The sequence below is a fragment of the Variovorax sp. RTB1 genome (assembly GCF_035018765.1).
Lineage (GTDB): Bacteria > Pseudomonadota > Gammaproteobacteria > Burkholderiales > Burkholderiaceae_C > Variovorax.
In genome coordinates this window covers 1-57671 of sequence record NZ_JASJXG010000032.1, presented here as the reverse complement: position 1 = coordinate 57671, position 57671 = coordinate 1, and the positions used below count along the sequence as shown (strand labels likewise).

Genomic DNA, 57671 nt, shown 5'->3' with positions numbered 1-57671 from the left:
GATACGGCCGATGGCTGGCGCCTGGGTGTGATCGTGCGGCTCGGCGATGCGTTGCCCGACCCGGGAACGTTGGAAGATGATTGCCGCATCGCGCTGGTGCCCTCGGTGCGCGCGGCCGGCGCATTTGCCGAAGTGGCCTATCGACAGGGGCGGCGATCGCGCTTGCGCATCGTCTTGCTCGACCGCGATCGCGCGTGGGCGGTGGGCGACGAGGCCTCCATCGACCTGCGTGATTGCCGGCAGGCGGCGGTGCCGCCTTCGACGCCGCTGTCTAAAGCACCCACTAAAGCACCAGCGACAGCGCCAGCGTCAGGATCAATCCCATCACCGAGATCACCGTCTCCATCAACGACCACGTCTTGATGGTCTCCATCACGGTCAGGCCGAAGTACTCCTTGACCAGCCAGAAGCCCGCGTCGTTCACATGCGAGAAGAACAGCGAGCCGGCGCCCACGGCCAGCACCACGAGCGACAGATGGTTGGGCGACAGGCCGACGGCCAGCGGCGCGACGATGCCGGCGGCGGTGACCGTGGCCACGGTGGCGGAGCCGGTCGCGAGGCGGATCAGCACCGCGACGATCCAGCCGAGCAGCAGGGTCGACAGGCCGGCGGCCAGGGCGATCTTGGCGATGGCCAATCCGGTCCCGCCGTCGACCAGCGCCTGCTTGAAGCCGCCGCCGGCGCCGACGATGAGCATGACGCCGACGACAGGCAGCAGGCTGGCGCCGATTTTCTTGGCCAGCACCGTGGGCGTGAAGCCGACCGAGGTACCGAAGGTCACCATCGCCAGCAGCACCGCGATCAGCAAGGCGAACACCGGGTCGCCGATGAAGTCGAGCGCGGGCCGCAGCGGCGCCGTCTTGTCCATCCAGATGTCGGCGCCGGCCTTGATGAGCATCAGCGCCAGCGGAGCCAACAACGTGATCAAGGTCCAGGTGAAGGTCGGGCTGTGCGTCGGCTTCGGGTCCTCATCCTTGCCACCCGCGGTGCTGCCCGATGCGCTCGATGCACTTGCAGAGGACACCGCCAGGCCGGCACCCGCAGCGCCGATCGGCACCATGCGCGCCGCGAGCAGGCCGAACAGCGGCCCTGCGACGGCGACGGTCGGGATGGCGATGAGCAGCCCCAGCGCCAGGGTCACGCCGACATTGGCATGAAGAATCGCAATGGCCGCCAACGGGCCGGGGTGCGGCGGGATGAATCCGTGCAGCACCGACAGGCCGGCCAGCGCCGGGATGCCGAGTCGCATGGCCGGGCCCTTGGAGTGGTGCACCGCGAGCATGACCACCGGGATCAGCAGCACCAGCCCGATCTCGAAGAACATCGGGATGCCGATGATGCTGGCGACCAGCGCCATCTTCCAGGGCAGCGTTGCCGGGCGACCTTGCAGCAGCGTGTCGACCACTTTCTCGGCACCGCCGGAATCTGCCAGCAGCTTGCCGAGCATGGCCCCGAGTGCGATCAGCACGCCGACATAGCCAAGCACGCCGCCGACGCCGGCTTCGTACGAGGCCGTCACCTTGTCGAGCGGCAGTCCCGAGCCGACACCGACGAACAGAGCGCCGATGGTCAGCGCCAGAAACGCGTGCATCTTCAGCCACACAATCAGCAAAATCAGAATGCCGATGCCGACGGCAGCGACGATCAGCACTTGCGTGTCGTGCGCGTTCAGCGGTTGGTGCATGAGGTCTGCGGGGTTCATGGGGCTGCTCCTTTGGTGATGTCGAGGCCGAGCATCTTGATGACGGTATCGGCGATCTCCGATGGCGCGGGGCCGACGTCGACGCGAATCGCGGGCTCTTCGGCACCGGGCTCCTGCAAGTCGGCGAACTGGCTGTCGAGCAGCTTGGTCGGCATGAAATGACCATGTCGTGCGGCCAGGCGCGCAGCGATGGTTTCGTACGACCCGTGCAGGTAGATGAACACGACGCCAGAACCGCGTCGGTCGATGGTGTCGCGATAAGAACGCTTCAGCGCAGAGCAGGTGATCAAACCGCTACCGCCGGCGTCGAGGCGCTCCCCGACCCAGTCGGCGACCTTCTCCAGCCAGGGCGCGCGGTCGTTGTCGTCGAGCGGATGCCCGGCCTTCATCTTCTCGATGTTGGCCGGCGGGTGCAGTGCATCGCCCTCTTCGAAAGGCCAGCCCAGGCGGCCGGCAAGAAGGGCCGCGACGGTGGTTTTGCCGCAGCCTGAAACGCCCATTACCACCAGCACCACCGGTTGGGGGATGGGCGGCTTTATCGGCAAAGTCAGCGGCAGTGGCAGCGGTGAGGTATCTCTGGTGCTGGTTTGAGTTGTCATTGTTCTTCCACTTGCTTGGGTCACTCGGGTCGGTATTGAACATAGCACCAGGGGCGCGATGCTGCCGTCGGCCTCCCATATTTCTCCCGAATCGGCGGCCACCATCGCCCGATGAACCCAACCGAAACACGCGGCGCCTGGCTGCTTTTCAGAGCAAGCCTGGCGCTGGCATTCGTCGCGAGCCTGATGGCGTGCGCGGCGCCCAAGGACGGTGACGGCATGCGTTATCACACGAGTTCCGGCAAGGCACCGTTGCTGGATGTGCCGCCCGATGTCGCTCAACTCTCCCGATCGGGGTCAGACGCACGGCCCAAGTCGGTGGCTGCAAGCGCATACGCTTCCGAGAGGGCTCAGCCATTCGTGCAGCCGACGGCAGTGCGCGCTGTCGGCGATATCAAGCTCGAAGGCGACGGCACCGACCAATGGCTGTCGATCGGCCGTTCGCCCGACGCGCTGTGGGAGCCGCTCAAATCGTTCTGGCAAGAGAGCGGATTTTTGTTGAGCATCGAAGACCCCGCGCGCGGCGTCATGGAAACCGATTGGGCCGAGAGCCACGCCAACGTGCCCGGCGACCTGGTGCGCGACGCGATGGGCAAGCTGGTCGATTCCCGCCATTCGACCGGTGAGCTCGACATCTTTCGCACGCGGCTGGAACGCACGGCCAGCGGCACGGAAATTTTCGTGACGCACCGCGGCATGCATGAAAACGTTCGGGATACGCCCGGCACACCGGCTGGCTGGCAGGCACAGCCGGCCGACATCGCGCTCGAAAGCGAATACCTTCGCAAAATGATGCTTGCGCTCGGCAGCGCGCCCACGGCTGGCACCGCGAAGGTCGCGGTGCCGCAACGGATCGTGAAGGGTGACATGAAGAGTGATGCGACCACGGGCCGGAGCACGCTCGAGCTTGTCGAAGGCTTCGATCTCGCCTGGCGGCATGTCGGCCTGGCCCTCGATCACGCGGGCTTCACTGTCGAAGACCGTGACCGCCGGACGGGCACCTACTTCATCCGTTTTGTGCCGCCACGGCCGCCCGGCGCGGAGCCGGGGCTCCTTACCAAAATGGTCGAGTACGTCAAACCTTCGCCTGTCGAAAAGCCCTTGAAGCTCGGCATCCAGGTTCGCAGCGAAGGCGAGGCCAGCACGGTTTCGGTGCTGACGGAGGCGGGGGCGCCGGAGCAATCGGCAGTGGCGCAGCGCATCGTGCAGGTGTTGGCCAGCGACCTGCGCTGAGCACCAGTTAGGCGCCCGTCCACGCGCCGACAAGGCGCGCCGACAAAGTGCGCGAAACTAGGGGGATGCTGGTCCGCCTCCGCCGCCGCTTTGTCAAAGGTCTCACGATCAATGGACGCTTGTTCCTGCTCGTCCTTGCGGTGGCGATTCCGTTCTCGATCTTCCTTGCAACGACGGCATTGCTGCAGGCGAGGCAGGAACGCGAACAGGTCCGACAGGAGATGTTGAGCCTGGCGCGCCTCACCTCGGCCCGACTGGACGACCACGTCGGCGACATCGGTCAGTTCCTCGGCGTGCTCGCGGAAGTCGTCACTCCCGAGTCTGGAGGCAATGCCGCCAACGATGCATTGTTGAGGGGCCTTGCGTCGCGCAGGCCCGCACAGATCAACAACGTTGCCGTTTGGAGCGCGAACGGTGAGTTGACAGGCTCGGCCGAACAGCAATTGCGCCTGACCGGACTGAACGTTGCTCAGCGATCGTTTTTCAAGCAAGCGGTGGCGGGTGCCGACCTGCCTGTGGAAGCGCCGATCCTCGCCGCATCCAACGGCGAACAGGTCGCCGTCTTTGCAACCGCGGTTCGGCGGCAGGGCCGGGTGGTGGGCGTGGTGACCGCGACCGCACGTTTGCGGCTGTTGCAGGCGCTGGTATTGCCGGCCGGTGGCTTGCCGCCCGGTGCGGTCATCACCGTGCTCGACCATGATGGCGTCATTCTGGCGAGGTCGCTCGACCCGGCGCGCTGGATTGGCAAAAGCCTGGGTGCCGGGTTCGTGGCAAGCACCGTGGCCGCCAACCTGGTGGACAGCGTGCGAGACGGCCCCAGTGCCGACGGGGTATCGCGCATCGGTGGCCTTACCGCATCGCGGCGCGTGCCTTGGTTCGTCTACGTCGGCATTCCGAACGAGATCGCGCTGGCGCCGATGAAGCGACATCTGGCGCAGACTTTCCTGGCGGGTCTGGCGATGTTGCTGCTGGGCCTGACCGCTGCAGCAGTGGCCGGCCGTCGCATTTCGGCGCCGTTGCGCCAGTTGAGCGATGACGCAGCGCGGCTCGAGCAGGGCCGTTTCGATCATCGGAGCAGCGTGTCTCAGGGCGGCGAAATCGGCCAGCTCGCGAGCGCGCTGAATCGCATGTCGGACTCGTTGCAGGAGCGCACGGCCTTGCTGGAGGCGAGCCGGTTCCAGCTTCAACAGATCACCGACAACCTGCCCGCGATGATTTCGTACCTCGACGCGCAGCAGCGCTTTCTATTTGCCAACAACGTTTTCAAGGAATTGCTGGGTGTCGATACCCATGCCCTGATAGGCAAGAGTCTCGTAGAGGTTTATGGTGAGGCGGAATACGCCATCTTCCGCAAGGACATCGAAGCCTGTCTAGGCGGCCGCCGGATAGCCTACGAGCGCGAGATCCAGACCCTGGCGGGACCGCGTCGCGCGGAAGTAACTTTGATCCCGCATCGGGACGCCGACCATACGGTGGTCGGCCTGTTCGCGCTCACGCTCGACGTTACGGCCAGCCGCGAGGCCACCGCCTTGCGCGCCCGCATCGAGGAGCGGCTCAGCCTGGCGCTCGAAGGATCGGGGTCGGCACTTTTCGACCTCGACGTAAAGCGCAGCCGCATCTATCAAAGCGCGCAGGCCGCGACGATGCGCGGCGAGCCGGCGCTGGAAGAGACGACGAGCCTTGCCGTGTACATGAATCGCGTGCATCCCGACGATCGCGACTGGCTCACTCACTGCTTCGAAGCCGCGCTCAAGGGTCGCACGGCGACATTCGATGCCGAGTTCCGAATGGCGACCCGCGCGCTCACCTGGATCTGGATTCGCGGCCTGGGGCGCGTGGTCGAACGCGACGCGCAAGGCATGGCGATACGCCTCGCCGGCACAGGCGCGGACATCACGCCACGCAAGGCCGCCGAAGAGCGGCTTCGCTATCTTGCCGAGAACGATGCGCTGACAGGCCTGCCCAATCGCGCCCTGTTCGACGAGCGCCTGAAAGGACTGTTGCTGAGCCGGGGCGGGCCACATCGGACGTCGGCACTCATGTTCCTGGACATCGACTACTTCAAGAGCGTGAACGACACCTTCGGCCACGAGGCTGGGGACAAGTTGCTGGTGGCTTTTGCTGCGATTCTCAAGGAGTGCGTACGGCCGAGCGACACGGTCGCGCGTCTTGCGGGCGACGAGTTCACCATCATTCTGAATGACATCTCCGGCGTGTCCGAAGCGACCGCGGTGGCGCAACGCATCGTCGAAAGGGTGCGAAAACTGCGCGGCTTCAGCGATGCGCAGGGCGGAGGCTCGGGCGTGTCGACAAGCATCGGTATCGCGTTTCGCGGGCCGAACGACAACGACGCAGCAGTGTTGCTCAGACGCGCCGACGCGGCCTTGTATCAGGCCAAGCGCAATGGTCGCGACAGCTTCGTGTGCGACACCACGCACGCTGACGATGCCATCGAAGCGACCAGTGAAGAAGTCACGGTGGATGCCGTGGATGCCGCGGACGGGTCTGGAGCGTCGGAGCAGGCACGACGCGACAGATAAAGCGCGACCGAGATGCAGGCCAAGGTCAGCCTATGGTCATGCTTAGCCCGCAGAATCTGGCGCTCTGCGCCGCGATTTCCATGGACACACCGCATGCAATCCTTTCCTGACGGATTCAGAGCGGTGGTCATCGGCGCATCGGGAGCGATAGGCGCGGCGATGGTGCGGCAACTCGAAGCCGATCCGCGCTGCGGCAGCGTGATCGGACTCGGGCGGAAGACTTTGCCATCCATCGATTTCAACGACGAAGCGAGCGTGGCCGCGGCCGCCGCCGCTATGGCATCTCGCGGTCCATTCCATTTGGTCGTGAACGCAGCCGGCGTACTGCACACGACCCGCTTCGCACCCGAAAAGCGTTTGTCTCAACTGGACTTCGCCCAAATGGCCGAGACCTTTCAAGTGAATGCCTTCGGGCCCGCGATGGTGCTGGCAAAGTTCGCACCGTTGCTCGACCGCCAACGCGCCGTATTGGCCGTGGTCTCGGCCAAGGTCGGCAGCATCGAAGACAACCGTTTGGGCGGCTGGTATAGCTATCGCGCGTCGAAGGCGGCACTCAATATGTTGCTCAAGACGGCAGCGATCGAAGTGCAGCGCGCGCAACCGAATGCCGTACTGGTGGCGCTGCATCCGGGCACCGTGGATTCGGCGTTGTCGGCGCCGTTTCGGGGTGCCGAAATCGGTCGTCCGGCAGCGGCCGCGGCGGCAGATCTGTTGCGCGTTATCGATGGTTTGAAACCGGAGCACACCGCCAGCTTCTTTTCGTACACCGGCGAGCGATTGCCTTGGTGAGTGAGGGTGGCCGGGCCAAGGCGTGCCTATGTCAGACGGCCTGTTCGTCGGATGGCATACGACGCATGTCAGAAGATGACCACGTCGGCACCGCCACTTTGGCTGATTGAAAAAGAACTATAAAGTAGTACATCTTGGGCCTAACGAAAAAGGCCCGATGGACGATCAAGACTCCTTTCTGCAACATCTTCGCGACGACCTTGCCGGTCGGCGTCGCGCGACCGCTGCCATCCGCGCAAAGATCATCGAGGCGCTGGGCGACAAGCTCTGTGGCAGCGGCACCGGCCCCAAGGGCGACGACCTCGCTGCGTTCGCTACCGCACAACAGCAAGAGAGGATGTCTGCGGCGCGGCTGCGTGCCTATTTCGCCAACCTGGCGGACCGCGTGATCCGAAGGGTGCGAGACCGGTCGTCCTGACCACTGTTTCACAACCACCGTCATACTCGCCCGTCCCAAAATTTTCGGTGACGGAGGTATTCCATGTCAGGTGACGGTTTTCATGCTCACGGCCCGCACGACCACGTGCTCGAACATCCCGCAGGCGACCATGGCCACAAAGCCGCGGACGACGACGCCGCGCCGCACTCGGGTCGTCGCACCATGACCGATCAGATCGCGGTGTGCACCGCAATCATCGCCACTGTTGGCGCTATCTTTTCGTACATGGGCGGCCTGACGCAGGCGAACGCCGGGCTCTACAAGAACAATGCCGGCATCAAGAAGACCGAGGCCTCCAATCAGTGGAATTACTACCAGTCCAAGAGCACGAAACAGTCGCTTGCGGAGTTCGCGCGCGATATGTCGCCTGAGGATCGCAGGGCCACATGGCAAGACAAGGCGGTGCGCTACGAGCGCGAGAAAGCCGAGATCCAGCTCGTGGCCCAAAAGCTAGAAACAGATGCCACCGACTGGGATCATCAATCCGAAACGCAAATGCACCAGCACCACCGTTGGGCCCAGGCGACCACTGCGCTGCAAGTCGCCATTGCGTTGGCGGCGATGGCTTTGCTGACCCGCAAGAAGTGGTTGGAGTGGGGCATGTTCGGCGTGGCCGGTATCGGCCTGGTGGTCGGCGCGCTGGCAATGCTGCACATCTGACTGCATCCCATGGATGACGCTATCAGCGTCTAGGATCGGGCGATGAACGATTCGCCACGCCTGCCGGGCCACCGGTTCCTGCATTCGCCCGGTCCGACCCGGGTGCCCGACGAAGTGCTGCACGCCATGAGCCGGCAGCCGATGGACCTGTCCGACCCGCGGCTCGACAACTGCATCGCCGCCTGCGAAGCCGGACTCAAGCGGCTGCTGCAAACCTTAGCGTCCGACGTCTACTTTTACGCCGCCAACGGCCACGGGGCATGGGAGGCGGTCATCGCCAATCTTGTGGCGCCGGGCCAGGCCGTGCTGGTACCGGGCACAGGGCACTTCTCCGAATCGTGGGCCGTGCAGACCGAGGCGATGGGCGGCCGCGTGATTCGCACGCCCTGGGTCGAAGGCTTGCCGATCGATCCGGCCGAGATCGAAGCGGTGCTGCGCGCCGATGAGGCGCATGAGATCACCGCCGTCTTCGTGGTGCACACCGACACGGCCAGTGGCATCACCAACGACCTGGCGGCGCTGCGTGCGGCCATCGACCGGACTGGGCACCCGGCGCTCTTTGTCGTCGACGTGGTGGCTTCGCTCGCGGCGGCGCCGTTTGCCATGGACGCATTGCGGGCAGACGTGGCGCTCGGTGCCAGCCAGAAGGGCTTGATGGTGCCGCCGGGGCTGGCGTTCGTCGCAGCCAATGCGCGCGCCATGGACGCCTCGCGCCTCAACACCACGCCACGGTTCTATTGGGACTGGCAACGGCGGCAGAGCCCGCTCGCCTACCGCAAGTTTTGCGGCACGCCGCCGCAGAGTCTGGTCTTTGCGCTGGAGGCATCGCTCGGGTTGATCGCGCTCGAGGGCATCGAAGCAGTGTTCGCGCGCCATCGGCGCATTGCCGACGCGGTACATGCCGCGGTCGCGTGCTGGAGCGAAGCGGGCGCGCTGAGTTTCTTTGCTACGGTGCCATCGTCGAGGTCGGTGTCAGTCACCACGATCGCGGTGGGCGAGGGCGTCGATCCTGAGGCGCTGCGAAGCATTGCACGCGAGCGCTTTCAGGTCGCAGTGGCCGGCGGTCTCGGGTCGCTTACGGGGCGCGCGTTTCGCATCGGCCATCTGGGCGATATGAACGAGGCCATGATCCTCGGCTGCCTCGCCGGCATCGAAGCAGCGATGACGGTACAGGGCATTCCGTTCGGCCGCGGCGGTGTCGATCGCGCTATATCCCGGCTTTCCCAGCTGTCCTGACTTTCCCCTTTGGCGGCAGGCAATCGATTCATGCCGTGAATCAAAGGTCGGTCTGACGGGTCGATCTGAAAATGACGGTGCATGAGCAAAGTTGCACCGGTATCTCTCCGTCATCCCCTTCCAATCGACTCGTTGCAGCCTGATCAAGCGCGCCAGCCACGCGCGTCGCGAACCACATGCCCCGCACAGTCCGCCACGGTGTTGATCGTCGACGACAACGATATCAACCGGCGCCTGCTGCAAGCACTGCTCAAGCCCGAGGGCTACACCATTCAGTGCGCTGGCAGCGGACCCCAGGCGCTCTCTTTCATTGCCGAGTGCGCACCCGATCTCATCCTGCTCGACGTCGCAATGCCCGGCATGGACGGCTATGCCGTTGCAAAGAAACTGAAGGCCGATGTCACCACCTGCGACATTCCCATCATCATGGTCACCGGAAGGGTCGACGCGAACTCGCGCCTGGCTGGCCTGGAAGCAGGCGCCGAAGAGTTCCTGACGAAGCCGATCGATCGTGCCGAGTTGTGGCTGCGCGTACGCAACCTGCTTCGCCTGAAAGCGTCGAGCGATTTGCTGCGCCGGCATACCGAGTCGCTCGCGAGCCAAGTGCAGGCGCGCAACGCGGATCTGCAGCGATTTCGTACGGCGATGAACGCCACCGCCGACGCGATTTTTCTGGTCGACCGCCAGACCATGCGTTTTGTCGAGGTCAACACGACCGCCTGCGAACTGCTCGGCTATTCGCGTGCAGAGATGTTCGAGCGCGGGCCGGCGAACCTGGGCAACGTCACGGTCCAACAGATTGAAGGCGTATTCGATGCGGTGATTGACGGACTCGGTCCGACCCAGCAATCGGAAGTCGATCTGCGCCGCAAGGACGGGAGCATCGTGACGGTGGAAGTCGAGCGACTGGCCCAGCGGTTCGGCAACAGCTGGCTCATCGTGGCGCTGGTGCGGGACGTTGGTGAACGGAAAGCCACTGAGCGCCAGTTGCATCGGCTTGCGAACTACGACGCGCTGACCAATTTGCCGAACCGGTCGCTGTTTTACGAAACGCTGCGCAACAACGTGAGCCCGAGTGCTGGTGGCACAGCGCCGCTGGCGGTGCTGATCGTCGACCTGGACCAGTTCAGGAACGTCAACGACACGCTGGGTCACGCCATCGGTGACGAACTGTTGCTGCACTTCAGCGCACGGCTGTTGCGTTGCATTACCCGACATGACGCGATCGGTCGGCTCGGTGGCGATGAGTTCGGCCTGATGTTGACACTGGACGCGCTGGCGCCGAGCGCCTGCGCGGTGGCCGAAAAAATACGCGACGTGCTTCGCGCACCATTCGATCTGCAGGGCCACGAAGTGGTCCTGACGGCGAGCATCGGCATCACTTTTTATCCGGAAGACGCGACGGACGCCGAAACGCTGCTGAAGTACGCCGACATCGCGATGTACCGCGCCAAGAAAACCGGGCGCGACACGTGGTGCTCTTTCACAGCGCAGATGAACCTGGACGCAATAGCCCGGCACGATCTCGAAATGGCATTGCGGCGAGCGGTCGATAACGACGAGTTCGTCATCTATTACCAGCCCAAAGTGCGCCTGAGCGACGGCACGGTGTCAGGTCTGGAAGCTTTGTTGCGATGGCAGCGGCCGGGTCATGGCCTGATCTCACCCAGCGCTTTCATCCCCATGATGGAAGAGTGCGGTTTGATCGTACGCGTCGGCAATTGGGTGATCGACACCGTGTGCCGACAGATCGGCGAGTGGCGTCGCTCGCCGATCGGCAAGGTCGCAGTTTCGGTCAACGTGGCGGAGCGTCAGTTCGTCGAGAGCGATCTCGCGAAGCACGTTGTACTGGCGCTGGCACGCAACGAGATTCCGGCCGATCTGCTCGAACTCGAGCTCACCGAAGGCTCGCTCATGTCTAACACCGAGCGCACGCTCACGAGCCTGCAGGAGCTGAAGCAGCAGGGCGTGAAGATCTCGATCGACGACTTCGGCACCGGCTATTCGAGCCTGGCCTATCTCAGGCGTTTTCCGATCGACAAGTTGAAAATCGATATCGCTTTTATCAGGGACATCATCGCCACGCCCGACGACGCCGCCATCACGCTGGCGATCATCCGGCTCGCACACAATCTCAAGCTGGAAGTAATAGCCGAAGGGGTGGAAACCGCGGCGCAGCTGGCGTTCTTGAGGCACCACGGTTGCGAGCAGATTCAGGGCTACTATTTCAGTGCGCCGCTGCCGTTGCTGCAGACCGAAGCGTTGCTGCGAGAAGGACTTTCGTTGTCGATGCCACCGATCGTCAGGCCGACCAGGAACGTGCTGCGTCTGTGCTGAGCAGACAACAGATAGAGGTCCTCAGGCCTCGGTCTTGAGGAGGCCGCGGATGTTCATTGCAGCGAGGCAAAACTGCAAAGCCAGTAGGGCATAAGCCGAAGTGTGGATGCCCCAAGCAACCCACAACACGTTGCTTAAAAGGAAAATCCAGAAACCCACGTTGCGCCTCGGCTTCGAGCTGGAAGCCACCAGCCATGCGGCGACCACCGACGCCGCGAACGCGGGCCATTGAATGAGGGAGAGCAGGTCCAAAGCGGGATGTCCGGTGGGCGACGCTGCGGTCGCTGTGATTGCAGGAATCGCTTGTCCGTAGGCGATCAGGCAATGAACCCCGCCCGATGCGCCGCCCTTGTGCGCGGCCATCGCACAAAGCTGTGGTCGCCGCCCTACGTCGTTGCTTTGTCGAACCCCACGTGGCGAATCGGCTGGATGCGGTGCACGCGACGTTGCAGAGCAAAGCGGTGGGCGCACGGGGAGCAGCCTAGGGCAGCCCGCCAGGTCAGCCCTCTCGCTGCACTGCCAGCGGCCGGATTTCCAGCCCGTGGCGAGGCAACAAAAACGCCAGCGCGACGATCGCCAGGCTGATCGCGAGCATCGTGACGAAGGTGAGATGCAGCGAACCCGCGAGCGTCAGCCGAATTGCCATTTCGCTGGCAGGAGAAGTCAGCGTCCCCTGCAGCAATTGGCGCAGCTGGTCTTCGGTGAACAAGCCCGCGCCACCAGCCGTTCCGGCTTGCGTCAGCCCGTAATTGAACACCGCGCCGAAGAAGGTCGCTCCCAACGCGCTGCCCAGGTTGCGGGAAAAAATGTTGGAAGCCGTGGCGCTGCCGCGCTGCGTGATCTCGACCGATTCCTGGATCAGGATGAGCGAACTCAGGCTGAGCAATCCCATGCCGAGCCCCACCAGAAACGATCCGACGCCGGCGATGTACACGGATGTCTCCGGCCCCATCGTCGCGAAGGCGAGGGCACCGAACGGCACCAGCACCGACCCCGTCAACACGAGGCGCCAAAGGCCGAAGCGCTGAAAGGTTCGCGATGCGAGCGTGGCACCGATGGGCCAGCCGAGCATCACCATCGTCAACGCCAGGCCGGCGACGACCGACGAATGTTTCAGCACCACCTGCACGTACATCGGCAAGAACGTGGTGATGCCGATCAGCGCCATGCCCGACAGAATCGCAGCGCCGTTGACCGTGGCGATGACGCGGCGGCCCCACAGCTGGAAAGACACCATCGGATCGGGCGCGCGCCGCTCTTGCATCACGAAGAGTCCCACCGTGATGACGAACACCAGCGCCCAGCCCATCGCGGCGCCCTCGTGGCCGAGCCCGAACTCGGTGAGCGCAATCATCAGGGCCGCGATGCCGAGCGTGAACAAAAACGCGCCGATCAGGTCGATCGAGCCGCGCCGTGCGATCGGTGCTTCGCGCAAGAAAAGCCAGAAGCCGGCCGCGGCTGCGATGCCGATCGGCACGTTCATCCAGAAGATCCAGCCCCACGACAGCTTTTGCACGATGAGCGCGCCGAGCATTGGTCCGAGCACCGCGGAAATGGCCCATACGCTGGCCAGGTAGCCCTGTACCTTGCCGCGTTCGCGCACCGGATACAGATCGCCGACGATGGTGAGCGCCACCGGCTGCACGGCGCCCGCGCCGACGCCCTGAATAAGCCGGAAACAGATCATGGCGGGCATCGACCACGCGAAACCGGCGAGTACCGAACCCAGCAGAAAGATCGCGATGCCGATCAGCATCACGGGCTTGCGGCCATACACGTCGGAGAGTTTGCCGAAGACCACGGTCATCGCTGTTTGTGCCAGCAGAAAGGACGCGAAGACCCAGCTGTAAAGATGCAAGCCGCCGAGCTGCGACGCGATTTGCGGCATGACAGTCGAGACGATGGTGGCCTCGATCGCCACCATGGCCATCGAGGCCATGACCGCGGCGATCACCAGCGGGCGATGGGTTGTCTTTACGGATTCGGCGGGAGATGTCATTTCGGTCCCGCGAACGTCGATCGATTCGACGCCGAGCGGCGGCATACATCCTATCGGCGAGCGTCGGCCCTTGCCGACGCTGGGGCTCTCGCACCTTATCGGGTCAGATGCGCGCCACGGCCCATTGCGAAACGCGTTCAAACACCGACATCGCCTTGAGCTCGTCGTGCCGGCGGATTTTGGCGAGGCGTGCCGTCCGCAGTGCAGCAACGGATTCGAGTGCGCGGGCGACGGCTTCGGACGCGCCGCCATCGCGATTGGGGTCGCATCGAACCGTGTAGGCCACTTCGCGAAGGTCCTTGATGCTCAGTCGGGAGGTGCCCGGAAAGTAGTTGGCGAGTGTCAACACGGAGAGGGCCTCAGGCGATGATTTGGGAAAAAGTTAAACCGACCATGTAAGCAATTGTGATTACTATTTGTGCTGCAGGCCAGCATTAATTTCACAACTTATGCCCTCAGACGGCTTTGTCCTACAAAACTTCTGAGATCAGCGATTTGGACCGAACAGCTGGCTTCCGGTCCCCGTATTCCGGGCATCGGCGCGCCAGGTTGTGCCGATCATCGATGGATGTACCGGGTGATCCACCTTCATGTCGCCGCGCCGGCAAAGCCGGATGCGGGCCAGCCCTGCAACGGCTGCGGCGTGTGCTGCGTAAGCGAGCCGTGTCCTGCGGGTGCGATTGTCAGCCGCCGATTGCGCGGCGCCTGTGCGGCGCTGATCTGGAACGACGACCAGGGCGCCTATCGGTGCGGGTTGATCGAGCAGCCTGCCAACTTCTTGCCGAAAGCTTTGCGACGGGCCGCGCCGTGGGTCGCGCACTGGGCTCACCGATTCGTCGCTGCGGGCCGCGGCTGTGATTCCAGTGTGACCGTGGAAAGCGGCTGAGCGGCGAAAGGCGCCCGGTTGGCGCCTTTTTCTCTAGCGTCTTTGGCGCGCCCTGGCGGCGCCGAAGTCCAGATAGGCCGTGGGAGCGAATGCCGGCTGCGGCTTGACCGGCTGCATCTCGTGCTCGGAAAAGTCCATGAAATCAGTCGGTGCAAAGTTAGTGTCGTGCGTGCGTTCGCGCTCTGCCTGACGCTCCCGCGAACTTTCGCGCAGACGCGCCAGGTCGGCCCGGACTTCGACGAGCGTGCGTTGCGGCTTGCCGGTACGCGGGGTTGAGGCCATTGCAGGCGTGTGTGTGGGCATCTGTGCGGGCGTCGGTGCGAGTGCCAGCGCGAGTGCCGGTGCGGCTTTCACCGGGGTTGCCGCTTTGAGGGACACCGGCACAGAGACCGGCACGGTCAAGGTGATTACCGTGGCAGTGGCCGGCGCTGCCTTCGTCACTTTCGCGGGTATGGGCCGCGCATCGGTTCTAGGCAGAGGCGACGACCGCGTGGCAGACCTTGCCGAAGCAGCGACCCTCGACTTCGTGGACGCGCGTTTGCCGCGTGTCGGCCCAAAGCCAGCGAGGATGTGGCGAAGTCTGCCAAGCCAACGAGGTGAGTTCATGTCGTGTGTAACCAAAAGTTCGCACGATTGTTAAACGGCTGCGTCGAAAGTCGAACGAGTTACAGACAGTTGACATTTGGGGACTGGGCAGAACTCCACAGATTCGGCTGTCATGATGACGCATCGATCCAGCAAACCAAGAAAGAAGCCGTCAATGAAATACGTTCGTCTCGGTCAGACCGGCCTTCAGGTGTCGCGCATCTGCCTCGGCTGCATGAGCTACGGCGAACCCGAGCGCGGCAATCACCCGTGGACCTTGCCGGAGGCGGCGAGCCGCCCGTTCCTGAAGAAGGCGCTCGACTTCGGCATCAACTTCTTCGACACCGCCAACGTCTATTCGGATGGCAGCAGCGAAGAGATCGTCGGCCGTGCGTTGGCCGACTACACACGCCGGGAAGACGTCGTCATTGCGACCAAGGTGAACAGCCGCATGCGGCCTGGTCCGAACGGCGCCGGCTTGTCGCGCAAGGCGATCATGGGTGAGATAGACGCCAGCCTGAAGCGGCTAGGCACCGACTATGTCGACCTGTATCAGATCCATCGCTGGGACTACGGCACACCGATCGAAGAAACCATGGAAGCGCTGCACGACGTGGTCAAGGCGGGCAAGGCGCGCTATATCGGCGCATCGTCGATGTTCGCGTGGCAGTTCGCGCGTGCGCTCGCGGTTGCCGACGCGCACGGCTGGACGCGCTTCGTATCGATGCAGAACTACGTGAATCTGCTCTACCGCGAAGAAGAGCGCGAGATGCTGCCGCTCTGCCGCGACCGGAACATCGCCGTCATTCCGTGGAGCCCGATGGCGCGCGGCCGCCTGACGCGCGATTGGGACACCACCAGTGCCCGCGTCGAAACGGATGATTTCGGTCGCTCGCTGTACGCGAAAACGGCCGACGCCGACCGCGCCGTGGTCGAGGCGGTGGCTAAAGTCGCGGCCGGGCTGGGCGTTCCGCGCGCCCAGGTCGCGCTGGCCTGGGTGCTGCAAACGCCGGGCATCACCGCGCCGATCATCGGTGCAACCAAACTGGAACAACTCGACGATGCAGTCGCAGCGCTGGCGCTCACGCTGAGCGCCGAAGACATTGCCGCACTCGAGGCGCCGTACGTGCCGCACGCAGTGGTCGGGTTTTCTTGAATTTCAGCCTGAAGTGCAGGCCGAATTTCAAGCCGCGCTGGGCTGCCGTTCACGCTCACGAATCCACCACGTCGCCAGTTCCTGCGCCGGCATCGGCTTCGCAATGTAGAAGCCCTGCAGCTCGTCGCACCTGGCGCCCCGCAGCATTGCGGCTTCCTGCTCCTTCTCGACGCCTTCGGCCACCACCTGCAAACCCAAGGTGTGGCCGAGCCCGATGATGGCGCGCGCAATCGCCAGGTCGGCTGGCTCGCCGAGCATCCGGTGCACGAAGGAACGATCGATCTTGAGCTTGTCGATCGGGAAGCGGTTCAGGTAGTTGAGGCTCGAATAGCCCGTGCCGAAATCGTCGATCGACAGCAACACCCCGAGCGACTTGAGTGCGTGCAACTGCGCAAGTGTTTGCTCCGCCGAATCCATCAACGTCGATTCGGTCAGCTCGATCTCGATGTCCGCCGGGCGCACGCCGTTGACCTCGATGGCGTCTCGCAGCACGCCGATCAGCTCGCTGTCGCGCAACTGCAGCGCCGACATGTTGATCGACACCGGCACCGCGCCGAGCCCTTCGTCGCGCCACGCAGCGTACTGCTCGCAAGCCCGCGCGATCACCCAGGCGCCGATGCGCACGATCTGCCCCGACTCCTCCGCGATCGGAATGAAATCGGCCGGCGGCACCTGGCCGAGTTCTTCGTTGCGCCAGCGCAGCAAGGCCTCGACGCCGATGGGCTCGCCGCTGTGCGCATCGATACGCGGCTGGTAGTTCAGGCTCAGTTCGCCGCGCTCGATGGCATGGCGCAGCTTCGACTCGAGGTGCAGACGCTTCTGTGCGCGCTCGTTCATTTCCGCGGTGAAAAAGCGCGCCATGTCGCGGCCGCTGGCCTTGCTCTGGTACATCGCGACGTCGGCGTGGCGCATCAGTGTGTCGATGTCGGTGGCGTCGTCGGGGTAGACCGCCATGCCGATGCTGCACGATACATTCAGCTCGACGCCGTCGATCTCGTGCGTGCGTCGGATCAGCGGCATCAGCTGGCGCTCGACCATCGACAGCATCTCGTCGCTGTCGGCCACGCCGTTCAGCACCACCACGAACTCGTCGCCACCGAGACGACTCACCGTGTCCCCGACCCGCACTGCCTCCAGCAAGCGTCGCGCGACCGAGCGCAGCAATGCGTCGCCGACGTGATGACCGAGCGAGTCGTTGATGTTCTTGAAGCGATCGAGGTCGATAAAGAGCACGCCGACGCGCTGGCCCGTGCGTTGCGCCTGCGCCATGGCAAGCCGCAGCCGCTCCAGGCAAAGCGACCGGTTGGGCAGCTCGGTCAGCACATCGTGCAACGCGAGAAATCGGATGCGCTCTTCGCTGCGTTTGCGATCGGTGATGTCGATCGAAGTGAAGATGTAGTGCGAGATCTTGTCGGGGCCGTCGCGGACCACGCTGGCCATGAGCCACGCCGGATAGGTGATCCCGTTGCGCCGCCGCACGCTCGCTTCACCTTGCCACGAGCCGCGCTGGTCGAGCACCGGCCACAGGTCGCCCAGGTTCACCGTGACATCGGCGAGCAGTTGTTCGGGCTTGGCGCCGATCAATTCGCGAAGCTCATGCCCGGTGTGGCGGCACAGCGCACGGTTCACCGTGAGGATCGCGTGCTCCGCGTCGATGATCATGATGCTTTCGGACGACGCCTCGAACACCTTGGCCCACAGTTCGAGGCGCTGCTCCATCAACTTCAGATGGTTGATCGGCGTGAAGGCGGTGAGCACCGCGTCCTGGCCCTGGTAGCTGAGCCGGCGCGCAGACAGCACGGCCCATGACGGCTCGGCGCCGCCTTTCCATTGCACTTCGAATTCATCGACGGCGTTGCGGTCCGACAGCTGCTGGAAGAACCGCGCGCGCACCGCAGGGTCGAGGCCGAGTGCCCACGGATCGAGCGTGCGGCCACCGAGCCAGGCCTGCGCCGGGTCGTTGGCGTTGAGCACCTCGTGGCCCGGAATGGCGGTAACCATCAACGGAATCGGAATGGCGGCGACCAGATCGCGCTGCGCTTCTGCCGCCCGCGCAGTGGCGGCCAGCTCCTGCTGAATGCGCCGCTCGCGGTCGAGCTGCGCCAGCATGTCGTTGAAGCCGAGCACGAGCCGTCCGATTTCGTCGCCGCTATCCCACTGCGCGCGCAGGCTGTGGTCGCCCGTGCGGCGCACCGTGTCGACCACACCGGAGAGGCGGCGCAGCGGCACCGAGATTTGCCGGGCGACGTAGAACACCGCCGTCAGGATCATCATGAGCAGGAACAACGCCGTGCCCAGGTGCAGCCACATCCGCGTGAAGAAGCCGTGCTCGCGCGCGCTCAGCATGGTGTCGAGCTCTTTGCTCGCGAGCGACCAAGCGTTGTCGAGGTCGGCGAAGAGCGCTTGCTGATCGGCCTCGAAATTGGTGAGCTCGCTGGCGCTGCCCGCTTCGAGTGCGCTGCGGGCCGAGCGCCGGAACCGGTCGATCCCGGCCAGCAGGCGCACGCGCGAGGCGTCGAGATTCGCTTTGAGCGGGCCTTTCGCTGCAGAAAATGCTTCGCTGTAGTCGCTGTTGATGCCGGTCGCTATGGCGTCGATCCGACCTTCGAGGATGAAGTACTGCGTGCGCGATTCCATCAGGGCCAAGCCGCGGCCGCCGATCTTGTGCAACTGCGCGTCCATGCTGGCACCCAGCTCCATCAGCTCCGGAAAACGCAGCAGCACCAGCGACATCGTGTAGTAGCTGTCGAGGTCGGGGTCGAGAATCAGGTTCGACTGGTTGCCGATGCGGATGACCAGGGCGCGGCCGCTTTCCAGCACGATTCGGGCCGCCACAGCCTTGTCCGCATCGGCCGCCTTGGACAACTGCTCTATGCCGTCGACGAATTCATCGCTGGCCTCGCTGCTGCGCATGCCGTCGCCGTGCGAGCGCTCGGCTTGGCGCAACGCTGACGCGGGCGATAGGACGGCGGTGCGCCAGCCGGCCAAAGCCAACAACGACGGCCGCAACTCGGCGATGTAGGCCGTGCCCGCCATCTCCTTGCGACCGAAGTCGATGGCGATGAACTTTTCGTTGATGAGAATGCCGCTGATGAAAATGACCGCGGTCAGATCCAGCAAATAGATGACCAGTAGTTTGCGACCAACGCTGAGCCGGCCCAGGCGGCGAGAAAGAAATTGCAGCATATGACTCCGAAGTACGGCAGACCGATGCAAGGCGCGTGCCCTCACAGGCTGTTTGCCGCGAGCCCCGTTGAAATTGGCCGGTATCAGCCGAAAAGCAGCCGCGCACCGAGCGCGAGAACGAACGCCGGCGGCATCACGATGGCGCCCAATTTCAGAAACCGCCAGAAGCCGACGTTTTCGCCTTCGCGACGGATCGCTGTGAGCCACAAAATGGTCGCCAGCGAACCGGTCACCGACAGATTGGGGCCGAGGTCCACACCGATCAGCAGCGCATCGATGACCTGCTGCGGCGGGTGCGCCAGCGCCACGGCCGAACTCGCGACCAGACCGGCGGGGAGGTTGTTGACCAGGTTCGATGCGACCGCGACAAGCCCACCCGAAATCCACGCGGTGGCATCCGGCGATCGCTCCACGCCCGCGACCAGTTGCCGAGCCAGTTGCGCGATGACGCCGGTCGCAGCCAGCGCTTCGACCAGCACGAACAGGCCGGCCACCAACGGCAGCACCGACCAAGAAACGCCTTTGACGGTTTCCCAAGGGGACTCGCGGGCAATGACCAACACGATCGCGGTGGTCAGCACACCCATGACGGCGGTCGGCATGCCGAGCTGCAAGTCGAGCGCCGAAACGACCAGCAGCGCGACGGCAGTAAGGCCGAGGCCGGCCAGCGCCGAGCGGGCGCCGGTCGAGAGCGGCGTGACCTGGACGTTGCTTTGGCAAGTGACCGGAAGCCGGCGACCCTCCGTGCAGCGCAGTGCGACGTAGGTCGCCACGATCGACAGCAACGAGGGCACAGCGAAACGCGCGAGCCAGGGGCCGAGCGGCGGTGTGTGATCGCCGTACAGCACGATGTTGGCCGGGTTTGAAATCGGCAGCACGAAACTCGCCGCGTTGGCGATGAACGCGCAGATGAACAGGTAAGGCAAAGGCTCGACCTTGGCCTTGCGCGCCGCGGCATAAACGGCAGGCGTCAGCACCACCGCCGTGGCGTCGTTGGACATAAAAGTGGTTACCACAACGCCCACGCCGTAGATCAGCAGGAAGAGTCGCTGCGGCGAACTCCGCGAGTGATTGACAGCCACCGCCGCGACCCAGTCGAACAGGCCCTCGCGCCGGGCTGTCTCAGACAGCAGCATCATCCCGATCAGAAACAAGTAGACGTCGCATCCTTTGCCGACAGCTTGCAATGCGTTGTCGATCGGCAGCAAGCCCGACACGAGCAGCAGCAGGGCGCCGCTCACGGCCCAGACGGCTTCAGGCCATTTGAATGGCCGCACGATGACGCCGGCCGCAGTCAGCGCGGCGATGGCCCAGGCTGCGAGGTGGGCTTCATGGGGAGCGAGGGTCATGAGGTGAATGATGGCGCGGATTTCACCAGTGCCGGCCGTTCGCGCTGCTTTCGGTCGGGTCCCGAGCGGGCCTTACTCCGGTCATGCGCCCTATGTTGCGAACCCAGGCGGAGGCGACAACCGACCCTGCTATTGGAGGAAGGTCGAGTCCTTCTCCATCATCATTCTCGCCATCGCGGCGAATGCCATTGCCGGTTCCAGGCCCCTGTCCATTGCGACGCGGTGTTGTAAGGCACTGCGGACGGCCGCTTCCGGCGGTGGCCGTAGCAGCATTGCCTCGCCGGCCGCCTGAGCCACTACCTGAACTTCACAGGCGCGCTGCAAGTGATACAGGTCTAGAAAAGCATGTGCCAAGCTCGGTCCGCAGGCCAGCAGCCCATGATTGCGCAGAATCATCAACGACTTGCTGCCCAGATTTTTGGCAAGGCGTTCCCGCTCGCTGCGGTCAAGGGTGATGCCCTCGAAATCATGATACGCAATGGCATCTGTGTAAAACATCGACGTGAAACTCAAGGGCAACAGTCCGCCCTTCTGGCATGCGACGGCTTGACCCGCCGTCGTATGCGTGTGCGCGACGGCATGCGCGTCAGGCCGCGCTGCATGGATGGCAGAGTGGACGATGAAGCCCGCGGGATTCACTGAGTAGGCAGACTCACCAATGATCTGACCCTCAACGTCGATCTTGACCAGGTTCGAGGCACGAACTTCGCCGTATCTCAATCCGAACGGATTGATCAAGAAATAGGGTGTGTCTGGCACACGAACAGTGATGTGGTTGTAGATCAGTTCGTGCCAGCCGAAATGGTCAAAGAGCCGATACGCGCAAGCGAGCTCCTGGCGGGCCTTCCATTCCGAGTCGGACATCGATGCATCGCGGGCGGTAGGTATCACTTTGGCAAAGATGTCCGTCACATCAGACTCCTGTTACTGAAGATAAGCGGAGCATATGTCATTGGACAGATCGGGCGTCAGGCTGACTGAGGCTTGTGCATCTTGAACTGCCGCAGAAGTCGTTGAGCCCTAAAAATCTTGAGGCGATTCAACATAGATCGAACATATCTTCGGCACATCACGTGTCAGAGCGTGACAGAACCTCGTTGGCATGAACGATCGCACACGCGATCTCTTCGATCGGTACACGCTTGCTCATCGCTTGCTCACGAATTGCCCGGTAGGCTTCGCTATCGCTCATGTTTCTCGTCCTTACAAGGATGGCCTTAGCTTCATTGATCTGATTCACCGCTAGCAGCTTCTGCTCAAGCCGTGCCACCCTTCGCCGCAGATCGCGAACTTCGGCATGCACATTCTTTGCCATTGCGAGTGACGAAAGAATTCCGGTCGGTCGAATGGGTGTGGCCAACACCGCGCGCGCTCCCATCCGCAACGCAGCATCGACAACGGTTGGGTTTTCGTAACTGATGATGGCAATGAACGGTATCAGCGGTTGTTCGATCATCCACGTGCACTTAACGGCAGCATGATCGGGCAGCACAGCGCAAAATATCAGGTCGACTGTGTCCGGCAATTCGGGGAGTGGTGGCCACATAGTGATGACCTGGCATCCAATTCGCTGGAGTTGCTGCACCAGAAGCTCGCTGTCAGAGTCTTTTGGGTGAAATACCATCACACGCAGATTTCGCAGGTTGCGCAGCAGGTCTGGAGTCGAATGCTGCATTCGACCAGCAACACCGCGTTCGACGCCGGTTTTATTCACTGGAGGGCCTTGACTTCTTTGCTACGGACACGCCTCTCTTCCGTCGTGTGAGTGACGCGGTAGGGTTCCGGGTCAACGCCATCGAGCGACTCGGCCACGATGTCGAAGCTACCGTCGGTTGTCACCCGTCCGATACGTGGATATAGCCGCGTGTGGTGATTGGCAGGGTCGATGCACACCCGACCTTGCGGCGCTTCGAACTCACTGCCGAGCAAATACGGTAGGAGTCGGTCGATTTCATCGGAGCCCGCCTGTTGCATGGCGCGTGCGAACATATGAACTTGAAAGTACGCTGCCTCCCAACACATGTTGGGATCAACTTGACTGCCAAAAAGAGCTTTGTAGCGCGCAAGGCATGCACGGTTGATTTTCGAATCGACCGATTGAAAATAGGGCGCCGCCGTGATGTGCCCTGCAGCAATCCGAAGGCCCATTTCAGAAACCTCGACTTCACCAGTCGTGAGGCTCGCGATGGGAATCTTTGAAGGATTCAGTCCAGCATCCGCGTAAGCCTGATAGAGCATGCGCGTACCTTTACCAACCACGGTTGAAAATACGAAATCGGGCTGCATGGCCCTTATCTCCTGAACGATTGGCAAGAAGTCTCTTTCAGTCGCATCGAGTCGCACATAGCGCTCAGCAAGCTTGGCACCGCCGGGACGTTCGAGAATGAAATCGCTCATGATGCGATTCGACTCATAGGGGTAGATGTAGTCGCTGCCAACAAGGTAGACGCGCTTGCCGAAATGTTTGAACATGTACTCAGCGAGTGGTGCGCTGTTTTGGTTCGGCGCCGCGCCGGTGTAGATGATGTTCCGTGAGAACTCGAAGCCTTCGTAGGGAGTCGGATAAAAAAGAAGGCGTTGCCACTTCTCGACCACCGGCATCACTGCCTTTCGTGTTGTCGACATGTAGCAACCGAAGATCACGTTGACGTCGTCTTCCTGAATCATCTTCTCGGCCAGCAAGCGGTAGTTGCGGGGAATGCACTCCGGGTCGTAGTGAATGGCTACCAACTCACGGCCGTCGATGCCACCGGCGTCATTGACTTCACGGATCGCAAAATAGGTTCCGAGCAACTGCGAAAGCTCAACACGCGAGGTGATGCCGTTACGTGAAAAAAGCACACCGACACGAATAGGGTCCGAATTAGCCATAAGCGATCACTTCCGGGGTTGAACTACGCACCATTCACGGGTTCGACAGTTCGAACAGCGTGAACATCTGCGCCGTGTTCTCGGCACGACTCCACTAGCGCACCTTTGTGAAGCCGAACTGCTGCTTGATTGCCCGGAACGGGTGCTCGTCCCTGGCTCGGATACGGACATTCGTGGTCGAGAAACCCGCGCGTGCGGGTCTGCTTGTTGGACAGGTTCAGGCCCAGGGCAAGCCATTTGGGAGGCATCACGCGTTTGGAGCTCATGGCTTCGGATCATGCAAAGATCGAGCCTGTTTTTCAGACTACTCTTAACGAGTCACTGGATGGAAAGAGTTAATTTAGAAAATATACGGCCATACGCCTTGACAGCACATCACGCGTTAATTTAGTGTGGTGGCAACATTGTTTTTGCCGTCGACAGCTTGGTCGACCAGCAAATCGGCACTAACGCCCGGTACGACCACTTCGGTCGGATCGGGCGTTTTTATTTGCAGATCGTCTTTTGCGTACTTCGGCGTGCCAGTAGCTTTTCTCAACTCACCAAGGAAAAACCATGATTCACGGAGACATATCGAGCAGCAAAGACACCGTCGGCGTGGCGGTCGTCAACTACAAGATGCCGCGGCTGCACACCAAGGCCGAGGTGCTCGACAACTGCAGGGCCATCGCCAAGATGGTCATCGGCATGAAGTCCGGCCTGCCGGGCATGGACCTGGTCATCTTCCCCGAGTACAGCACCCACGGCATCATGTACGACGCCGGCGAGATGTACGAGAACGCCGCCAGCATTCCTGGCGTCGAGACAGAAATCTTTGCCGAAGCCTGCCGCAAGGCCAAGGTGTGGGGCGTGTTCTCGCTCACCGGCGAGCGCCATGAAGAGCACCCCAACAAGGCGCCCTACAACACGCTCATCCTGATGAACGACCAGGGCTAGATCGTCCAGAAGTACCGCAAGATCATGCCGTGGGTGCCCATCGAAGGCTGGTACCCCGGCAACTGCACCTACGTGAGCGACGGCCCCAAGGGCATGAAGATCAGCCTCATCATTTGCGACGACGGCAACTATCCGGAGATCTGGCGCGACTGCGCGATGAAGGGCGCCGAACTCATCATCCGTTGCCAGGGCTACATGTACCCGGCCAAGGAGCAGCAGATCCTGATGTCCAAGGCAATGGCCTTTGCCAACAACACCTACGTTGCGGTCGCCAATGCGGCCGGCTTCGACGGCGTGTACTCGTATTTCGGCCATTCGGCGCTCATCGGCTTCGACGGCCGCACCCTCGGCGAATGCGGCACCGAAGAAATGGGCATTCAGTATGCCGCGCTCAGCAAGAGCCTGATTCGCGACTTCCGCAAGCACGGCCAGTCGGAGAACCATCTCTTCAAGCTGGTGCACCGCGGCTACACCGGCCTGATCAACTCGCGCGAAGGCGACAAGGGCGTGGCCGACTGCCCGTTCGAGTTCTACGGCAAATGGATCGCCGATCCGCAGGGCACGCGCGAGATGGTCGAGTCGTTCACGCGGACCACCGTCGGGACATCGGAAGCGCCGATCGAGGGCATCCCCAACGAAGACACGGTCAGCGTGCACCGGTGATGTCGTCGATGCAACCAGCGCACGTCGCCTAAGGCGCTTCTGCATTGCTTCGTTGCCAGCGCGCAGAGTTGCATTGCGTTCGGACATCGGACCGGGGATCAGAAGCGGCATTGCTTGAATCAGCAGATCGATTCGTCCATCGGGCAGGGGCTGAAGGTCGTTGCTGCGAAGCGTGAAGCTTTGATCGTGTGCAAACGTGAGTCTGGTGCCCATCGCTGGACCTCTAATGGCGTGCGCCAATTCAAGCGCGATGGCGCTCGTCATGCTGGTGCTATCGAATTCAAATCCGAGTGCGAGGGCACTGCATTCGATTCGGTCGAGATACCGGTCGAGATGTCAAACCTCTCGATCCCGCGCGATTCGTATGGTCTCGAAGGGACTGACGCCAGGGTCCTTGAGTGTACTTTCCGAAGTGCCCCACGTCGCTCGCGACTGGTCTGGTTTGACGAGTCCCGATTCTCGACGGACTGCCTTCACCGAGATCGAGCCATACAAAAGTAGATCATGTCGAGTCGCACGACGACATGTAATGACTACGAAGCTAAGTTTCCTTGGAAAATACATTGACAGACTTCTTGGAAGCGAATAACTTCGACTTCAATTTAGTGCCAAACCTAAAAAACTTGGACTGAAGTACATATGGTTCACTATCGGCAGCATCGCCGATAGTGAAGAGAGCAATTCAGCTCATCCCGGGTGTTTAACACCCAGGATGAGCTTTTTTTTTGACAAAAAAAGCTATGGCATCCACTCCGGGAATCGATCTGATGCGAGGGCGCCCGACGCCCGCTATCGGCGCCACCGAGGCCAAGCTGCAGCAACGCAAGCTCGATGCGCTGCGCCGCGGCGTACACCGGGTCGTCGATGCCGATTCGCTTCCATTCGGTGTTCACGTGATCGGCGTGGGAGGCGCGGGTGTCGAAGTCGTCAGACAGATGCTGCGAGATGCGCCACCGGATCTGCTGGCCACATCGGGATCCCGTTTCAGCGTGCTTGCGGTCGACATCGACCATGGTCAGTCAGCACTTTCTGACGTACTGTCGTTGGCATCGAAATTCGGCGCAGAGCGCGCGCATGTCGAGACGCTGTCGCTCGCCGTTCCGGCGCCAGAAGTTCTTGCAGAAAGCATGAAGAATCTCCGGGGCCATCTTGAGCTCGAATACCCGATGCTCCAGGGTAGTGCCGGCTTCGAGCCGTGGCTTTCGGAATCCACGATACATCCGGACGTCAACGAACCGGTAACACGTGCGTTGGCAAAAGCGGTTTACAGCAGGGCTTACTACGAGGGCGAACGCCCGATGGCCGCGGCACTCAGGCGCTTTGCGGCAAGCACCAACGCAACGCAAGGCGACGCGGTGGTGTGCATCGTATTTGGCTTGGGTGGCGGCACCGGAAGCGGCATGGCGCTCGACCTGGCGCGCCATCTGTCGACTGGGTTGTTCGGTCGGCGTGTGCTGGTGATGGGCATCGGCATCGCGCCCTGCGAAGGCGACACGCCGGTGCATCGGGGTGGTCAGGTATTTGCCGCATTGAACGAGCTTGATGGCTTGTGCAACGAGGATCAAAACCGGGGCATGGTTCAGGCGTGCGGCGAGCTATACAAAAATCCGTTTACTGCGGGGTTTCTCATGGTGCCACAGCAACCGGCGTTTGTACGGGCAGGTGACCTTGCGCTGACACACCGACATGTCGACCGCGAGATTGCGGCACTGCTCACGGCTCGGCACGGCGCCAACCTTTGGGAAGTGTTGCGCTTGTTGAACTGGGGCGGGGCGCCCCCCCCCCAGCACTCGGCCGCACGCACGCCGTGGGGCGCCAAGTGGATGCATGTGCTTGGCTTCGCCGATGCCAGTCATTCCCCTGCCGAAGGCGCACGGCAACTGCTGGACCAGTTGGGAATTCTGCCGGGCTACGCACCCGAATTCATCGAGGTGCGGGTAGCGGAGAAGAATGCTGAAGCCACCGGATGGGCCACCGCTTTGGATCTTGCATTTGCACCCGAGGCGGCGGCTAGCTTGGCCGAGGGAGGACTCGACGGGTCGGTGCAATTCGTTTTGCCACGCGTAGGCAAGTCCGATCTGAGCATCTTTTTCGAAGTCCGCGATGCCTATGACGACTTGTCTTCGGCCCAGCGTATCTCGGCCCATGCGCTGCTGTTGGAACGTGGCGTCGTGCTGTGCGAGCCATCGACGCGGATCGACGGCATGGCGGGTGCTGGACTCGGCGGGGGCGGCGGCTGGGTTGCGATTCCGTTCGAAGAGATGCGCGGCCCCGCACGAAGTCAGCCGGGAGTTGCCCTACCCGAAATGGAGATTCGTCATGCCGCTTGATTGGTCTGCCGTGAAGAAGAAATACGGCCAAGGATTCCTGGTTCCAACGTGTGCAGGCGGCAAGTTTCTGAAAGTGTCCGGCGTTGACGACGTCGCGATCTACATCGAATCGCCGATCTGGCGTGCAGCACTGCATAGATCCAACCTCGAAAAAGGCGTGGCGCTGATCGACGACGGGACGATATCGCGCGATCCAGGATTGTTTGTCGAGGACTACATGCTGTATGTCGCCAACGAGCGTGCGACATCGGTCGCGCACATTTTGCGCGACCTGGAATTTCTGGACAGAACCGAGACTTTCTCTATTCGTTGCTGAACGCCATAGGGCGCAGCAGCAATTGAGGACACAGGGTGACCGTACCGCATTGAACCCTGCATCGCAACCGGGAAACCGGATTTCTTACTTGGCATTTTTCACCTAGCAATCGGAGTTAAAGCAATGTCTGCATCTATGTATCACAGTTCGACTGGCGTTCAGTCCCCGCACTGCCTTCATGCCATTGGCATTGGCCGCACCGGCATGGCCTACATCGAGGCGCTGTTGCGCACCGGCGAGATCGAGGATCTGCTGGTGGACCCGCGCGCTACGTTTGCGGCGATGGTCGTCGACATCGGCGAGCAGGACATGGGTATCGTCACCGACTACGCTGCTGCCTTCAGGAAGCGTCTGGAGTCGCGCGGCATTCCGGCAGAACGCTTTCAGTTCCAGTCGATCGCACTGCCGGTGCCCGACAAGGCGGAGTTCTTCGAAGGCATGAACCGCACGCGCGAGTTCCTCAAACTGGAATATCCGCGCTATTACTGGAATCCGAATTTCGAGTCTTACGTTCCGCACAAGTACGAATTGCCTCAAGCCGGGGAGCACTTCCCACGCGCTGTCGCAAAGGGTATCTATGCCAACGCCTACTACGCCGGCGAGCGTCCAATGGACCAGGCATTGCGCAAGTTCGTAGACCATATCGAGGCTGCAGGGCTGCCTTCCATGGTGATGGTGTGCTTCGGTATGGCCGGTGGGGTCGGTAGCGGCATGGTGGTTGATTTGGCTCGTCATCTGTCGAACGTCAAGCTCGGCCGGCGTATTCCGGTGATCGGGGTCGGCCAGCTCAGCCATGGTGGTGACCCAGAGCACTATCAGAACAACGCGACGCAGTACACCACGCTCAACGATCTCGATTGCATGCTCGACGATGACAAGAACGCAGGCGTCACCGCCGTCTGGGGTGACCTGTATCGCAGCCCGTTCACTGGCGGCTTCTTTGTAGTGAATCCCGAGCAGAGTTGGCAACGGTTGACTGCCTACACCACTACGGGCGAAAAGGAAATCCGACACGGCTTCAAGCAGATGGTGACCAATCGGTTCGTGGCCGATTCGTTCATGCGCTTCGCGGTGCTCGACAGTGGGCGGGTGCTGTTCCGTGCCATGCGGCCAGCAGGCTTCACCGGTGCACCGCACGAAACACTGTCAGGCAAGTCGCGCAACTGGACACTCTTCAATGTCGCCAAACTGACGCACCCTGGTGTTCAGGTCCTTCCGGGCGAAGCCGGTTCGAAGTGGGACTCGGTAATGGCGCAATGGATCGAGTTTCTGCCCAAGTACGACGGCCTTCGCGCGGAGTTCGAGACGGACTATGCTGAAGTCCACATCCACGCTTCGCGTGACATGGGCGTCGAAAAGCTGCACAAAGCGTTCAAGGACGAGGTCACCAAGAGCTATCTGATGGACTCGGAGTCGACCATCCAGATGTACAACCACGAGTTCTTCGACACGCTCACCGCGTACGCCAACATCATTACCCCCGGTGTAGCCAAGACCGACCTCGAGGCATTCTGGGCCAGCCAAAAGAACTACGACCGGCTCGATTGGGAAACCAAGCTCAACGAACATGCCTGGCTGATTGACATCGGACCGATGCTGTCGGAGCCGGCTATTCGTTTCGAGGGCATGGCCGGTGAGTGCATTTGGGGTTGTGCCTGCTGGGTGGTGGTGCCTTACGACCAGTTGCGCGGCGACAAGCTGCCGCCGCCGAACCGCAAGGTGATCATGGAAGAGGGCATTGCGATGATGACCAAGACGGTTGTGAAAACACCGGGTGGCGATGCAGTCATGAAGCAGCCGACTGAAAAGGCGATCAAGAAGCTTATCGACGCACACGCTTGAGCCGGCGCTGCATAAGCTTCCAAGTGGCTTGAACGAGGCGGGTCGTCACAGCGGCGTCCCGCCTCACGCCAGATCGATTCCTCTCGCTTCGCGCCATCGCAAATTTTGACAACCTCCGGACCGCCCGACATGAATCTGCAAACCGCACTCACCCGAAAAATTCCGGTCACAGTCATCACCGGTTACTTGGGGTCGGGCAAGACGACCCTGCTGAACCACATCCTGAAAGGCCAGCATGGGCGCAAGGTAGCCGTGATCGTGAACGAGTTCGGCGAAGTTGGCATTGACGGTCAGTTAATCGTGCAGGAGAGCGACGAGCAGTTGATCGAGTTCAACAATGGCTGCTTGTGTTGTACCGTCCGAGGTGACCTGATCGAGACCATCAGCCGTCTGCAGGAGCGAAATGGCGAACTCGACGCCATCCTGATCGAAACCACCGGGCTGGCCGACCCGGCGCCCGTGGCTTCGACCTTTTTTATTTCCGAGGAGATTCGGGCCTCGACGCGGCTCGACTCGTTCGTGACCGTAGTGGATGCGGTAAACCTCGAAAAGAACCTCGAGCAAAGCATCGAGGCGCAGGAGCAGGTGGCCTTCGCCGACATCGTGCTGGTCAACAAGACCGACTTGGCCTCCGAAGAAGCTGTGACGCGCATTGAACGTCGGGTGCGCAGCTTGAATCCGCTGGCAAAGATTCATCGCAGCCAACAGGGCGTCGTCGATCTGGCCTTGATCCTGAACTCGAACGCCTTCCAGCTGGATGCAAAGCTGCAGGTCGACCCCGAATTTCTGGGCGACCACGAACACGAGCACGACCCGGCAATTGCCTCATTCGTTCTACGTGAGTCGCGTCCGATCGACATGAACCGCTTCATGTCCTGGATCACACCTTTGCTGCAAGAGCAGGGCGATCAGGTGTTGCGCACAAAGGGGGTGTTCAACGCCCACAGTTTCAACGAGCGCGTCGTGTTCCAGAGCGTGCGGATGCTGACCACCATGAGTCGTTTCAGTGCGTGGGAGCCCGGAGAGATGCGCCGGAGTGAGTACGTGGTGATTGGTCGTGACCTGGACGCCGCGTTATTCGCTGCCGGCTTTGCCTCGTGCATTGCCGTCTGACGGCGACGCTCCTTTCCTAAGGTAACGCAGATCAAGGAGTTTTCGATGAATGCAGAAATGCTTTCCGTGTCGGGGCTGGTACTGATGTTCGTGCTTGGCTTGCGTCATGGACTGGACCCGGACCACATCGCATGCATTGACGGCCTGACTTGGCGCGCCTTGAGTCATGACCACCAGCACGCACATTGGATCGGAACGTTGTTCGCGATCGGACATGGCTTGCTCGTGACGGCGATTGCCGTTGGCGTCAGCAAGCTCACGCACACGCTCTCGGTGCCGGACGCCGTCGTCCTGATCTTCGGCTGGATACCGACGTTGCTGCTGTTGCTCGTCGGCACCTTAAACCTGCGTTTGTTGTTGCGGCGCGATCCGGCGTATGCACCGACCGGATGGAAGCTCAAGCTGATTCCCGAGCGCTTGCGCAACCACTCCAGCCCATGGGCCGTGATTGCCATCGGCGTGCTGTTCGCGACGGTGTTCGACACAGCGACCCAGGCCTCGGCGTGGGGCTACGTGGCCAGCAACAAGGGTGGCGGCCTGCTGGCTGCGTCAGTTGCCGGTCTGATTTTTACGGCAGGCATGGTCATCACAGACACGCTCGACGGGCGCCTCATTTGTCGAATCGGCCGCAGTGCCGATGGGCAGGCGGCTGGCCGGCGTTTCAGGCGGGCGCTGGGATGGCTCATCGTAGCCATCTCTTATGGCGTGGCGCTTTACAACATCCTCAAGGAGTTCATTCCTGCGATCGAGCTTGACGATGTGGCGTTTTCGCTGACCGGCTTTGCGCTCATCGTATTGATGCTGCTGATCTGGGTTGGGCGCTCACGGAGTCGTCGGCGCGACCACGTCGTTGCCGCAGGCCCCATAACGCCATCTGCACCGTAGCGCAACCTGCGTGCTGAGCCACTAACCCCACAGACAGGAAAATCCCGTGAAACCCAGTGATGTCGTCGACCTCTTGCGGCGCACCGGTTATGTCGTCGCTGTTGTGTCGGCTTCGGTCGCCAAGGCGCAGGCTCCGGCCGAACTTGCGCCCGTGACCGTAACCAGTCGTTCCGCCGATCTGGTTGGCGTGGCCGACTCCGCGACCGAGGGCACGATCACGGCGAAACAGCTGGCCACGCGACCCCTGCTGCGGCCGGCCGAAGTGCTGGAGTCGGTACCCGGACTCACTGTCACCCAGCATTCAGGCGACGGCAAGGCCAACCAGTATTTCCTGCGCGGCTTCAACCTTGACCATGGCAGCGACTTTGCGAGCTACGTCAACAGCATGCCGATCAACAACGTGTCGCACGCCCACGGACAGGGCTACATGGATTTGAATTTCCTGATGCCTGAGCTGATCGACACCGTTCGTTATCGCAAGGGCACTTATGGCGTTGATGATGGCGATTTCGCCGTCACCGGCTCGGCGCGCATCGACTATGTACGCAGCCTGCCTGCACCGTTCGTTGACGTCAGCTTTGGGCAGCACCAGTACCGCCGCTCGCTGGTTGCGGGCAGTACCACGTTTGGCGATGGCCTGACCCTACTTGGCGCCATTGAATTAGGCGGCGCCAATGGCCCATGGGACCAGCCGGAGCACCTGCACAAGACAAACGGGTTGCTGCGGTTGTCCTCAGGCACGGCCGACAACGGATTCGCGATCACGGCGATGAGCTATGCGGCGAACTGGACCGCGACCGAACACGTGCCCGAGCGCGCAATCACGAACGGGGAGATCGGCCGTTACGGCACGCTGGCCCCGGCAGACGGTGGTCGCACCTTCCGCAACAGTCTGTCGGGCGAATGGGCCGCCAGCAATCAGGGCGGCAGCACACGTGCCAGCGTCTATGCCGTTAGCTACGGTCTGAACCTTTACTCGTCGCCGTCGGGAGTGCAGGAACCAGAGCACGAACAGGAAGATCGTCGCCACATTTTCGGCGGTGCCGTCTCCCACAGTTGGGCACTGGGTTCTTCATGGCCCGATACAGATGCCATCGTGGGCTTGCAACTTCGGCAGGATCGTCTTCCGCAGGTTGGCTTGTTCGACACGGTGAACCGGGTGCGCACTGACACTGTTCGCGAAGACAAGCTCGACGAAACCGCCATTGGCCTTTACGGCGAACTCCGCACTCAGTGGGTGCCGTGGTTTCGCAGCACCGTCGGCGCGCGCTTCGACGAGGTTAGGGGTCATACCAGGTCGCTTGGCGGTGCGTTGAACATGGAAAACGGCGGCTCGGCGCGCGCCTCGCAAGTGAGTCCAAAACTGTCGCTGGCCTTTGGCCCGTTTGCGGGAACCGAGTTTTATATCAACTGGGGCGCGGGATTTCACAGCAACGATCTTCGAGGCGCAACGTCGATCGAGAACCCCCGCGACGGCAGCCAGAACAACCGGTTACCACTGCTGGCCAAGGCTAGAAGTGAAGAGCTCGGTATGCGCTTTACCCCGCTGCCCGATTGGAATGCTGCGCTTTCGTTGTGGAGGACGAATCTGGATTCCGAATTGGTCTTCATCGGAGACGAGGGCGCGACAGAGCCCAGGGGCGCGTCCCGGCGTTATGGCATCGAGCTTTCAAACGACATTGCCGTCAACGACTGGCTGCATGTGGACGCTGACGTAGCAGTTTCACGCGCACGCTTCGCACAGGCTACAAATGGTGGCACATACGTGCCCAACGCTATTCCGTTGTCTTCTTCGATTGGCGTGTCCGCTGATTCCAAGGGCCAATGGTTTGGCGGGCTTCGGTTGCGCTATATAGGGTCGTATCCGCTGGAAGAAACCGGCGTTCAGAAATCTACCGCATTCCTCACGGCCAATCTCAAGATCGGATACCGAGTCAGTCCTAAAGTGCAGGTTTCGCTGGACATATTGAACTTGCTCGGCAGCAAAGCCAACGACATCGAGTATTGGGGCACGTCGTGCACGCGGCGTGAAGGGGCCGGTTGCAATGGCGGTGAAGGGTTCGAGGGTCGGCTGCTGCATCCGCTTGAACCGCGAACAATTCGTGTCAGCATGCGGGCGAGCTTCTGATGGGAGCGAGCCGATGAGCAAGCAGCCTGTCAAACCAGTGATCGTCGACTACCGCCGTCACTTGCTGATATGCATTGGCCGCAATTGCGTCGCCGATGGCATGACGGCCGAAGAATTAGAGAAGGTCGCGGCGAAGCTGAAGCTCTCCGGCGCACTTGCGCCAGGTCCAAATTGTGTGAAGGCTACCCGGGTCGATTGCCTGGGCGCTTGTCGCAGCGGACCAGTCGTGTGTGTGCAACCGGATGGTGTGTGGTACTACGCTGTCACACCGGATGCCATGGATCGCATCATTGAAGACCACCTCGGGCACGGTCGCGTAGTGGAAGACTTGGTCTTTCATCGCGGGCCAAGCCCCGATGCCGAGATGACGGTTCTGTCGAGTTAGGGCAACGCTGGGCGGCTCGCTACTGCAACTTGCAATGCGCCGCGGGCAGTGCCAGATTGGGGCTTGCTTCTGGCCCGTTGGCAACCAGAGCTGGCTAAGCCACAGCCCCGATCGCCCGCTTCAACAGATCGAGCCCCAGATCGATCTCCCTGTCACTCACCGTCAACGGCGGGGCGATGCGAAAGACACCACCCATGCCGGGCAACTGCACGATGTTCATGCTCAGGCCCAGCTTCATGCACTCACGCGTGATGGCGACGCCCAGGTCGGGGGCGGATTCTTTGCCGGCTCGGCTCTTGACGATCTCGATGCCCAGCAGCAGGCCGCGTCCGCGCACATCGCCGATGCAGTCGACGCTTTCCTGCAGCGCGCGCAATCCGCTCTCCAGGCGTTGACCGGCAACGCATGCGCGTTCGACCAGTCGGTCTCGCTGCACCACTTCCAACACCTTGAGGCCGACCGCAGCCGGGAGCGGGTCGGATACATGGGTCGTATAGAAAAGAAAGCCGCGCGCGTGGCACTCGTCTTCGATCGCCTCCGATGTCATCACTGCCGCCAGTGGCAAGCCGGCGCCGAGCGTCTTCGACAAAGTCAGGATGTCCGGCACCACGCCGTCGCGCTCGAAGGCGAACATCGTTCCGGTTCGGCCCACGCCGGTTTGCGCTTCGTCCAGGATCAGCAGCATGCCGCGCTCGCTGCACTTCTTCTTCAATGCTGCGAGGTAGCCGAGCGGCAGGTCGATAAGGCCACCTGAACTCAAGATCGGCTCGGCGATAAAGGCTGCGAGGTTGCCGCTCGATTGCCGGTCGATCAGGTCGAAGGCGTAGTCGAGTTCGGCTTGCCAGTCGAACTTGCCATCGCGCTCGAAGCGCAGGCGATACGGATACGGCGCAGGGATGGCGTACGAACCCACCGCGGCCGGCCCGTAGCCCTTGCGACCCGCGCTGTAGGTGGCCGATGCGGCGCCGCTGGTCATGCCGTGCCACGACTGCGCAAAACTCACGATCTCGAACTTGCCGGTGTAGAGCTTGGCCATCTTGATGGCGGCCTCGTTGGCTTCTGCGCCGGTGGTCAGCAGCATGACGCGGTCGAGTCCGGGCGGCGTGATGGCGGCAAGTTGGGTCGCAAGTTCCACTACGGGCCGGCTGAGCATGCCGCTGAACAGATGGTCGAGGTTGCGTGCGTGCTCGGCCACGACAGCGGCGACTTCAGGGTGCCCGTGGCCCAGCAGCGAACTCATCTGGCCCGACGTGAAGTCCAGGATCGCGCGGCCGTCCGCGTCATACACGAAGCTGCCTTGCGCCCGCTCGATGATCATCGGTTCAAAGGCGCCGCCGTAGCGGATCAGGTGCCGACGCGCGGCTTGCCAGAAATCGGGGTCGTCGTTGCGGGACATCGGGTGCTCCAGGTGAATTGGTGACCCAGCGTACGAACCCGCCAACCTCAAGGAAAGCTAATATTTCTGAATGCAGCTATCAGCCCCACTTATTTCATGAGACGCCAACTCGACTTCGATCTACTGCGCACCTTCGTGGCCATCGCAGAGACGCGCACATTGGGGCGTGCTGCCAACAAGATCGGCCGCACGCAGGCTGCAGTGAGCATGCAGGTGAAAAAGCTCGAAGAGATGCTGGCCCAGCCGTTGCTCAATCGCACTGGCCGCGGCGTGGTGCTTACATTGCATGGCGAACGGCTGCTCGGCCACGCGCGAACCATCCTGCGGCAGCACGATGCCGCGGTCGCGGACATCTCGGGCACGGGGCTTGTAGGCACACTGCGCTTCGGTTGCCCCGACGACTACGCTGCGGCGTTTTTGCCGGACATCTTGCGCAGCTTTGCAGGCCAGCATCCTCAGGTATTCGTCGAGGTGATCTGCGCGCCGACGCCCAGGCTGCTGGAACAGCTTGCGAAGCACGCACTCGATCTGGCGCTTGTCTCCACCACCGACACCAACACCGAGTCAAACGGCACAACGTCGATCATGCGTCGCGAGCCTCTCGTATGGGTCGGCAGCCGGCATGATCTCGCCGCGACGCACGAGCCTTTGAAACTCGCGCTCTCCGACCCGGACACGCTCGATCACCGTGCGGCCGTCGAGCGTTTGGACGCGACACATCGCCCGTACCGCGTGGCCTACGCCAGCGGCAGCATGTCCGGCTTGCTCGCCGTGGTGCGCTCCGGCCAGGCCATCGCGGTGCTGACGCAATCGGCGGTGCCCCCGGATCTGCAGATCCTCGCACCGGGCGACCTGTTGCCGAGCTTGCCGACCGTCGGGCTGACGGTGAAATTCGACCTGCTGCGGCCACCGCCGTTGGTGGTGCAATTCGCCGAGCACCTGGAGAAGATCGTGCCGACGTTTTGAAGCTGAATCGCCCCAGCTTTTGAGAAGGCTGAACACTCTGAGAGGATTGAGCCATGATCGTATCGTTCAGCCAAGGAATGAGTTGCAGGGATATTGTCGTCTTCCTGCTTCAGCCGCTCATCGTCGGACGATTCGAATTTGATTCACGCACCATTGGAACCTGATGCCCCGCTTCTTTCATTTATTCGCCGCCAGCGTCCTGTTGCTCCAAGTTCAGGTTCATGCAGAAGACCGGCTGCCGACCATTCCTCCGGCAGCCTACACGCCCGAGCAGGCCCAGGCTGCCGCTGATTTCGAAGTGGCACGCAAGGGCCCGGTTTTCGGACCCTTCGAGCCCCTGATGCACAGCCCGCAGGTCATGACACTCTCGCGATCGATGGGTGATTACTTGCGCTACAAATCGGCGATCGGCAACACGATGAGCGAACTGGTCATCCTCATCATCGCCCGCGAGTGGACACAGGACTTCGAGTGGTGGTATCACTATCCGTTGGCCCTGAAGTCCGGCATCTCCAAAGAGGTCGCGGATGCTATTGCAGAAGGACGTCGTCCTGTCGGCATGAGTTCGGACGAAGACATGATTTACAGCTATACCACCGAGCTGGCAAAGAACAAGCAAGTGTCCGATGTCACATTTGAGCGGGTCAAAACCCGCTTTGGAACCAAAGGTGTGGTGGATCTGACCGGGATCGCCGGCTACTACACATTACTGGCAATGCAACTGAATTCAGCGCAATACAAGCTTCCAAAGGGCCAGGTAGGGCTCAGGAGACTGCCGCAATAGCGGTTCTGTCGTGGCAATGCGAGTTGCGGCAATAAGATGAAGGTTCACATAGCTGATCCCGGCGCCGAAGAACTGCTCGTTTTCAATTACCGTGATTTCGTCACGGCGTTTCGCGGGTGCGTCGAAGCGTGGTAACGATGCTTTTCATGGACTGTGAGGGCATGGCGCCAGCTCCACAGTCCAGCACGGGGCGCGAGGCTCCGAGCCAGGGTCTCAGGGTGAGGGCTACTGCTTCTATCCGACCGTTAGCGCATCGCCCGTCGGTTCAGGCGCCGCATGGGTGCCGAGCGAGGCGCCGCTGACGGGGATAAGCAGGGTCAGAATCACACCGACGACACCCAGCGCCGCCAGCACGTAGAAGATGGAATTCAGCGCAAATCCAGCGCCGATAAGCAGACCTCCGAGCATTGGGCCGCCGACGCCACCGAGCCGGCCAAAGCCTGCGCACCATGCGACGCCTGCGCCGCGCACGTTGGTCCGGTAGTAGTTAGCAACGAAGCCGTAGATCAGAGTTTGCGTACCGCTTGTTCCCAGCCCGACAATGGCGACGATCAGCAACAAGGCCGCCAGCGGGAAGCCCAGTGTCAGCAAGATCAGCGCGATGGTGCCGGTGGCGAAACAGGTCGCAACGACCGGCTTTGGACCGAAGCGGTCCGCCGCGCCCGAGGCGAGCAGGGCGCCGAGCAGTGCGCCGCCATTGAGCACCAGGAGAAACGACAACGAACCCTTGGCATTGAAGCCGGCGCGAAGCATGAGTTCTGGCAACCAGGTGTTGAGCGAATACACCAGCACCAGGCCGGTGGCACTCATCAGGCCGAGCACGATGGTGGGGAAAAGGTAGTGGCCGCCGAAGAGGCCAGCAAAGCCCGCCTTGCCTTCGTCGGCGATTCCGTGCTGCCCGGCCAGCTCGACCACCTCGCTTGGGAGCTCGACACCAGTTTTCTCGGAAAGGACCCGAGCCTCAGCCATCCTGCCGCGCGAAGCCAGCCAGGCGACGGATTCGGGCATCTTGAAGTACGCCAGAGGCAGCAGGGTGAACAGCGGCAAGGCACCAATGTTGAACATGCCGCGCCAGCCAATGTGCTGCAGCAGCAGGATGGCGAGGAGGGCGGCGAGCAGGCTACCCAGAGGGATGCCGCCATAGACAATGGCATTGCACAGGTTCTTCCTACCTTTGGGCGCGTACTCGGACACGAGCGCGCCTGTCGTCGCAACGAGTGCGCCGACACCCAGGCCGGTGGCGAAGCGCAGCCAGCCAAAGGCGGCCGACGTTGTCGACAAGGCCGTCAGTGCCATCCCCACGGAAAACCAGGCATAGGCGAACAGCATCACCTTGCGCCGCCCGACAATGTCGCCCACGCTGCCCGCCAGCAGCGCGCCAACCAGCACGCCGAACAGGGCATAGCTGCCAAGCACGCCGGCAATCGCCGGGGTCACGGTGCCGATGTGCGATGCATCGCGCAGGAACGTCGAGACCACCGTGCCGTAGACGACGAGGTCATAGCCGTCGAAGACGAGCCCCACGGTCGCCAGCGACACCACCCAGAGCACCGTGCGCAGACGCCGGGCTTGCTGCGCGGCGTCAGAGCCGGATGTCGTTGACGATGTTGTTGTTCTGGTTGTGGTGGTCATGTTCGTGTTTCCTTGGCGTGATGGCGGACCAGCAGAAAGCGGTCGAAGAATTCAGCGAGATCAGCGTGAGCATCCAGCGGCAACACGTTCGAAACGTACTGGTCGGGACGCACCACGATCATGGCGCCGTGCTCGCGGTCGATGCCCCGGAGTTCGAAGATATTTGAACCGGCGCTGGGGTCGGCGCAAAAGGTCTTCTCGTAGTCGATGAGGCCGAAGCACCCTTTGCGCGGCAGTAAAAGCGCGGGCAGCTCGTCCACCCGGAGGTCGAGGTGCCTCTGCTGGAAGATGGCGCGAAAGTCGATGACACTGTCGATGTCCGATCCTGCTGGCGTGAAGCGGCCCACTGGCGAATCAGGAGATTCCGCCAGGAAAGCGGCTAGGTCGCGCAGCCGCGCGCCGATTGCATCGGCGAACGCGTAGACACGCCAGGCGCCGTCGGCACGCGCGGCATGGCCAAGCTGCATCGGCTTCGCGTCGGCAAGCCTCACGACGGGCGCTGAATGGAAGCGCATGCCGATCGTGAAGCCTTTGGCCAGAGCCTGGTGGGTCGCGTCGGCTGTCAGTACGGTCGTCGGTGCGTAGTGCGTCGCGACGCCGGCGGTGTACCGACCCGACTTCACGAAGTAAGCCTGGAGTTCCTGCGGGTCGACACCGCCAAGTTCGGGATGGTCTGGGTCTTGCGGTGCCGATCCCATGATCTTCGACCACTCCTTGTCGAAGTCGATAAGGCCCTGCGCGATTGCCTGGCGCTCGACAGAGTAGGTGCGCAGCAGCTCCGGCGCGGCGCGGCCATCGAGAACCGAGGCGAGCTTCCAGCCGAGGTTGAACGCGTCCTGCATCGAGACGTTCATGCCTTGGCCAGCCTTCGCGCTGTGCGTGTGGCAGGCGTCGCCCGCAATGAAGACACGCGGAAGGCGAGAGGCGAGCTGATCGACGGGTACGTCGTCGAAGCGGTCCGTGACGCGCTGCCCGACCTGGTACACGGCGAACCACACCACGCTTTTGACGTCCAGCGTGTACGGGTGCAGCACGCGCCGCGCGGTCTCGATGACCTGCTCCTGGGTGACGGAGCGGAACGCGTCGCGCCTGGCCGGGTCGATTTCGCCGAGGTCGACATAGAGCCGCACCATATAGCCGCCCTCGCGCGGAATGAGCAGGATGTTGCCGTCGTCCGCCGACTGGATGGCGGCCTTGAGCCGGATGTCCGGAAAGTCGGTGACCGCCAGCATGTCGACAACGCCCCAAGCATGATTGGCAAAGTCCCCGCGGGGCACCGCACCGATCGCATCGCGTACCTTGCTGTGCGCACCGTCGCAGCCGACGACATATTTGGCACGCACGGTGTTTTGCCGCCCCGTGGCGACGTCACGCAACGTCACCACCACAGGATGCTCGCCTTCGGGTTCGACCTGGAGTCCGACGAAGTCGAGTCCGTAGTCCGGTACGAGCCGCGAGGGCGACATGCGCATGTAGTCGAGCAGGTACTGCTGCAGTCGTGCCTGGTTGACGATGAGGTGCGGAAACTCCGACAGGCCATCCTCGGTGTCCTGGACGCGCCCGGTACGTTCGATGCGTGTGCGGTCATGCTTCGATGGGCGCCAGAACACGGTCTCATTGACCCAATACGCTTCACGCATGAGCCTCTGGCCCAGACCGAACGCCTCGAACATTTCGACCGTGCGGCAGGCGATGCCGTCGGCCTGTCCAACCTGTAGCGCAGCGGGGCGACGTTCGATCAACCGCGTGGTGATCTTCGGGAAGGTCGACAGCTGGGCAGCCAACAAGGCACCAGCCGGGCCACTGCCGATCACAAGGACGTCGACCGTGTCCGGAAACGCCTTCCCGGCGACGTCGGGATCGTCGGGCGCGTAACCATTCAGATAGAACTGCACGGAGTGTCCATTGCATTCATTGGAATTCTTTTTCTCACATGAAAAGCATACTGATCGTCAGTATACTGATTGTTAGTGTAGTGATAAAATCAGTTGTAGACATCAGGGTTCACCCTCGACCAACCAGGACGACATGAAAGCGAAAGCAAGCACCTCGACCCTTGATCTTGAAACCTTGCCAGGTCACTACATCCGGCGGCTGCAACAGATTGCGGTGTCGGTCTTCCTGCAGGAGACTGAGCCGCATGGCCTGACGCCGGTCCAGTACTCCGCTTTGCAGGGAATCGCAAACAGTCCCGGCATCGACCAGCGGACACTGGCGAGGACCATCGGGTTCGACACTTCGACAATTGCCAGCGTCATTGACCGGCTTGAATCCCGCGTGCTGGTTCTTCGCAGTGCCTCGCCGACAGACAAACGGGTGCGTCTGCTCACCCTGACCGACGAGGGCCGGGAGGTGCTCGTCGCGGTGGTTCCCTCGATGTTGCGGGCGCAAGTGCGCATGCTCGAGCCGCTGCCCAAGGCCGATCGCAAGGAGTTCATGCGCATGCTGCGCGTGCTGGTGTCGACCAACAATGACAGGAGCCGAGCACCTGGCGGGGCGCCGGCACAAGGTCTTTAACAATGAAGACGGCGGAGCCCTGTTGCGAAGTGTGGGGTGGAGTGCAGGCGCCTCGGCAGCGCATCGACATCCGCAGCCACTGAGACGGGCGATCGCAGGGCACGCATCTCAACCTGCGCCCACAGCAATCACTGTTGACCTCTTTTTCAGTCAAACGATTCAGCATGACGTCAGCTGCGGCCGTCTGAGCGAGGGATGGCGCACCTTTATACGGTGACCGTGTACGACTTCACGCGCTTTCCCGGCTTGAGCCGTCACACTTAGGGTATGCGATCGGAAATCGGGATCAAACAGGCTGGGTCGGTTGCCTTGCGTTGGCTCGGCTTCCTCAAAGTTCGCCTGCTGCTGGGCGGCATGGTTGTCATGGTGATGAGCGTGACGCTCATCACGCTGGTCTTCCTGCAAAGCGCGGAGACCCATACGTTGTCAGCTGAGCGCCGACGCGAAATCGATGAAGCCGCCAGCACGGCATCTCGCCTGTCTGGTCACGTGGTTGCCCTTCAACGCGCGCTCGGGTCCGCGTCGAGCCGGCTGGAACGGCTGGCGTTGGACGATACCGAAGCGCTGCACCGCTTTGCCTTGAGCCAGTCCGTACTCCAGCAGTTGTTCTCCAATGTCTTCGTGGCAGCACCGGATGGCAGCGTTCGGATTTCGATGGATGCGACCGGCACCAGCCGACCCACAGTCAATCTCTCGCAGCGCCCTTACTTTCAGCAAACTCTGATGCAGGTTCGAAGCGTGATTTCGCACGCACTTCCGGGCAAGCTCAGCGGCGCGCCGGTGATTGTCTTTGCGCAACCCGTGCGCGATGAACAGGGGGTTTTCGCTGTGCTCGGTGGCGCGATGCGCCTGGACAACCGTGACCTGCTGGAGGGGTTGGTGGACTCTCAGAGCGAGGACGCCACGGCGATGGTGGTGGTGACCGACGCGCTGGGGCAGATCCTGGCACACCCCAATCGCGCGCGGCTGTTGCAGCCTCTGTCCGAGGAACCCCGCCTGGCCGTTGCCTTTGCTTCATGGCAAGCCAAGGGTGCGCCCGTGGAGCCGACCGGACTGGCGCTGGATCAACCGCATGAGGTCGTCAGCGCAGCGGGCGTGCCGGGCCTTGATTGGATGATCTGGCGGGTGCGAAGCGAAGCGGATCTGCTGGCGCCCCTCCACGCCGCCCGTGTCCGGGCGCTGTCTACCGCCGCCGCACTGGTGCTGGTTCTCCTGCCGCTGGTGCTGGGCACCCTGTGGTGGCTGCTCAGGCCGCTGGCTCTTTTGGAGGATCGTGCGCGGCACATGTTCGACGCAGCCTATCCGCCGGAGACCGGATGGCCGCGGGCCAGCGGCGAGATTGCCAATCTGAGCAAGGTCCTTCGGCGAGTGGGGATCGACCGGACACGGCTGGAGCGCGAGAAGGCGCGGACCATGGGTCAGCTCACCTCGGTCATGTCGGCGGCGCCCATGGGCATCGCCTTTGCGCAGGGCCTGAAGTTCGAGTTGCTGAACAAGGAGTTCTGCCGGCTCTTTGCGGGCACGGAACATGACCTGCTGGTCGAGGACCTGGCCGCTCGTTTCTGGGCACACGCGGACTTCGAGGCATTCCTGATCCAGCAGGATGCAGCTTTCGTTTCGGGGGAGGCCTATGGGGGCGAGTGGCAGATGCGCCGGCGTGACGGCAGCAGTTTCTGGGCGGCATTGCGATGCAGTCCGGTGGATATTCGCAACACATCGCGTGGCACGGTCTGGACGTTCAGTGATGTCGAAGAGTTGCGCGCTTCGCGTGAGCTCCTGGAGTGGGCGGCAACACATGATCCCCTGACCGGACTGGCCAACCGCAAAGCATTTGAATCGCGCGCAAGTCGCTTGATAGACACCTTTCAATCGTCCCAGCCGGCGTCCATGGTGTTCATCGATCTGGACCGCTTCAAACCTGTAAATGACACCGCTGGGCATCTGATGGGTGACCTGATGCTGCTGACGGTGGCGAAGGCCATATCCGGTCAGGTGCGTTGCGGCGATCTGGTCGCGCGCATCGGAGGAGATGAGTTCGCGCTGCTGCTGGACGGGTGCTCGCATGAAGACGCTCTGCGCATCGCAGAGGCCGTGCGCGGGGCAGTTCGCGACGTTCGGCTGCCATGGGGACAGGGCGTCCTGCAAGTGGGCGCGAGTCTGGGCATTGCCGAACTGAATGCAACGCACCAATCGCTTGCGGGATGGATGGATGCTGCCGACGCAGCCTGCTACGCGGCCAAGGCATCGGGGCGTGATGCGGTGCGTTTTGCGACGGGCACGTCGCACTGAAGGTCGCGGCATTGATGGGCGCGATCGGAGGTTGATGAGGCAACGACGTCGTCGCGCAAGAGTTGGCCAAGGGCGCAACCATCAAATGCGGTACTTCGAGGTGTTTGCTTTCGCCTTGCGCCAGTGGCGCTGCGTCGCTTGAGCGCGCGACCACGATTCGATCATCAGCCTTCCGGACCGGCACCGCTGAACGTGTGCAAATTCAGAGACGGGTCGACTACGCAAACTCGTCATCACAGCGCGAGCCTGGCGGTGCACTAAAAGAACTTTGATTTCGACCGCCGGCCGTCTTAGCCAAGGTCAGCAAGCCGCGAGCCCGCTTGAAAGCGATTGCGCTGATATGCGAATGTCAAGGCGCCAACCCGCGGTCGGGCCGCAGTGAAAGAACAGCCTCATCCCCGAAAGAGTCGAAGCACTTGGGCACGCAGCCAGACGTTGGCCGCATCCTGGTGAAAGCGCCGGTGCCAGAACTGATGGACTTCGACAACGGGGGCTTTAAACGGTGGATCGACGATGCGAATGTTGGCGTGCTGTGCACAAATATTCGCAAGGTCGCGTGGGACCGTGGCGATCAGATCGGAGGATTCGATGATCGGCAGCAAACTCATGAAATGCGAGAGGCCCACCAAGACCCGGCGTTTCAGATTTCGGCGACTCAGAAATTGATCGAGCAAATGCTCGCGCCCATCTGGACTCACCACCGCATGGGACGCAGCAAGGTAAGTTTTCAAAGAGATCTTTTCGCCAACGAGGGGATGGTCGCCACGCACGATGCACACATAGTCATTGCGAAATAGCTTTTGCAAGAAGAAGCCAGCCTTTTGTAAGTCCGGCAAATAGCCGATTGCCAGCTCTGCGGCTCCCACTTCCAATGCCGCGGCGGCTGCCTGTCTTGGCATGGAGAGCGTGCGCACATCGCAATGGGGCGCCTCTTGCACCAAGCAGGCAAGGATCTTCGGCAGGAAATGGACCTCGGCGATGTCTGGCGTCACCAGCGTAAAGACCTTGCTGTCCTTGCGGGGCTCGAAGGATGGCGCTGGCAGGATCTCAGCCTTTACGGTGTCGATCACCCGGCGCACAGCTCCTTCCAATTCGGCGGCGCGCGATGTCGGTTGCATGCCTGAGCCCGTTCGCACAAACAGCGCATCGTTGAACAGGATGCGAAGGCGAGCCAGCGCGGCGCTCATCGCTGGCTGGCTCAGTCCAATGGCCTCCGCTGACTGCGTGACGCTGCGGTGCTCCAACATGGAATGAAAAGCAACCAGCAGGTTGAGATCGACTCGTCGAATATCCATGGCGTGGATTGTATGTATACGCAAAATCCGCTTTGTCGATATCAAGCGAATCCCTAGACTCTGGCGCAACAAAGCCCTGGCGAAGAACACACACGGGCGTAGGAGACAAAAATGAGCAGACTGGTTTGTCAGGCGCCACGTGGCTGAGAACGCCCATCGCTATCGCTGCGCGTGTGGCATCGATGTGCACGCACATGTGGTGCCCGAGCGCCTTCCCGCGTATATCGGCAACAAGCTTCCGGCTCAGTGGCCGTCGACCGCTGCAGCGCCGGATGCCGGAGGCCTGTGTCACCGGCACGTGATGATTGCAGGAAAAAATTACCGCACGATCTCGGAAAAATGCTGGAGCGTGACGCGTCGGCTTTCTGATCTGCCAGACATGGGTTTGTCGCATCAAGCGATTTCGCCGATGCCTGAGCTCTTGTCTTACTGGATGGAAGCCGCTGATGCGCATCAGCTTGTGCGGTTTCTCAATGAGCAGATCGCGATGATGGTGGCGGAAGGCGGCGGTGCGCTGATCGGAATGGGTGCGGTGCCGTTGCAAAGCATCGACCTTGCCATTGCCGAACTGAGGTATGTCACCGAAACGCTGGGCTTCGCTGGCGTGGAAATCGGTAGCAACGTCAACGGCACGCCAATCGGCGACGCGCGTTTCGACCCCTTTTTCGAAGCGTGCGAGGCTCTGGACGCGGCTGTTTTTGTGCATGCGCTCAAGCCCACCGGGATGGACAGACTCGTCGGCCCTGCACCCCTGCAACAGGTGCTGGCGTACCCCTCCGATGTAGGGCTTGCCGCCGCTTCCGTGATCACCGGCAATCTGTTGACACGCCATCCGAAACTGCGCATCGCTTTCAGCCACGGCGGCGGAACGCTTGCGCTGCTTCTACCGCGCCTGCAGAAGGGATGGGGCGTATTCCCCGCCCTTCAAGAGCAAGTGCCACAGTCGCCTGTCGAACAAGCAAGGCGGCTTTTCTTCGACACGGTCGTGTTCGATCCACCCACGCTGGCGCATCTCGTCGCGACCTTCGGCGGCACCCAGCTCATGGTCGGGACCGACTATCCATTCAATTTCCATGAACGCGCGCCCATCGCGCAGATCGATGCCACCGGTCTGTCTGCGGCCGTACGCGAACAGTTGACGAGCGGCAATGCGCGGCGCTTCCTGAGTCGAGCATTTCCGGTGGCTGCCGGTGCAAAGGAATCGCCATGAGTTCGCCTTGGATCGCCGGGTTGCGCAGCGTTGCGCTCAATGTGCCGGACCTCGCGCGTGCCGAAGATTTCTACACCCGCGTGTGGAACCTGGACGTGGTCGCACGCACCGCAGGCGCGATTTACCTGCGTGGAACCGGTGCAGACCATCACTTGCTTTCCCTGCACCTCGGCGGCGAAGCCTGTGAAATCCGCCATGTGACCTTGCGTGCTCGTGATCGATCGGCATTGCAGGCCGTGGCTGAGGCATCGCTGCGGGCAGGTGGCAGTATTCACACGCCTCTTGCGTCTAATTCCGAACCTGGTAAGGGAGAGGTCGTCACGGTGCGCGATCCTCACGGCCGTCTTTTACAGGTGGTTCATGGGGATGAAACGCACCGGGACGCATACGCAGCCAGGGACCGGCCCCTGCGCCTTGCGCATGTTGTGCTCAACAGCCATGACGTCGCGGCAACGCAAGACTTCTTCGAGCAGGCATTGGGATTTCGGTTGGCCGATCGCACGCGGATCATGGCATTTCTCAATTGCAATGCCGATCACCACAGCGTCGCTCTGGGTGATACCGACAACGACGCACTCAACCACATCGCCTTCGTCATGCCCGATCTCGAATCGGTGATGCGCGGCGGTGGCCGAATGCGCGATGCAGGCCACGAAATCGAGTGGGGACCAGGCCGCCACGGGCCTGGCGACAACGCCTTCAACTATTTCATCGGTCCGTTCGGCGAGGTCATCGAGTACACGGCCGACGTTCAACAGATCGACGACAGCTACAAGGCCGGCGGGCCGGACGACTGGAAGTGGCCGGCTGGCCGCGTGGACCAGTGGGGTATCTCGCAACCGCCTTCGTCGCGCCTGAAAGACGCACAGCGGCAAGTCTTTTTCATTCCTTCCTGAGCTTTGGAGCATTCATGAAATTCACCACCTTTCTTCAGGGCGGACAGACGCGGCTTGGTCTCTTGGACGGAGACAGTGTCATCGACTTGCACGCCGCGCAGACACAGGTCCCGCCAAGTCTGCGTGCCGCGCTGGCACAGGGAGTTGATCTGGCTGCGGCTGCCGATGCGGCGCTGGCCTCGAACGCGCCACGACTGCCGATGTCGAGCCTGATGCTCGCGCCGTTGGTTCCGGAGCCGGGAAAGATCATCTGCCTGGGGCTGAACTATTTCGACCACGCAAAGGAGGGGGGCCGCGAAAAGCCGGAGTACCCGTGGTTCTTCTTTCGTGGCGCGACCTCGCTGCTTGCGCACGGCGCTGCGGGCATCGCGCCCAGGGTGTCGGTCAAGTTCGACTACGAAGCCGAAATGGCACTGGTGATCGGCCGCCGCGTGCCGCGCCATGTGTCCCAGGACGACGCGCCCGGGTACGTTTTCGGCTACACGTGTTTCAACGACATGTCTGTTCGTGATTATCAGAAACGCACGCCGCAATGGACCATCGGCAAGAACTTCGATGCTTCGGGTGGTTTTGGTCCCGTCTTGGTCACGGCCGACGAACTGCCATACGCCGCGACCGGCCTGAAGATTCAGGGTCGGCTGAACGGCGAGGTCATGCAGAGCGCGAACACGAGCGACATGATCTGGGGCGTGGCCGAGACCATCGCGCTGCTGAGCGACGTTCTTACGCTCGAGCCCGGTGATGTGATCGTGATGGGCACCCCCGCCGGAGTGGGCCAGGCGCGCACCCCGCCGGTCTGGATGAAGGCGGGCGACAGCTTCGAAGTCGAGATCGAGCGCATTGGCACGCTCGTCAATCCGATCCGCGCGGAGGACTGACGCGATGCGCTCTCAACCGCAACGCGACATGCTCTACGACGTCGCGGTGGTCGGCTTCGGCCCGTCCGGCGCCGTGGCTGCCGGATTGCTGACAGGCATGGGCCTGAACGTCTATGTATGCGACCGTCAGCGGGAGATCTACGACAAACCACGTGCGATCGCCATCGACCACGAAGTGCTGCGCGTGTTTCAACAATTGGGCGTGGTCGATAAAGTCTTGCGCCACGTCGAGCCGTTCACGCCCTCTGAATACTTCGGAGCCAACGGTCAGCTCATCAAGCGGCTCACGATGGTCGAGCCGCCATTCCCTCTCGGCTACACACCATCGAATGTGTTCACGCAACCACCCGTCGAGGCGCTGCTGCGCGAGCATGTTCAACAGTCCGTGCACGGTCACGTCGAGCTGGGGATGGCGCTGCTCGGCATCGAACAGAACGAAGAATGCGTTCGCCTGACGTTGCGTGACGACACAGGCGCGCAATTCGAGGTGCGATCCCGCTACGTCATCGGATGTGACGGCGCTTCCAGCACGGTGCGCGATCTGGTTGGCATCCAGCTGGAGGATCTGGCGTTCGATGAGGCCTGGCTGGTGGTCGACGTGCTTGCCAACGCTGGAGGGCTCGCCAAGCTGCCTACGACAAGTGTTCAATATTGCGAGCCCGTTCGGCCCTGCACCTTGGTGATCGGACCGGGCAATCACAGGCGGTGGGAGATCTCGCTGAACGAGGGCGAAGATCCGCGCAAGGTGACCGAGCCCGCAGAAACCTGGAAGCTGCTGGCGCGCTGGCTCGAACCGAGCGATGGCGAACTGTGGCGGCAGGCAAGCTACCGCTTTCATGCCCTGGTCGCCGAGCGGTGGCGCGAGGGACGCGTCTTCATTGCCGGCGACGCAGCGCACCAGCAGCCGCCTTTCCTCGGCCAGGGGATGTGCCAGGGTATCCGCGATGTTTCGAATCTCGCGTGGAAGCTGTCCAGCGTGATCAGGGGCGAGGTGTGTGGTGCAGCGGCCGACGCTCTGCTCGACAGCTATGGCATCGAGCGCCAGCGGCACGTGCGCGATCTCACAGCGCGGATCAAGGAGATCGGATCCGTGATCGGCGAACGCGACGAAGCGAAGGCGATCGAACGGGATGCGCGAATGCTGGCCGAGTGCGGCGGCGTGGTGCGCGATACACCGCGTCAGGACGTCATTCCCCGACTCGAGGTTGGCCTTCTTTCGCCCGACCCGCATGCAGCGAACGGCACCATCTTCCCGCAGCCCTGGATTGCGCACGCTGGGGACCGCGTTCGCTTTGACAGTGTGGCTGGCGACGGCTGGTGGCTTGTGCTGGCCAGCGACTTCGATGGCGGCCTGCCAGCGACTGCGGACTTTTCCCTGCCTGCGCTTTCTATGCTGCGCCTGGGTGAATCGTTGCAGGAGACAGAAGGTATCGCGGCGGCCTGGTTCCAGCGTCACAACTGCAAGGCAGCCCTGGTGCGCCCCGACCGCTATGTGTACGGGGTGGCTGCCGACCAAGTCGACCTGATCGCGATGCTGCAGACGCTGGCGTCTCGGCTGCAGTGGACCCCCCTTCCTCAAATTACAACGGAGACAAAAAGATGAACAGAAGAAATTTCCAGGTCGGCAGTCTGGCTGCCGCCGCTTTGGCTGCCTCTGGCTGGTGCCTTTCCGCCAGTGCGGAAGACAAATGGCCCACCAAGCCCATCAGGCTGGTTTTGTCGCAGCCGGCCGGGTCGGGGCCGGACAACATCGCGCGCATGTTGGGCGACGGACTGGCCCGCAGCCTGGGACAACCGGTCATCATCGAAAACAAACCCGGCGGCCAGAACATCATTGGCGCGCAGACCGTGGCACGGGCGCCGGCAGATGGCTACACGCTGTACTTCGCAACAACCGCCGCGCTCGTCACGAACAGCTATCTCTTCAAGAGCCTGCCTTATGACCCACTGAAAGATTTCGATCCGATCGCCTTCGTAGCCAACAGCCCGTTTGCAATTCTGGTCAGAGCGGAGTCGCCCATCAAATCATTTCCGGACCTGCTTGCGCGCAGCGCGCGAGAGCCGGGCAAGGTGTCGATTGCCAACGAAGGGCCCCGCACCTTTGGCGGCATGATTGCGCGACTGATCAACGCGCGCGGCAAGGCGCAGGCCAACCTGGTCGGCTACAGCTCGGTGAGTGTCGCGCTGACGGACATCGTTGGGGGCCATGCCGACGTGGCCGTTGCGGACCTGGCCTCCAGTTCTCAGTTCGTGCGGGAAGGTCGCATGCGACTGCTGGCAGTCACCTCTGCGAAGCGGATCGCCGGCTGGGACCAAGTGCCCACGGTGGCAGAGTTTCTCCCGGGCATCGACATGACTGGGTGGATGGCCATCGTCGCGCCGGCGGGCACGCCGACTGCCGTTGCGTCGCGTCTGAATGCCGAGGTCAACAAGTTGCTTTCGGATCCGGCGCTGGCCGAGCGGATGCTCACCGTCGGCCCTATCGCAACGCCAGGCGGCTCGCCGAAACAGTTCCAGGCCTATCTGCTGGAAGAGCACAAACGACTCGGTCAGGTGGTCGCAGAAATCGGCCTGCTCCCTGAATAACGCGGCACAAGCTTTTCGGTCACTACAACCCTCTTCAAATCTGTTGTCACTGCAGCCGTTCTTGTGTTGGCCCGCAGTGCACTTGCAGCACCTGCTGATGTTGCGCCCAGGGGGACCTTGAGCGCCGGCGCGCAACGCTGGCAAACTTGGCAGCCCCGAGCATCCGGCTCTTCACGATCTACCGTCCCGTTGCAATGACATCTCTGACACTCGTTCACGCCAATCAGATCATCGAGGCTGCCCTGTCGCATGCCCGGCAAATGGGCTACAAGCCCATGGGCATTGCTGTCCTGGACGAGGGCGGTAATTTGACCGCCTTCGCTCGCGAAGACGGCGCAAGCATGTTCCGGTTTGATGTGGCCCGGGCAAAGGCTTGGGGCTCGGTGGGATGGGAAGTTCAAGCCGCGTGCTGCATGAACGTGCCAAAGGCAATCCGAACTTTTTCGTGGCGCTTGCCGCGACGGCCGACGGTCGCTTTTTGCCGCAGACCGGTGCCGTACTGATTCTGGATGCCAATGGCGCAACGCTGGGTGCCGTCGGCGCCAGTGGCGGGACCGGCGACGAGGATGAAAGTATCTGCATTGCGGGGGTGAAAGCCGCCGGGCTGCGAGTGGGCTGAGTGTCCGTGGGCGTCCGGTCCGCTACGCACTATGCGGCACTCGGACTCACGCGCGGCGCAGGCTTTTAATCTGCCGGGGAATACGGCTCCGGACACGCACCGCGATGCGCGCGTTGCTGCAGATGGCGTTGGCCAGTTCCTGCGTGGGCGCAGTCACTTTACCCGGGATGCCGACCTCGAGCGGAACCAGATCCTTCTCGGGTTCCAGCGCGCCCATCAGCACACCGGGTGCAAGTGCGTGTCGACCAACTCGAAATCGTCGATCGATTCGTTTGTTGCGTGCAGCAGCCCGAACAGGTTCTTCGGATCGACCGGTTGCGGCACCAACTCGATGACTTCGCCCATGCCGAATTCAGTCGCGACTTCGCGCAGGTACTGCAACGCCGCGAAGTCCTCCAGTGCGAAGCCGACCGAGTCGAACACCGTCACTTCAGGCGTGCTGGCGCGCCCTGGGCGCTGGCCCGCCAGCACCCGCCAGAACTCGGTCACCGCGAAGTCCGCAGGCATCTGCTGGATCTCGCCTTCGATGCGCGACTGCGGCTCGAACTCGACGAACACCGATGCGTTGTCGAGCACGCGATGGTCGAGTTCCGTCTTGCCGGGGCAATCGCCACCGACGGCGTTGATGTGATACCTGCGATGCAGGCCGACAAGCCCTTGCGCTGCACGAGCCGGATCATCTCGGGGGCGCTGAGGTAGAGGGTGGTGGGGTAGCGGCTGGAAGTCATGCTTCCAGTGTCTGGAAAGGACGAGTCAAGCGGAAGCGCAAGAGGTGTAGCGTTATGCGGCGTTCGCTGGCGAAGTGGCAGCACCGGCTGGCACTTGGGCAACTACACGCGTTGCGATTCGTAGACCAGCACCGCTGCAGCGAGGTCCTCGAGTGCTGTGCCCACAGACTTGAACACGGTTCGCTCCGATGCATTGCTCCGGCCCGATCTTTCGCCCGCCATCAGTTGCGCCAGCGTGGCCTTGACGTCGGTCGCCTCGAACACGCCGCGTTCTATCGGCCCCAGCAAGTCGCCGCTCTTTTGCAGCGCCTCTTCGGTGTCCACGAAGATGCTCGCGCCCATGAAACAGGCATCGTCGGCCTCGCGCATCGCCGGGGTGAAGCCGCCGATCAGATCCAGATGACTGCCGGCTGCGAGCCACTGGCCGAACACCACCGGCGACGTGGCCAGTGTGGCGCAACTCACGATATCGGCTTCGGCGGCGGATGCGGCGAGGTCGGTCGATACCGCCGCGTCCATGCCTTCACCGCAAAGCTCTTGAACCAGCGTCGTTGCTTGCAACGGCGACCGCGCCCAGACGCTGACGCGATCGATTGCACGCACCGCGCGATATGCTTCGGGAAGCAGGCGAGCGACCTTTCCCGCACCGACCACCAGCAGATGCCGTGCGTCATCACGCGCCAGCCAGGAGGCCGCGAGGGCGGAGGCGGCTGCCGTGCGCCGTGCGGTGATTGCATCGCCATCGATCAATGCCAGGGGCACGCCTGTCGTCGCGTCGTGCAGCAGGTAGCTGGAGTGAAGCCCGGCCAATCCAAGCGCTGCATTGCCCGCCGCGATGTTGACGATCTTGACGCCGTAGTAGCGCGCGTTCCATGCCGGCATGAGCAGCGAAGTGACGCCCGACGGTCGCTCGGGTGCGATCGCCGCCACCTGGTGGACATGGCGCCGCGGTACCTCGCAGCCTGTGAGAAACATGCGACGTAACGCCTCGATCAACGCGGGAAAGGGCAACGCCTGCTGCGTCGTCGGCGCATCGATGATCAACATGGCGTGCTTGCGTGGGGGCAGGGTGAGCGGTGGTGCTGAGCGTTCGGCATCTCGCGAATTCAACCACGGAGGCAAGACACCGAGATCGACAGCGCCATCGACAGCTCCTTGGGCGCGAGCACTTGCAAGTGCAGGCCGCTTTCGGTCTGAGCGCTAGACTGTTTCGCCCACGCACTCCTTTTCGAGGCAAGCACCGATGATGAAACTCCCGTTGATTCCACTGGTCCTCGCGTTTGCCGCTGCGGCCGGTACGGTCGGCACCGCAAGCGCCGCCGGCAACTGTGATGCATTGCGCTCGCAGATCGAAGCCAAGATCGCAGCGTCCGGCGTGGCCAATTTCGCCGTGACCATAGTGGACGCAGGCGCCGCTTCCGGCACACGTGGCAAGGTGGTCGGGAGTTGCGAGATGGGCGCCAAGTCGATCGTGTACCAGCAGATGGATGCGCCGTCCTCATCGACTATGAGCGGTTCGGCCAGCGCAACATCCGGCACTCCCGCTGCGGTTCCGCGGGCCAAGAAAGATGTCATCCTGACGGAGTGCAAGGATGGCTCCGTCTCGGCCGGTGGCGACTGCAAGAAGTGAACGTCAAGTCGCGGCGGGACTTGCCGCGCTCCAAGACCCGCGGCACAGTCGCGGGTTCTAATTGCTCTGAAAACAAGGACACAAGAACACTATGCCGAAAGCCTATTGGGTAAGCACCTACCGCGCGGTCAAAGATTCCGACAAGCTGGCCGCCTATGCCAAGCTGGCCGGCCCCGCGCTCACCGCCAACGGCGCCCGCTTCCTGGCGCGCGGCGACCCGGCCAAGGTCTACGAACACGGCCTGATGACGCGCACGGTGCTGATCGAGTTCGAAAGCGTCGCGCAGGCGATGGCTGCGCATGACAGTGCGGCCTATCAGGAGGCGCTGGCAGCACTGGGCGATGGCGCCGAGCGCGACATTCGGATCATCGAAGGCGTCTGAGTCTCTTCGAGTCACGCTCCCGTCATGCAGTGACTTGCTCTCGACGGCTCGATGACCGACTGATTGCCGCAGGGATAGGCAACGTGGGCGACCCGTGCCTTGTCGAAGCGCAGCACCATCCGCATCCATCCTGGGCATCGCGAGATCGACCAGCCAATCCTGACAGCGTCTATCGTCAACGCAGATAGAAAGCGCCATCGGGCTCACGCTCGCGGTCGTGAGCGCGCTGCAAAGTGCGCTGGTCTGAACGGCGCGCAGTCCGACAGCGTCGGGCGTCGCCTGAAGCTGAAAATCAGGGCGTGTCGCCCACCCGGGCGGCGAGCGTTGCAACCATCCTGCGGGACCAAAAAAATCAGATGGCGCTTCGCGTTTTCATTGTCGAGGACAACCCTTTGATCAGGACCAACCTGATCGAAACACTGGTCGAGCTGGCCGCCATCGAGGTCGTCAGCTTTTCGAATGGGGCACTCGAATCCAATCGCTGGTTGCAGGCCAACCGCGACGCCTGGGATCTGGCTGTCGTCGATCTGTTTCTTGCAGAGGGCAACGGCCTCGCGGTTTTGGGCGCTATTCGCGAGCGCAGTCCGCTGCAGCGGGTGGTGGTGCTGAGCAATTACGCCACGCCGAATCTTCGTGCGCGTTGCGCGGCGCTCGGAGCCGATGCGGTGTTCGACAAGTCGACGGAACTCGACGCCTTTCTTGATTACGTGCGCATCGTCGAAAGCGGGGCGGCGTAGTTATTTCGGCTGCGCGCATACGGCCTGCGCGACGGGAGGTTCGTCAGTAAGCAAATGAGAGTACCCTCCCTCCAAATGTTAACTGCTCGTCACCCGCTCTCATTGCCCCGCAGGCGGGCACGTCGCTGCGGCTGCGGTCCGACTCACTTTTCCCGAGCGCTCTGTCCGGCGTCGTTAGAGGTGTCGTGACGCGGGTGGTGGTCGATCTCTCAACCATCGACCTGGACAACTGCGATCGCGAGCCGATCCATGTGCCGGGGCACATCCAGCCGCACGGGGCGCTCATTGCATTCGATCTGCGGGGCCGACTCACCCATGCGAGCCGCAATGCAGGCAATGTAATCACCAGCCTGCCGAAGCCTGGCCAGGGTTTGCCGATCACATTTCCTGATTCCGAAGCCGCCTTCTGGGCTGCGATAACTGCCGCGCTGCGAGACGCCGAGACCGGACGGGAGCGCGCGCCGCTCACCATGGAATTGGCATCCGAAGAGCGCGTCTTCGACGTCGTGCTCCACACCTACGATGGCCGCGTGATCGTGGAGCTCGAACGGCGTGCGGCACGCGACCAGGATCTTGCCGCATTCGCATTGCTGGCCCATCGCAGCATGGGTCAGATGCGCAGTCGGCGCGACATCTCCACCATGCTTTCGGAAGCGGTCGAAACGGTGCGCAAGCTCACCGGCTTCGACCGCGTGATGGCCTATCGCTTTCATCAGGACGACAGCGGCGAGGTTGTGGAAGAAGTGCGCGTCCCGGCGCTCGAGCCGTTTCTGGGTCGCCGCTTTCCGGCCTCCGACATTCCAGTGCAGGCGCGCGCGCTGTACGTGCGCAATCCGCTGCGCTTGATTGCCGACGTGCACGACGAGCAGGTGCCCATCGATGCGCACGATCCGACCGATCGCGCCCTCGATCTGAGTTACTCGGTCTTGCGCAGCGTCTCGCCGATCCACATCGAGTACCTGAAGAACATTCAGGTCGGTGCCTCGATGAGCTTGTCTATCGTGGTGAATGGACGGCTTTGGGGCTTGATCGCCTGTCATCACGGCGTGGCACACCGCGTGCCGTATGCGGTGCGCATGACGTGCGATGTACTGTCGCACGTGCTGTCGTCCTCGGTGCAAAGCGCGGTCGAACGGCTGGCCGCCAAGCGACGGCTGGCTGCAGTCGAGGTTCGCAAAAATCTGACCGAACTCTTGCTTGGCAGCGACGACTTCGCGACCGCCTTTCCGGACATGACCGACGCGCTCGGCAGCGTGATGTCGTTTGACGCCACCTTGTGCAGCTATGGCGGACTGATGTCGTGCGACGCGCTGCCCAAGGAAAGCGCAGCCCAACTGCTGCACTGGCTCGACACCGCAGAGCAGGACCTGATCGCGCTGCACGAATCCGCCAAGCTGCCCGAAGCGCTGCGTCTGGCACTGCAACCGTTCTGCGGATTCATGGCGCTGTGCATCGACCGGGTGAACCGCGGCTGGATCGTTCTACTGCGACGCGAACAAATCGAAACCATCGTGTGGAGCGGCATTCCGGCCAAGCTCGAACGTATCGGCCCGCTCGGCGCACGTCTTACGCCACAAGGCTCGCTGGCTGAATGGCGGCAGACGGTCGAAGGCACTTCCGTGGCTTGGGACGACGCCGACCGCGTCATCGCGCACGACCTCATGGAGTCGCTGGCGCGCGCCGGTGCGGCACGCGCCGCGCGCATGGAAATGGCGCGGGCGCAATTGCTTGCGGTGCTCGGACACGACCTGCGTGATCCGCTGCAGACCATCAGCATGATGGGGTTGATGCTGGAACAGGGCAGTCCCGATCGGCACGCGGGCTATGGCAAACGCATCTCTACGTCCATCGGCCGCATGCAGCGGCTGATCGGTGAAGTGTTCGAGATGAGCCGCTTGCGGGCCGGACTGGGGCTCGGACTCAACTGCGTGCCGGGCGATGTGTCGGCGCTCGTTCGCGGCCTGGTCGAGGATGCGCATCTTGCGCATCCGGAGGTGGCGATAGTCACTGAGCTGCCGCCGTTCCTGCATGCCGATTTCGATGCCGATCGCATGTCGCAGGTGGTCAACAACCTGATCAGCAACGCGCGCAACCACGGCGTGGCTGGAGAGTCGATCTGGGTTCGTTTGGCCGACGAAGACACGATGGTGGTGCTCCGCGTCGCCAACATGGCGCCGCCGATCAAGGAGACGTCGATCAGCACGCTATTCGATCCGTTCAAGCCGCGCTCCATCGGCAACGTGCGGAACCCCGGCGGTCTCGGGCTGGGGCTGTACATCGCGAGCGAAATCGCGAAGGGGCATGGCGGCAAGCTGGAGTACAGCCACGACGGGACCCGCGTGACCTTCACCGTGTCGGTGCCCAAGCGGCGTTAGTCGTCGGCGGTAGCCGCCACGGTAGGCGCTAGGCCACGTCGACTTCGACCAGCGTGGGCCGGGCCCCGGACAGCGCTGCTCGCAGCACCTCGGCGAGCTGGCCGGCATCGCGTACCGTCACCGCATCGCATCCCTGACCCCTCGCCAGCGCGACGAAATCCATGCCGGGCAAGTCGGTTCCTTGTAGTGCTTCCCCGGGCTCGAAACCGAACACCGGCGCGAAATCCTGCAAAGCGGCGTAGCGGCGGTTTTTCAGGATCACGAAGGTGATGGGCAGGTTCAGTTGTGCTGCGCTCCACAAGGCCTGAATCGAGTACATGCTGGAGCCGTCGCCGATCAGGCCGATCACCTTGCGCCCGCTGTTCGCCTGCGCCTCGGCCAGCGCCACGCCCACGGCGGCCGGCATGCTGTGGCCCAGCCCGCCGCTGACCATCGTGTAGAAGCCGCCGCTTTCCAGCATCGGCAGGTACGCGTGCATGACCGAACGCGCCGTGGGCGCTTCCTCGACCACGATGCTGTCGCGTGCACGGAGGCCGGCGAGGGTCTGCAGGACATAGGCGACGGACATCAGTTCGCCTTCCTGCGG

47 protein-coding genes and 4 pseudogenes (1 of these 51 running past the window's edge) are annotated in these 57671 nt (G+C 62.3%); 32 read left to right on the top strand and 19 right to left on the bottom strand.

Annotated elements, in window-relative coordinates; all coding sequences use genetic code 11:
* Nucleotides 1-363: pseudogene (locus QN397_RS18355) on the top strand (hypothetical protein) (its annotated part extends 171 nt beyond the left edge of the window); the annotation flags it as partial.
* On the opposite strand, the gene QN397_RS18350 reads toward QN397_RS18355, so the two are convergent.
* On the bottom strand, nt 284-1702 hold the full coding sequence (locus tag QN397_RS18350) for a gluconate:H+ symporter (RefSeq protein WP_323501612.1): 1419 nt from the start codon (nt 1700-1702) through the stop codon (nt 284-286). The pseudogene QN397_RS18355 and the gene QN397_RS18350 overlap by 80 nt on opposite strands.
* Entirely contained in the window at nt 1699-2301 is a 603-nt protein-coding gene (locus tag QN397_RS18345) for a gluconokinase (RefSeq protein WP_323495253.1), read from the bottom strand. The genes QN397_RS18350 and QN397_RS18345 overlap by 4 nt, the downstream gene beginning before the upstream one ends.
* A gap of 111 nt (nt 2302-2412) precedes the next feature.
* Here QN397_RS18345 and bamC point away from each other — a divergent pair, with 111 nt between their 5' ends.
* The 7 genes from bamC to QN397_RS18310 all read left to right on the top strand — a co-directional run bounded on the left by bamC (nt 2413) and on the right by QN397_RS18310 (nt 11535).
* Nucleotides 2413-3534: an outer membrane protein assembly factor BamC gene (gene bamC / locus QN397_RS18340; RefSeq protein WP_323501611.1), complete on the top strand. Its 1122-nt coding sequence runs from the start codon at nt 2413-2415 to the stop codon at nt 3532-3534.
* Between the two features lie 119 nt (nt 3535-3653).
* Entirely contained in the window at nt 3654-6074 is a 2421-nt protein-coding gene (locus tag QN397_RS18335) for a diguanylate cyclase domain-containing protein (RefSeq protein ID WP_323501610.1), read from the top strand.
* Nucleotides 6075-6167: 93 nt separating this feature from the next.
* Nucleotides 6168-6863, top strand: a complete 696-nt coding sequence (locus QN397_RS18330; RefSeq protein WP_323501609.1) for an SDR family NAD(P)-dependent oxidoreductase — start codon at nt 6168-6170, stop codon at nt 6861-6863.
* Between the two features lie 157 nt (nt 6864-7020).
* The gene (locus QN397_RS18325) at nt 7021-7281 is read left to right on the top strand and encodes a hypothetical protein (protein WP_323495258.1); all 261 of its coding nucleotides are present in this window, start codon (nt 7021-7023) and stop codon (nt 7279-7281) included.
* Nucleotides 7282-7344: 63 nt separating this feature from the next.
* Nucleotides 7345-7962 (top strand): DUF4337 domain-containing protein, encoded by a 618-nt coding sequence (locus QN397_RS18320; protein ID WP_323495259.1) that lies wholly within the window; start codon nt 7345-7347, stop codon nt 7960-7962.
* Between the two features lie 42 nt (nt 7963-8004).
* Nucleotides 8005-9198 (top strand): pyridoxal-phosphate-dependent aminotransferase family protein, encoded by a 1194-nt coding sequence (locus QN397_RS18315; RefSeq protein WP_323501608.1) that lies wholly within the window; start codon nt 8005-8007, stop codon nt 9196-9198.
* Nucleotides 9199-9330: 132 nt separating this feature from the next.
* On the top strand, nt 9331-11535 hold the full coding sequence (locus QN397_RS18310) for an EAL domain-containing protein (protein ID WP_323501607.1): 2205 nt from the start codon (nt 9331-9333) through the stop codon (nt 11533-11535).
* Between the two features lie 21 nt (nt 11536-11556).
* Here QN397_RS18310 and QN397_RS18305 read toward each other — a convergent pair whose 3' ends face one another.
* The 3 genes from QN397_RS18305 to QN397_RS18295 form a co-directional block, all read right to left on the bottom strand.
* A complete protein-coding gene (locus QN397_RS18305; protein WP_416352124.1) occupies nt 11557-11898 on the bottom strand; it encodes a hypothetical protein in 342 nt (113 codons plus the stop codon).
* A gap of 136 nt (nt 11899-12034) precedes the next feature.
* Nucleotides 12035-13534 carry an MFS transporter gene (locus tag QN397_RS18300; protein WP_323501606.1) on the bottom strand — a complete coding sequence of 500 codons (1500 nt, stop codon included), beginning with the start codon at nt 13532-13534 and terminating at the stop codon, nt 12035-12037.
* Between the two features lie 103 nt (nt 13535-13637).
* Entirely contained in the window at nt 13638-13883 is a 246-nt protein-coding gene (locus tag QN397_RS18295; RefSeq protein ID WP_323495263.1) for a hypothetical protein, read from the bottom strand.
* 219 nt (nt 13884-14102) lie between these two features.
* Between QN397_RS18295 and QN397_RS18290 the strand changes: the two genes are divergently transcribed.
* Nucleotides 14103-14420: a hypothetical protein gene (locus QN397_RS18290; protein ID WP_323495264.1), complete on the top strand. Its 318-nt coding sequence runs from the start codon at nt 14103-14105 to the stop codon at nt 14418-14420.
* Between the two features lie 33 nt (nt 14421-14453).
* Here QN397_RS18290 and QN397_RS18285 read toward each other — a convergent pair whose 3' ends face one another.
* A complete protein-coding gene (locus tag QN397_RS18285) occupies nt 14454-14822 on the bottom strand; it encodes a hypothetical protein (RefSeq protein WP_323501605.1) in 369 nt (122 codons plus the stop codon).
* Between the two features lie 358 nt (nt 14823-15180).
* Here QN397_RS18285 and QN397_RS18280 point away from each other — a divergent pair, with 358 nt between their 5' ends.
* Nucleotides 15181-16161, top strand: a complete 981-nt coding sequence (locus QN397_RS18280) for an aldo/keto reductase (RefSeq protein ID WP_323501604.1) — start codon at nt 15181-15183, stop codon at nt 16159-16161.
* A gap of 27 nt (nt 16162-16188) precedes the next feature.
* Here the strand turns inward: QN397_RS18280 and QN397_RS18275 are convergent, their stop codons facing one another.
* The 5 genes from QN397_RS18275 to QN397_RS18255 all read right to left on the bottom strand — a co-directional run bounded on the left by QN397_RS18275 (nt 16189) and on the right by QN397_RS18255 (nt 23567).
* Nucleotides 16189-19347, bottom strand: coding sequence for an EAL domain-containing protein (locus QN397_RS18275; protein WP_323501603.1), 3159 nt, complete (start codon nt 19345-19347; stop codon nt 16189-16191).
* An 83-nt stretch (nt 19348-19430) separates the two neighbouring features.
* Complete coding sequence (locus tag QN397_RS18270) at nt 19431-20696, bottom strand: arsenic transporter (protein ID WP_323495268.1); 1266 nt, start codon at nt 20694-20696, stop codon at nt 19431-19433.
* 129 nt (nt 20697-20825) lie between these two features.
* Entirely contained in the window at nt 20826-21608 is a 783-nt protein-coding gene (locus QN397_RS18265) for a class II aldolase/adducin family protein (protein ID WP_323495269.1), read from the bottom strand.
* A gap of 157 nt (nt 21609-21765) precedes the next feature.
* Nucleotides 21766-22410: an ANTAR domain-containing response regulator gene (locus tag QN397_RS18260; RefSeq protein WP_323501602.1), complete on the bottom strand. Its 645-nt coding sequence runs from the start codon at nt 22408-22410 to the stop codon at nt 21766-21768.
* Nucleotides 22407-23567: a transporter substrate-binding domain-containing protein gene (locus QN397_RS18255; RefSeq protein ID WP_323495271.1), complete on the bottom strand. Its 1161-nt coding sequence runs from the start codon at nt 23565-23567 to the stop codon at nt 22407-22409. The genes QN397_RS18260 and QN397_RS18255 overlap by 4 nt, the downstream gene beginning before the upstream one ends.
* A gap of 555 nt (nt 23568-24122) precedes the next feature.
* Here QN397_RS18255 and QN397_RS18245 point away from each other — a divergent pair.
* The 8 genes and pseudogenes from QN397_RS18245 (at nt 24123) to QN397_RS18210 (ending at nt 34165) form a co-directional block, all read left to right on the top strand.
* A pseudogene (locus QN397_RS18245) lies at nt 24123-25166 on the top strand (aliphatic amidase).
* Nucleotides 25167-25906: 740 nt separating this feature from the next.
* Entirely contained in the window at nt 25907-27496 is a 1590-nt protein-coding gene (locus QN397_RS18240) for a tubulin-like doman-containing protein (RefSeq protein WP_323501601.1), read from the top strand.
* Nucleotides 27459-27812, top strand: a complete 354-nt coding sequence (locus QN397_RS18235; protein WP_323501600.1) for a hypothetical protein — start codon at nt 27459-27461, stop codon at nt 27810-27812. Before QN397_RS18240 ends, QN397_RS18235 begins: the two co-directional genes overlap by 38 nt.
* Nucleotides 27813-27935: 123 nt before the next feature.
* Nucleotides 27936-29654, top strand: coding sequence for a hypothetical protein (locus tag QN397_RS18230; protein ID WP_323498213.1), 1719 nt, complete (start codon nt 27936-27938; stop codon nt 29652-29654).
* A 129-nt stretch (nt 29655-29783) separates the two neighbouring features.
* Nucleotides 29784-30767, top strand: coding sequence for a GTP-binding protein (locus QN397_RS18225; RefSeq protein ID WP_323498214.1), 984 nt, complete (start codon nt 29784-29786; stop codon nt 30765-30767).
* Nucleotides 30768-30812: 45 nt separating this feature from the next.
* Entirely contained in the window at nt 30813-31652 is an 840-nt protein-coding gene (locus QN397_RS18220; protein WP_323498215.1) for a hypothetical protein, read from the top strand.
* A 46-nt stretch (nt 31653-31698) separates the two neighbouring features.
* The gene (locus QN397_RS18215; protein WP_323498216.1) at nt 31699-33780 is read left to right on the top strand and encodes a TonB-dependent receptor; all 2082 of its coding nucleotides are present in this window, start codon (nt 31699-31701) and stop codon (nt 33778-33780) included.
* A 13-nt stretch (nt 33781-33793) separates the two neighbouring features.
* Nucleotides 33794-34165: a (2Fe-2S) ferredoxin domain-containing protein gene (locus QN397_RS18210; protein ID WP_323501599.1), complete on the top strand. Its 372-nt coding sequence runs from the start codon at nt 33794-33796 to the stop codon at nt 34163-34165.
* Nucleotides 34166-34259: 94 nt separating this feature from the next.
* Here QN397_RS18210 and QN397_RS18205 read toward each other — a convergent pair whose 3' ends face one another.
* Entirely contained in the window at nt 34260-35561 is a 1302-nt protein-coding gene (locus QN397_RS18205) for an aspartate aminotransferase family protein (RefSeq protein ID WP_323498218.1), read from the bottom strand.
* Nucleotides 35562-35657: 96 nt separating this feature from the next.
* Here QN397_RS18205 and QN397_RS18200 point away from each other — a divergent pair, with 96 nt between their 5' ends.
* Nucleotides 35658-36527: a LysR substrate-binding domain-containing protein gene (locus QN397_RS18200; protein WP_323498219.1), complete on the top strand. Its 870-nt coding sequence runs from the start codon at nt 35658-35660 to the stop codon at nt 36525-36527.
* Nucleotides 36528-36690: 163 nt separating this feature from the next.
* Nucleotides 36691-37311, top strand: coding sequence for a carboxymuconolactone decarboxylase family protein (locus QN397_RS18195; protein WP_323498220.1), 621 nt, complete (start codon nt 36691-36693; stop codon nt 37309-37311).
* Nucleotides 37312-37545: 234 nt separating this feature from the next.
* Here the strand turns inward: QN397_RS18195 and QN397_RS18190 are convergent, their stop codons facing one another.
* Nucleotides 37546-38943, bottom strand: a complete 1398-nt coding sequence (locus QN397_RS18190; RefSeq protein WP_323501598.1) for an MFS transporter — start codon at nt 38941-38943, stop codon at nt 37546-37548.
* Nucleotides 38940-40838, bottom strand: coding sequence for an FAD-binding monooxygenase (locus QN397_RS18185; RefSeq protein ID WP_323498222.1), 1899 nt, complete (start codon nt 40836-40838; stop codon nt 38940-38942). Before QN397_RS18185 ends, QN397_RS18190 begins: the two co-directional genes overlap by 4 nt.
* A gap of 133 nt (nt 40839-40971) precedes the next feature.
* Here QN397_RS18185 and QN397_RS18180 point away from each other — a divergent pair, with 133 nt between their 5' ends.
* Together QN397_RS18180 and QN397_RS18175 are read left to right on the top strand one after the other, a co-directional pair.
* Nucleotides 40972-41460, top strand: a complete 489-nt coding sequence (locus tag QN397_RS18180) for a MarR family transcriptional regulator (protein WP_323498223.1) — start codon at nt 40972-40974, stop codon at nt 41458-41460.
* Nucleotides 41461-41727: 267 nt separating this feature from the next.
* On the top strand, nt 41728-43749 hold the full coding sequence (locus QN397_RS18175) for a diguanylate cyclase domain-containing protein (protein ID WP_323501597.1): 2022 nt from the start codon (nt 41728-41730) through the stop codon (nt 43747-43749).
* A gap of 392 nt (nt 43750-44141) precedes the next feature.
* On the opposite strand, the gene QN397_RS18170 is transcribed toward QN397_RS18175, so the two are convergent.
* Nucleotides 44142-45044, bottom strand: coding sequence for a LysR family transcriptional regulator (locus tag QN397_RS18170; RefSeq protein WP_323498226.1), 903 nt, complete (start codon nt 45042-45044; stop codon nt 44142-44144).
* Between the two features lie 139 nt (nt 45045-45183).
* On the opposite strand from QN397_RS18170, the gene QN397_RS18165 reads away from it, so the two are divergent.
* The 6 genes and pseudogenes from QN397_RS18165 (at nt 45184) to QN397_RS26765 (ending at nt 51233) form a co-directional block, all read left to right on the top strand.
* Nucleotides 45184-46254 (top strand): amidohydrolase family protein, encoded by a 1071-nt coding sequence (locus QN397_RS18165; RefSeq protein WP_323501596.1) that lies wholly within the window; start codon nt 45184-45186, stop codon nt 46252-46254.
* Nucleotides 46251-47150: a VOC family protein gene (locus tag QN397_RS18160; RefSeq protein ID WP_323498227.1), complete on the top strand. Its 900-nt coding sequence runs from the start codon at nt 46251-46253 to the stop codon at nt 47148-47150. The genes QN397_RS18165 and QN397_RS18160 overlap by 4 nt, the downstream gene beginning before the upstream one ends.
* Nucleotides 47151-47164: 14 nt before the next feature.
* Nucleotides 47165-48028, top strand: coding sequence for a fumarylacetoacetate hydrolase family protein (locus QN397_RS18155; protein ID WP_323498278.1), 864 nt, complete (start codon nt 47165-47167; stop codon nt 48026-48028).
* 4 nt (nt 48029-48032) lie between these two features.
* Entirely contained in the window at nt 48033-49631 is a 1599-nt protein-coding gene (locus QN397_RS18150) for a bifunctional 3-(3-hydroxy-phenyl)propionate/3-hydroxycinnamic acid hydroxylase (protein ID WP_323501595.1), read from the top strand.
* The gene (locus QN397_RS18145) at nt 49628-50614 is read left to right on the top strand and encodes a tripartite tricarboxylate transporter substrate binding protein (RefSeq protein WP_323501594.1); all 987 of its coding nucleotides are present in this window, start codon (nt 49628-49630) and stop codon (nt 50612-50614) included. The genes QN397_RS18150 and QN397_RS18145 overlap by 4 nt, the downstream gene beginning before the upstream one ends.
* Before the next feature lie 194 nt (nt 50615-50808).
* A pseudogene (locus QN397_RS26765) lies at nt 50809-51233 on the top strand (GlcG/HbpS family heme-binding protein).
* A 46-nt stretch (nt 51234-51279) separates the two neighbouring features.
* Here QN397_RS26765 and QN397_RS18130 read toward each other — a convergent pair.
* From QN397_RS18130 to QN397_RS18120, 3 genes and pseudogenes are all read right to left on the bottom strand, one after another.
* Nucleotides 51280-51450, bottom strand: a complete 171-nt coding sequence (locus QN397_RS18130; RefSeq protein ID WP_323498231.1) for a hypothetical protein — start codon at nt 51448-51450, stop codon at nt 51280-51282.
* Nucleotides 51450-51863 (bottom strand): annotated as a pseudogene (locus QN397_RS18125) (ornithine cyclodeaminase); the annotation flags it as partial. The pseudogene QN397_RS18125 and the gene QN397_RS18130, both read right to left, overlap by 1 nt.
* Before the next feature lie 200 nt (nt 51864-52063).
* The gene (locus QN397_RS18120; RefSeq protein ID WP_323501592.1) at nt 52064-53008 is read right to left on the bottom strand and encodes an ornithine cyclodeaminase family protein; all 945 of its coding nucleotides are present in this window, start codon (nt 53006-53008) and stop codon (nt 52064-52066) included.
* Between the two features lie 196 nt (nt 53009-53204).
* Between QN397_RS18120 and QN397_RS18115 the strand changes: the two genes are divergently transcribed.
* From QN397_RS18115 to QN397_RS18100, 4 genes are all read left to right on the top strand, one after another.
* Nucleotides 53205-53591, top strand: coding sequence for a DUF1161 domain-containing protein (locus QN397_RS18115; RefSeq protein WP_323501591.1), 387 nt, complete (start codon nt 53205-53207; stop codon nt 53589-53591).
* A gap of 91 nt (nt 53592-53682) precedes the next feature.
* The gene (locus QN397_RS18110) at nt 53683-53973 is read left to right on the top strand and encodes a DUF1330 domain-containing protein (protein ID WP_323501590.1); all 291 of its coding nucleotides are present in this window, start codon (nt 53683-53685) and stop codon (nt 53971-53973) included.
* 356 nt (nt 53974-54329) lie between these two features.
* A complete protein-coding gene (locus tag QN397_RS18105) occupies nt 54330-54710 on the top strand; it encodes a response regulator (RefSeq protein WP_323501589.1) in 381 nt (126 codons plus the stop codon).
* Nucleotides 54711-54907: 197 nt separating this feature from the next.
* On the top strand, nt 54908-57085 hold the full coding sequence (locus tag QN397_RS18100; RefSeq protein WP_323501588.1) for an ATP-binding protein: 2178 nt from the start codon (nt 54908-54910) through the stop codon (nt 57083-57085).
* Nucleotides 57086-57113: 28 nt separating this feature from the next.
* Here the strand turns inward: QN397_RS18100 and QN397_RS18095 are convergent.
* The coding region (locus QN397_RS18095) for a thiamine pyrophosphate-dependent enzyme (RefSeq protein WP_323501587.1) at nt 57114-57671 on the bottom strand (558 nt) is incomplete at its 5' end.

Bases quoted from the DNA above. Each gene is read 5' to 3' on its own strand.
- QN397_RS18345 (WP_323495253.1), bottom strand. From the start codon at position 2,301: ATGACAACTCAAACCAGCACCAGAGATACCTCACCGCTGCCACTGCCG.
- QN397_RS18175 (WP_323501597.1), top strand. From the start codon at position 41,728: ATGCGATCGGAAATCGGGATCAAACAGGCTGGGTCGGTTGCCTTGCGT.
- QN397_RS18240 (WP_323501601.1), top strand. From the start codon at position 25,907: ATGGCATCCACTCCGGGAATCGATCTGATGCGAGGGCGCCCGACGCCC.
- QN397_RS18205 (WP_323498218.1), bottom strand. From the start codon at position 35,561: ATGTCCCGCAACGACGACCCCGATTTCTGGCAAGCCGCGCGTCGGCAC.
- QN397_RS18105 (WP_323501589.1), top strand. From the start codon at position 54,330: ATGGCGCTTCGCGTTTTCATTGTCGAGGACAACCCTTTGATCAGGACC.
- QN397_RS18130 (WP_323498231.1), bottom strand. From the start codon at position 51,450: ATGGGCGCGCTGGAACCCGAGAAGGATCTGGTTCCGCTCGAGGTCGGC.
- bamC (WP_323501611.1), top strand. From the start codon at position 2,413: ATGAACCCAACCGAAACACGCGGCGCCTGGCTGCTTTTCAGAGCAAGC.
- QN397_RS18270 (WP_323495268.1), bottom strand. From the start codon at position 20,696: ATGACCCTCGCTCCCCATGAAGCCCACCTCGCAGCCTGGGCCATCGCC.
- QN397_RS18220 (WP_323498215.1), top strand. From the start codon at position 30,813: ATGAATGCAGAAATGCTTTCCGTGTCGGGGCTGGTACTGATGTTCGTG.
- QN397_RS18330 (WP_323501609.1), top strand. From the start codon at position 6,168: ATGCAATCCTTTCCTGACGGATTCAGAGCGGTGGTCATCGGCGCATCG.
- QN397_RS18200 (WP_323498219.1), top strand. From the start codon at position 35,658: ATGAGACGCCAACTCGACTTCGATCTACTGCGCACCTTCGTGGCCATC.
- QN397_RS18170 (WP_323498226.1), bottom strand. From the start codon at position 45,044: ATGGATATTCGACGAGTCGATCTCAACCTGCTGGTTGCTTTTCATTCC.
- QN397_RS18110 (WP_323501590.1), top strand. From the start codon at position 53,683: ATGCCGAAAGCCTATTGGGTAAGCACCTACCGCGCGGTCAAAGATTCC.
- QN397_RS18305 (WP_416352124.1), bottom strand. From the start codon at position 11,898: ATGGCCGCGCACAAGGGCGGCGCATCGGGCGGGGTTCATTGCCTGATC.
- QN397_RS18325 (WP_323495258.1), top strand. From the start codon at position 7,021: ATGGACGATCAAGACTCCTTTCTGCAACATCTTCGCGACGACCTTGCC.
- QN397_RS18180 (WP_323498223.1), top strand. From the start codon at position 40,972: ATGAAAGCGAAAGCAAGCACCTCGACCCTTGATCTTGAAACCTTGCCA.
- QN397_RS18300 (WP_323501606.1), bottom strand. From the start codon at position 13,534: ATGACATCTCCCGCCGAATCCGTAAAGACAACCCATCGCCCGCTGGTG.
- QN397_RS18320 (WP_323495259.1), top strand. From the start codon at position 7,345: ATGTCAGGTGACGGTTTTCATGCTCACGGCCCGCACGACCACGTGCTC.
- QN397_RS18350 (WP_323501612.1), bottom strand. From the start codon at position 1,702: ATGAACCCCGCAGACCTCATGCACCAACCGCTGAACGCGCACGACACG.
- QN397_RS18150 (WP_323501595.1), top strand. From the start codon at position 48,033: ATGCGCTCTCAACCGCAACGCGACATGCTCTACGACGTCGCGGTGGTC.
- QN397_RS18280 (WP_323501604.1), top strand. From the start codon at position 15,181: ATGAAATACGTTCGTCTCGGTCAGACCGGCCTTCAGGTGTCGCGCATC.
- QN397_RS18145 (WP_323501594.1), top strand. From the start codon at position 49,628: ATGAACAGAAGAAATTTCCAGGTCGGCAGTCTGGCTGCCGCCGCTTTG.
- QN397_RS18255 (WP_323495271.1), bottom strand. From the start codon at position 23,567: ATGGCTAATTCGGACCCTATTCGTGTCGGTGTGCTTTTTTCACGTAAC.
- QN397_RS18160 (WP_323498227.1), top strand. From the start codon at position 46,251: ATGAGTTCGCCTTGGATCGCCGGGTTGCGCAGCGTTGCGCTCAATGTG.
- QN397_RS18115 (WP_323501591.1), top strand. From the start codon at position 53,205: ATGATGAAACTCCCGTTGATTCCACTGGTCCTCGCGTTTGCCGCTGCG.
- QN397_RS18290 (WP_323495264.1), top strand. From the start codon at position 14,103: ATGTACCGGGTGATCCACCTTCATGTCGCCGCGCCGGCAAAGCCGGAT.
- QN397_RS18155 (WP_323498278.1), top strand. From the start codon at position 47,165: ATGAAATTCACCACCTTTCTTCAGGGCGGACAGACGCGGCTTGGTCTC.
- QN397_RS18195 (WP_323498220.1), top strand. From the start codon at position 36,691: ATGCCCCGCTTCTTTCATTTATTCGCCGCCAGCGTCCTGTTGCTCCAA.
- QN397_RS18275 (WP_323501603.1), bottom strand. From the start codon at position 19,347: ATGCTGCAATTTCTTTCTCGCCGCCTGGGCCGGCTCAGCGTTGGTCGC.
- QN397_RS18120 (WP_323501592.1), bottom strand. From the start codon at position 53,008: ATGTTGATCATCGATGCGCCGACGACGCAGCAGGCGTTGCCCTTTCCC.
- QN397_RS18225 (WP_323498214.1), top strand. From the start codon at position 29,784: ATGAATCTGCAAACCGCACTCACCCGAAAAATTCCGGTCACAGTCATC.
- QN397_RS18315 (WP_323501608.1), top strand. From the start codon at position 8,005: ATGAACGATTCGCCACGCCTGCCGGGCCACCGGTTCCTGCATTCGCCC.
- QN397_RS18190 (WP_323501598.1), bottom strand. From the start codon at position 38,943: ATGACCACCACAACCAGAACAACAACATCGTCAACGACATCCGGCTCT.
- QN397_RS18230 (WP_323498213.1), top strand. From the start codon at position 27,936: ATGTCTGCATCTATGTATCACAGTTCGACTGGCGTTCAGTCCCCGCAC.
- QN397_RS18210 (WP_323501599.1), top strand. From the start codon at position 33,794: ATGAGCAAGCAGCCTGTCAAACCAGTGATCGTCGACTACCGCCGTCAC.